The organism is Streptomyces sp. NPDC033177, assembly GCF_055577715.1.
Genome location: NZ_JBVIPS010000007.1, coordinates 169733 through 212677, shown reverse-complemented (window position 1 = coordinate 212677; position 42945 = coordinate 169733). Strand labels below are relative to the sequence as shown.

Below are 42945 nucleotides of genomic sequence, written 5' to 3'. Positions count from 1 at the left end.
GTTCATTATCCTCTCTTCCGTGGGGTCGGTAGGACTCTCCCCCCCCCCGCTTTCCTTGCTGGTTGGGGAAACGGGGGGGGGGTGGGCCTTCTCCCCTCCCCCCCCCCCCCCCCCCCCCGCCACCCCGACCCCGGCCGGCGAAGTCCTCACGTACATCAAGCAGAACCTCGCGAAGAAGAAGGGACTCGACCTCCAGATCACGGAGTTCACGGACTACGTCACGCCGAACACCGCGCTCCAGGAAGGGTCCCTCGACGCCAACCTCTACCAGCACACCCCGTACTTGGAGGACTTCAACAAGTCCAAGAAGACGGAGCTCACGCCGGTGACCGAGGTCTACCTGCCGCCGATGGGGGTGTACGCGAAGAAGGCGAAGGACGTCACCGAGCTGCCCGCCGGTGCGACCGTCGCCGTCCCGAACGACACCACCAACGAAGGCAGGGCGCTCGAACTCCTCGCCTCCAAGGGCGTCATCGGGCTCAAGAAGGGGGCCGGCGCGAACGCGACCCCCGAGGACATCACGTCCAACCCGAAGAAGCTCACCATCAAGCCGCTGGAACCCGCCCAGCTGCCCCGCTCCCTGGAAGACGTCGAAGCCGCGGTCATCAACAACAACTACGCGCTCGACGCCGGACTCAGCCCCAAGAAGGACGCCATCCTTCTCGAGTCGCCCAAGGACAATCCGTACAACAACGTGCTCGCCGTCAAGAAGGGCGACGAGGACGACCCCAGGGTCGAGAAGCTGGCCGAACTGCTCACTTCACCCGAGGTGAAGCAGTTCATCAAGGACAAGTACAAGGGCTCCGTCCTGCCCGTCGAAACGAGCTGACGCACAGTCCGTTTCCGCCCCCACCACGGGGTCCACTCCTGATGAAGGAGCGGACCCCGTGGTGCGTTTGCGCGCCGACATGCTGCATGCTGGGCTCTTCAGCAGGCCCGAGGGTTCCAGGTTACGGAGCAGCGCATGACTACCTTCCCCGATATCTCCATCAGCACGGAGCGGTTGGTGCTGCGCCCGTTCGAGGAAGCCGACGTCTCCGCGTACGCGGAGATGATGAACGACGAGACGGTCACCGCCTGGACCTCCGTGCCCCAGCCCTACACCGAGGACGACGCCCGCGACTGGATCACCCGCCTCGCACCCGCCGAGCGCACCGAGGGTCGCGGCATCGCCCTCGCCGTCACGGAGTTCCTCACCCAGCGCCTGGTCGGCGTCGTCCAACTGCGCGACACCGACTGGCGCGTACGCTCCAGCGAACTCAATTACGTCGTCGCCCCCTGGGCCCGCGGCGAGGGCTACGCGTCGGAGGCGGCCCTCGCCACCGCCCAGTGGCTCTTCAACGACCAGCGCTTCGAGCGCATCGAGCTGCGCACCGCCGCCGACAACACCGCGGCCCAGCAGGTCGCGCAGAAGATCGGCTGCATCAGCGAGGGAGTCCTGCGGGGCGCCTGGATAGCGCGTACGCGGAACGGCGGGGACCCGTTCGGCGGCTGGATCGAGGTTCGCACCGACCTCATCGTGTGGAGCCTGCTCCCCGAGGATCTCGAAGGAGTCGGCGAGCAGCTCGCCGACAGCGGGTTCACGGCTTTCTCCGACTGGAACTGACCCCACAAGCACCTCAGGGCCCCACCGGGTACGCTCGCCCCTGGCCGCACGCGGTTGCCCCCTACACGCGACACCCGGCCTCTCAGACAATCCGCGAGAAACCAGGAGACACACGACGATGGCCGACCGCGTCACGGTGATCGGCTGGGACGGTTCGCCGCTGACCGCCGCGGCGCGCTCTGCGCTCGGCGCCGCCACACTCGTCGCGGGCGCCGCCCACCACCTGACGCTCGCCGAAGTGCCGCCGACCGCGGAACGGATCCGCCTGGGCAGCGTGAGCCTGGCCGCCCGCCGCATCGCCGCCCACCGCGGCACTGCCGTGGTCCTCGCCGACGGCGACCCCGGGTTCTTCGGCGTCGTCCGCACGCTGCGCGCCCCCGAATTCGGCCTCGAAGTCGAAGTGGTGCCCGCCGTCTCCTCCGTCGCCCAGGCCTTCGCCCGCGCCGGGATGCCCTGGGACGACGCCGAGGTCGTGGTCGCCCACCCCCGCACGCTGCGCCGCGCGGTGAACCTCTGCCGCGCGCACACCAAGGTCGCCGTCCTCACCTCGCCGGGCGCGGGCCCGGCCGAGCTCGGCCTGCTCCTCCAGGGCGTGCACCGCACCTTCGTGATCTGCGAGGAGCTCGGCACCGAGCGCGAACAGGTCACCGTCCTGACCTCGGACAAGGCCGCCGACCACACCTGGCGCGACCCGAACGTCGTCATCGTCGTCGGCGGCCCGGCCGCTGCCTCCGACACCGGCTGGATCGCGGGCCGCGACCCGGGGACCCCGCGCGGCTGGGCGCTGCCCGCCCCTGCCTACGGCGGCGACGCCCAGCTCGGCGAGGGCGAGAGCGACCGGCTGCGGGCCGTCCAACTCGCCCGCATCGGGCCGCGCGTGGGCGACCTGGTCTGGGACATCGGCTGCGGCAGCGGCGCCTTCGCCGTGGAGGCGGCACGTTTCGGTGCCGCCGTCATCGCCGTCGACGCCGACCCCGACGCCTGCGCCCGCACCATGGCGGTCGCCCGCCACTTCGGCGTACAGCCGCAGATCCTGCACGGCACCGCGCCACACGTACTCGAAGACCTGCCCGAGCCCGATGTCGTACGGATCGGGGGCGGGGGAGCCGAGGTGGTCTCCGCCGTCGCCGACCGCCGCCCGGCGCGGATCGTGACGCACGCGTCGACCCGTGACGCCGCCGAACTCATCGGCAGGGGCCTGACGGAGCACGGCTACACCGTCGAATGCGCGCTGCTCCAGTCCGTCGAACTCGACACGCGCGCGTGGACGGAGCGAGAGCGGACCGTCGTCTTCGCGCTCTCCGGACAGTTGCCCGATCGCGCCCCGTGACCCTGCTTCCGCACGGTGCGGGGTAGGCTGGCCGATCGTTGTACCGCACCGAGTGTCCGGCAAATAGTTGGTCAATGTCCGGAAAGCTCGCCCGTTTTGGGGGGTGTGTGGTACGGCAGGACCGGAGGGCGCGCAACGTGGCGCAGCCCACAGCGGGCCGTTGCGGATCAAGGCGCCGCGGTGGCAGCCCGACCGGGACAATGCCTGTTGTCCGTACGCGGTTCGTGCCGCGTGGCGCGCACGCTCGTTGAGATTGACGGGCGGTTGGTGCGCCGCTCCGGGCAATGGGGCTTCCCCGGCCGACGGCTGAGGGGCGGTCGAAGAAGCACTAACCGATGGGCGAGGGGTTACGCATGACCGACACCGGCCAGGTCCCGGGCGAGGGACTGCCGGAGAACGCAGGCATGGTGGAGCAGCCGGGCGTCCCCGCCCCGGGCGCGTACACCTACCTCGACCCCTCCGATAGTCCCGCCGAGAGCGTCGCCCCCGCAGACGATGACGACCTGCTGTTGATGCCGGGCGCCCAGGGCGCCTGGAGCGAGCCACAGCCGGCAGTCGGTCAGCAGGGCATGGGGCAGCCTGGGGGAGACCCACAGGCGAACCAGTACGCCGCCGATCAGTCCGCCGGCGGCCAGCACTCGGCCGGTCAGGCACCGGGAGAGCAGCCAATGGGCGAGGCGTCGACGGGCGGCCTGCAGATGGGCGGCCTCCCGCATGGCGGCCAGCACGCGGCGGCCCCGCAGTCGTTCGCCGAGGAGCCGGCCGGGCAGCCGCAGGCCACGCACCAGCCGGGCCCGCACGAGACGGCCGGCCGTGACAGCGGCTCGGTCGACCTGAACGGCGTCCAGTTGCCCGGTGCTTCCGCTCCCGCCCCCGCGTCGCACCCCGGCCCCTCCCGCCGCCCGCTCCACCGGGGGCCTTCGGGTCCCGCCGTGCCCGACGGCTCGGGCAGCCCCGTGCGCTCCCTCGCCGACCGCGGCCCGGCCGGTGCGCCGCAGCACGCCGCGCCCGTACGGCACGCGGGGCCACCCACCGTGGGCCCCGAGTACCTCGACATCCCGCGTGACGACGAAGGCATGCCCAGAGGGACGCGGCTCGGCGAGAACGTGCCGCAGGGCGCGACGCCGTGGACGCCGCAGCCCCAGCCGCAGCACTCCCAGCCTTCGCAGCCGTCGGAGCACGCGCAGGCCGCGCAGTCGCCTCAGCCCTCGCAGCACGCGCAGCCCGTCGCACCAGCAGAAACGGTCGTCCCGGACGTCACTCCCGTCACAGGGGAAACACACGACGCGCAGGACGCATGGGACATACAGAACACGCCTGACGCCCAGGGCACGCTGGACGCACCGGCACCCGCGCCCGAGGCCCCCCAGCCCGCGGTGACCGACCCCGCGGTTCCGGCCGCCGAGACGCCCGCGGCCACCTTCCCGCAGGCCGCGGAGGCCGCCGACCCCGCGATCGCGCAAGGAACCGAGGCCGACGCTCACTTCGCGCACGCCGCCGCCGAAGCAGGGCAGCCCGCGTTCGCCGCGAACGCCGAGCAGCCGTCCGCCGCCCAGCCGTTCGCCGGGGACCCGGCCGCGTCCGCCCCGGAAGCCGGCCAGGAGCCCGCGCTCGCGCAGGGCTCCGGCCAGCCGCAGTTCGCCATGGCGGGCGCGCAGCCCTGGTCGGACGCGCCGCTCGCCGGCGCGGGACCCGCGGCCCATGGCCCGCACGTCCACCAGGCTCAGCAGCCCCAGCAGTACGCCGACATCCCCGTGGCGCAGGCGCCGCAGGGCGACGGGCTTGCGGGTGGCCCGAACCAGCACTTCGCGGACCCCCAGGCCCCCGCGCCCCTCGGCCAGTTCGTGCCGGTCGAGGGCTCGGTGCCGACCACGCCTCACCTGGCGCCGACGCTTCCGCACGCCCTGTCCGTACCCCCCGAGCACGTCGAGGCCCCGCAGCCCGTCGCCCCCGAGGCGCAGCCGGAGCCCGCAGAGGCAGCGGCAGTTCCGCCGGTGGTCGACACCCCGGAGCCGCCGGCCGCCGTGGAGGCCCCCGAAGCCCTCGTGGCCCAGGAGCCGTCGGCGCCCGTCGATGCGGAGGCGCTCGTCGAAGCAGCCGAGTCCGCCGAAGCCGTCGAGCCCGTCGGCGCCGCTGGTGCTCCCGAAACCGCCGAGGCCCCCGAGCCCGTGGCCCCGCAGCCCGTGGCCGCCGTGCCCGCACCGCGTGACGGAGGAGAGCCCGCGGTGGCTCCGGCCCCGGACGTGGTGGCTCCGGCCCCGGACGTGGTGGCTCCGGCCCCGGACGTGGTGGCTCCGGCCCCGGACGTGGCGGAGGAACCCGTGGCCGTGGCGCCCGAACCCGCGGAGGCGGCAGCCGAAGCCGTGCCCCTGGCCGTGGTCGAGGCACCCGCCGAAGCGGAGGAAGTGGCCGCGGCCGAAGCCCCCGAGCCGTTGCTCATCGTCGAGGCCGGGCCCGCCGAAGCGACCGAAGCCGCCGCCCAGGTGGCAGCCGAGGACGCGGACGCCCCCGCCGAGCCCGTACAGGAGCCGGAGCCGGCCCAGCAGCCGCCCGCCGCCCCCGGCTACGACGACGCCGAGCGCGAGGCCGTCCTGCGCGTGATGCGCGAACGCCGCGACATCCGCAACGGCTTCCGCAGCGACGCCATCCCGCACGAGGTACTGCTCCGCGTCCTGGAGGCGGCCCACACGGCGCCCTCCGTGGGCCACTCCCAGCCCTGGGACTTCGTCGTCATCCGCTCGGCGGAGACCCGCCGCACGATGCACGAGCTGGCCATGCGCCAGAAGGACGCGTACGCGAAGTCGCTGCCCAAGGGCCGCGCCAAGCAGTTCAAGGAACTGAAGATCGAGGCGATCCTCGACACCCCGGTGAACATCGTCGTCACCGCCGACCCGACCCGCGGCGGCCGCCACACCCTCGGCCGGCACACCCAGCCGCAGATGGCTCCGTACTCCTCGGCCCTCGCCGTCGAGAACCTCTGGCTCGCGGCGCGCGCCGAGGGCCTCGGCGTCGGCTGGGTCAGCTTCTTCGACGAACGCGAGATGGTCAGGACCCTCGGCCTGCCCGAGCACCTCGAAGTGGTGGCCTATCTCTGTGTCGGATACGTCGACGAGTTCCCGGAGGAGCCCGAGCTGATGCAGGCAGGCTGGTCCAAGCGCCGCCCGCTCTCGTGGGTCGTGCACGAGGAGACGTACGGCCGCCGCGCGCTGCCCGGGGAGGAGCCGAGCGACCTGCTCGCGGAGACCGTCTCCAACATCCGCCCGCTGGACGCGAAGGCGCTCGGCGAGGCGTGGGAGCGGCAGAAGCGCATGACGAAGCCGCCGGGCGCGCTCGGCATGCTGGAGATCATCTCCGCCCAGCTCTCGGGCCTGTCCCGGCAGTGCCCGCCGCCGATCCCGGAGCCCGCGGCCGTCGCGATCTTCGCGGGCGACCACGGTGTGCACGCCCAGGGCGTCACCGCCTGGCCCCAGGAGGTGACCGCGCAGATGGTCGCCAACTTCCTCGGCGGCGGCGCGGTCTGCAACGCCTTCGCCAACCAGGTGGGCGCCGAGGTCTGCGTCATCGACGTGGGTGTGGCCAGTGAACTCCCGGCCACCCCCGGCCTGTTGCCCCGCAAGATCCGCGCGGGCACGGCCGACATGACGACAGGACCCGCGCTGAGCCGCGAGGAGGTCAAGGCGGCCGTCGAGGTGGGCATCGAGACCGCCCGCGACCTGGTGGCGGCGGGCAACAAGGCCCTGCTCACCGGCGAGATGGGCATCGCGAACACCACGGCGTCCGCGGCCCTCATCTCCGTCTACACGGACACCGACCCGGGCGAGGTGACCGGCCGCGGCACCGGCATCAACGACGAGATGCACGGCCGCAAGGTCGACGTCGTGCGCCGCGCCCTCGAACTGCACCAGCCGGACCCGGCCGACCCCATCGGCGTCCTCGCCGCGATCGGCGGCCTGGAGCACGCCGCGATGGTCGGCCTCCTCCTGGGCGGCGCCTCCCTCCGTACGCCGGTGATCCTGGACGGCGTGAGCGCCGGCGCGGCGGCCCTGGTCGCCCGTGCCATCGCCCCCGAGGTCCTCGCGGCCTGCATCGCGGGCCACCGCAGCGCGGAACCGGGCCACGTGGCGGCCCTGAACAAGCTGGGCCTGCGCCCCTTGGTCGACCTCGACCTGCGCCTGGGCGAGGGCACTGGCGCCCTCCTGGCCCTCCCCGTGGTGCAGAGCGCGGCGCGCGCGATGCACGAGGTGGCCACGTTCGACTCGGCAGGGGTCACCGAAAAGTAGCCGCTCCGTTTGTGGGCAGGCGTTCCGCAGGGCGGAACGGGTGGGCACAAACGGCCCACGGCCCGCAGACGAACAGGGGTCCGGGGCGAAGCCCCGGTTTCGGGAAGGGGCGGGCTGGGGGAGAGAACCCCACCCCGCCCCAGCCATACTGAACGCGCACGTCACAGCATCAACGCAGCCGCCCCACCGTCGTAGCGGCACCCGCAAAGCCCCGCGCCCCGCACGAGGAGCCTCCCGCCATGGCCGAAAGCCCCGCCTACCCCGTAGGCCTCCGCCTCACCGCCCGCCGCACGGTCGTGCTCGGCGGCGGCCAGGTGGCCCAGCGCCGCCTGCCCGCCCTGATCGCGGCGGGCGCCGACATCCTCCTCGTGTCGCCGACGGCGACCCCCTCCGTGGAGGCGATGGCGGACGCGGGGGAGATCGCCTGGGAGCGCCGGCGCTACGAGGCCGGTGACCTCAAGGACGCCTGGTACGCCCTCATCGCCACCAGCGACTCCGAGGCCAACACGGCGGCCTCCGCGGAAGCCGAGGCCCAGCGTGTCTGGTGCGTCCGCTCGGACGACGCCGACGCCGCCACCGCCCTGACCCCGGCGACCGGCCGTTCCGAGGGCGTCACGGTCGCCGTCCTCACCACGGACATCCACGGCCGCGACCCGCGCCGCACCGCGGCGATCCGCGACGCGGTCGTCGAGGGCCTGCGCGACGGCACCCTCGTGGCGCCCCACCACCGCACCCGTACTCCCGGCGTGTCCCTGGTCGGCGGCGGTCCCGGCGATCCGGACCTCATCACGGTCCGTGGCCGGCGCCTCCTCGCCGAGGCGGACGTGGTCATCGCCGACCGGCTCGGCCCCCGCGACCTGCTCGACGAACTGCCGCCGCACGTCGAGGTGATCGACGCCGCGAAGATTCCGTACGGCCGTTTCATGGCCCAGGAGGCCATCAACAACGCCCTCATTGAGCACGCCAAGCAGGGCAAGTCGGTCGTCCGTCTCAAGGGCGGTGACCCCTTCGTCTTCGGGCGCGGCATGGAGGAGGCCCAGGCGCTGGCGGAAGCGGGCATTCCGTGCACGGTGGTGCCCGGCATCTCCAGCTCGATCTCCGTGCCCGGCGCCGCGGGCATCCCCGTCACGCACCGCGGGGTCGCCCACGAGTTCACGGTGGTCAGCGGACACGTGGCCCCGGACGACGAGCGCTCCCTGGTCGACTGGCCGGCCCTCGCCAAGCTGCGCGGCACCCTCGTGATCCTGATGGGCGTGGACAAGATCGGCAAGATCGCGGCGACGCTGACCGCGCACGGCCGGTCGCCCGAGACCCCCGTCGCCCTGATCCAGGAGGGCACCACCGCGGCCCAGCGCCGCGTCGACGCCACGCTCGCGACCGTCGCCGCCGAGGTCACCGCCCACGAGGTGAAGCCCCCGGCCGTCATCGTCATCGGCGACGTGGTGACCGTGGGGCCGGGCAGCCCCGCCTGACCGCCCAGAGCATCCACGTAACCACCGGTAACCCAACCCGCTCCAAGGCGTTGGCACCACACCCAGGACAAGGCAGTATCACCCTGTGGCTGATCTCATCACCGTTGACGACCCCACCGACCCGCGCCTGCGCGACTACACGGGCCTGACCGACGTCGAACTGCGCCGCAGGCGCGAGCCCGCCGAGGGCCTCTTCATCGCCGAGGGCGAGAAGGTGATCAGACGCGCCAAGCAGGCGGGCTACGAGATGCGCTCGATGCTGCTCTCCGCCAAGTGGGTCGACGTCATGCGGGACGTCATCGACGAGGTCCCGGCCCCGGTGTACGCGGTCAACCCCGACCTGGCCGAGCAGGTCACCGGCTATCACGTGCACCGCGGCGCCCTCGCCTCGATGCAGCGCAAGCCGCTGCCGACCTCGGACGAACTCCTCACCAGGGCGCGCCGAGTCGTCGTCATGGAGTCGGTCAACGACCACACCAACATCGGGGCGATCTTCCGCAGCGCCGCCGCCCTCGGCATGGACGCGGTGCTGCTCTCGCCGGACTGCGCGGACCCGCTCTACCGCCGCTCGGTGAAGGTATCCATGGGCGCGGTCTTCTCCGTGCCCTACGCCCGCCTCGAATCCTGGCCCAAGGGCCTGGACGGCGTACGCGAGGCGGGCTTCAACCTCCTCGCGCTCACCCCGGACGAAAAGGCCAGGACCCTCGACGAGGCGGCGCCCCACCGCATGGACCGGGTCGCGCTGATGCTCGGCGCGGAGGGCGAGGGCCTCACCACGAAGGCCCTGATGGCGGCCGACGAATGGGTCCGCATCCCGATGGCCCACGGCGTCGACTCCCTGAACGTGGGAGCGGCGGCCGCGGTCGCCTTCTACGCCGTGGCGACGGGCCGCCCTCAGCTCTGAGAGCCCGGCCCCGGATCCTGCCGCTGGCTCTGCTGTACGTCGCGCACATCGTGCACGCCGCTGCCGCCGAGCCCGCGCGCGGGCCCCTGGCACCCCTGGGCCGCAGCGATCCCCAGGGCCACGAGCAGCGTCACGACCACGAAGACGAAGAGCCGCTGGCGCAGCAGCCGCGGGTTGGCGGGCCGCCGCGCGCCACCGGAGCGCGTCGTGTTCCGGGGCTGCCCGGGACGCGAGCCGGACCGCGAGGAACTGGACCCGCCCCGCGAGGGGCGCGGCCGAGAGGAGCCCGTCCGCGAGGAGCCCGTGCGCGACGAGCCGGTCCGCGAGGAACTCGGCCGTGACGAGCTGGGCCGCGGCGGGGGAGTGCCCTGCGACTGACGCCGCTGGGTGCGCTGGTCCGCGTACTCCTCGGCCATCCGACCCGTCGGCCGGTCCTGGTCCTGCCGGGGCGCGGGTGGCCGCGGGTCCGTCAGGCCCTGCGCCTCGCGGGCCGCGATCTCCTTGAGCCTGAGCGACAGTTGAAGCGTGCTGGGACGCTCCTCGGGGTCCTTGGCGAGACAGGCCCTGATCAGCGGGGCGAGCGCGTCAGGGACCCCGCCGAGCTGCGCCTCCTCATGGACGACGCGGTAGAGCATGACCTCTGAACTGCCGTGCCCGAAGGGTGAGTCCGCCATGCCCGCGTACGCGAGGGTGGCACCGAGCGCGAAGACGTCCGTCGCGGGGGTGACGGCGGCGCCGCGCACCTGCTCGGGCGCGAGGAACCCGGGCGACCCGACGGCGGTGCCCACGTGGGTGAGCGTCGAGGCGCCGGTGGCCCAGGCGATGCCGAAGTCGATGATCCGCGGCCCCTTCGGGGACAGCAAGATGTTCGACGGCTTCAGGTCGCGGTGCACCACACCGGCTTCATGTACGGCCACGAGACCCTCGGCGAGCGCCGAACCGACGACCGCCACGTCGGCCGCGGAGAGCGGCCCCTCGGCGGCGACCTTGTCGTGCAGGGAAGGCCCGGGGACGTACTGCGTGGCGAACCACGGCCGGTCGGCGTCGAGATCGGCGGCGACGAGCCGCGCGGTACAGCCGCCGCGGATGCGCCGGGCCGCGGAGACCTCGCGCGCGAAGCGCGACCGGAACTCCTCGTCCTCCGCCAGGTCGGGCCGGATCACCTTGAGGGCGACGCGCTGCCCCCGCCGGTCCGACCCCAGGTAGACGACCCCCATGCCGCCGGCGCCCAGCCGCCTGTGCAGTCTGAACGAGCCGACGACACGCGGGTCCTCGCGCCGGAGCCGCATCATCGCCATGTCCATCCCCGCTGCCCGGTCCGTTGTCGTGCCACAGCTTACGTTTCCGTGGCCGGGCAGGTGCAGAGGCCGCGCCCTCGCGGCCCGACCGATTGTCAGTGCCGGGTGGGAAACTTGAAGAGTGGTCAGGGCGCCGGGGGGAAGCGGCCGTTGTCAGGGTCGTCCACCCCAACCATCCATCGCTGAAGGGGGATTGATCCCGTGAAAGGTGATCGCGTGGAGATAGTCGTGGACGCCGGGGACACGACACGGACGTACGAGGTGGTGGCGAGCCGGGCGGGCCGCCGGGTGGAGACGGCGGTGCGCAGAGGGGTGGTCGAAGTGAGCGAAGTCACCCGTAGCGGTTCGGTCGTGCGGACGGCACGGTTCATGTCCACCCGTGTCCTGGCTCTGGTCGAGCAGCCCGTCCCCCGGGAGGACACATCCGAGCAGGCCGCCCGCCCCCTCCGGGAAGACCCTGAGACCTAGGACCCCGTCTCCACCCATGGGAGTACATGACCGACGATCGGTCATCCTCCGGGAGGCCCGCCAATCGGTACGAGGGCATGACGACCCACGCCCTCGGCGCACCTAGATTTGAGGTCAAGCGGCGGGTGCAGCACTCGTCCCCCGAGGTCAGACACCCGCCGCTGCCAAATGCATACAGACTCGGTCAGGAGAGGAACCATGGCGGACACGGCACCGCGGGCAATGATCCGCACGCAAGGACGTAAGGCCTTCGCCACGTTCGGCGTCCGCCCGTCCGGCACGCGCCACCCTTTGGTGGCCACGGCCATGGTTCTTCCTCTGGCGGCCCTGCTGGTGGTCGTCTTCGGCGGCTGGGAAGCAGTGGTCACACAGGCGTCGTCCGTGGGCGTGATGCTGGGGCGCTGAGCGGCGCCCCGGGCCCGGATGAGCGGTCCGGGCGGGGACATCCGGCCAGGAAACCCCGTGGGGACGGGGGTGCGGCGGACGGCACGAGAAATGCCCGCGCAGCTGGGGAGCTGCGCGGGCACTTCTTTGTGCGGGGCTCCGCCGGTGTCCTCGAGCACCCTCGATCACCGGCTGCGCCGAGCTCGTCCTCAAACGCCGGACGGGCTGGAAGCTTGCGTACGCTCACGGGGAGCACCGATCGACGCACCCCGGGGGACCCGTGACCGCCACAGCCACCGCCTTGCTGCCCGCGCTGACCGCCAAGGTCCGCGCCGCGGCCCACCGCACCCCGCGGCCCTGCGCCTGCGCCCCCGAATCCGTCCTGGCGGACCGGGACGACGCCACCGTCGTCCGGCACGGCGGCACCGTCGCCAAGGCGCACGCCCCCGGCACGGACCCCGCCGATCTCGCGGCCCGCCTGAAGGTCGCCGCCGCCCTGAGCGGCACCCTCCTCCCTCCGCTCGCCGAGACGGCGGTCCCGCTCCACGGCCGCCTCGTCACCCTCTGGGAGGCCGGCACCCCGGTGGACCGCGACGACCCCGACGCCGCCCCCTGGGAAGCCGCAGCCACCCTCCTCGCCCGGCTGCACGCCACACCCCCGGCCGAACTCCCGCACCCGCTCCCGGACATGCGCGGCCCCGCGAAGGCCGCCCGGGCGATGGCACGGATGCGGGCTGCGGGACCGCACCCGGCGGCGGCCCCCGTGGAGCGCGCCTGGGCCACGCTCCCCGCCTGGGCACGCGCCGAGGCCCCCGCGCCGCTCCCCAAGCTCCTGTGCCACGGCGACCTGCACCTGGGCCAGCTGGTCCGCACGGCCGAGGGGCGGCGCTGGCTGCTCATCGACGTCGACGACCTCGGCCTCGGTGACCCGGCCTGGGACCTGGCCCGCCCCGCGGCCTGGTACGCCTGCGGCCTCCTCCCCGCGGAGGAGTGGACCCGCTTCCTCACCGCCTACCGCGCGGCACACGGCCCGGCGGTCCCGGCCGACGGCACGGACCTCTGGCCCGCCCTCGACGTACCGGCCCGCGCCCTCACCGCGCAGACCGCCGCCCTGGCCGTCGCCAAGTCCGTCAAGGAGAACCGGTCCCTGGACGAGATCGAGCAGGCGGTGGTCGACGCCTGTGATCGAATGGCCGCCGTCCCGCCGGAGTTGGCCCCCACCACCACGAAGTAGGGTGCAACGCACCGAAGCCGGGCAGAGTTCCGGCGAAGCAGTCACGACCGGCGAGGAGTTGAGCCGACCATGCAGTGTCCCAAGTGCCACGCACCGATGCACACGTACAACCGCAATGGCGTCCAGATCGAGCAGTGCAGCGGTTGCCGCGGGATATTCCTCGACTACGGCGAGCTCGAGGCCCTGAGCCGGGTCGAGTCCCAGTGGGGCGGCCAGCAGGCCCCGCCACCGCCGCCCGGCCCGCAGGGCTACCCGGCCGCTCCCGCCCCGGCGTGGGGCGCTCCGCAGCACGGCGGCCACCACGGCGGTCACGGCGGGCACTACGGCCACAACAAGCGCCACAGGAGCTTCGGGCACATGCTCTTCTCCTCCTGATCGGAGGGCCTCCTGACAGGAGGGAACGACGAAGCCCCCGGCCGTGGGAACGGCCGGGGGCTTCGTATGGATGGTGCGCGATACTGGGATTGAACCAGTGACCTCTTCCGTGTCAGGGAAGCGCTCTCCCGCTGAGCTAATCGCGCGGGTCAACCTGCGTGTACTGCGTAGTGCGTGCGCGATACTGGGATTGAACCAGTGACCTCTTCCGTGTCAGGGAAGCGCTCTCCCGCTGAGCTAATCGCGCGGGGATCCTTGCGGACCGGATCTTCGGTTGTTCTGCGTGCGCGATACTGGGATTGAACCAGTGACCTCTTCCGTGTCAGGGAAGCGCTCTCCCGCTGAGCTAATCGCGCTTGGAGGTGGAGACGGGATTTGAACCCGTGTAGACGGCTTTGCAGGCCGTTGCCTCGCCTCTCGGCCACTCCACCAGGAGTGCGGGGGTTCGGGAAGATCCCCCACTTCCTGCGAGCGGACGACCAGGTTCGAACTGGCGACCTCAACCTTGGCAAGGTTGCGCTCTACCAACTGAGCTACGTCCGCTTGTCTTTCCCGGCCCGCTTGCGCGTCCCGGCGACGTGTTGAACTCTAGCGGATTCCTGGGCCAGTACAAAAACGCGTTTGCGCAGCGTGCTGCGCTGTCACCGGCCCGGGGCGCGACCAGGACGCCGGTCATAGACTCGCAGACGTGCACAGCGCCCCTCAGATGTCCTCCCGGCCGCCCTCCGGGGCGCCCCTGCCCATGGCACGCTTCGGCGGCCTGCTCGCGACCGGCCTCAGGGACGTGACCAGCGATCCCTCGGCGCTGGAGTCCCACGGCTTCTGGGCCGTCGCCGCCGACTTCGAGGGCGGCCTCGTCTGCGCCCGCTTCGACGACGTACGGGCGGAGCCGGTGCCCGCGCCCGTGCCCGGCGCGTGGCTTGGGCCCGCCGCCGGTGACTGGACGTCGTCGCTCGACCGCGCCGCGTATGTGGACGGCGTGCGGCGTGTGCGGGAACACATCGCGGCCGGGGACGTCTATCAGGCGAATCTCTGCCGCGTGCTGTCCGCGCCGGTCGCGAAGGACGCGGATGTGGACGCCCTGACGGCGCTCCTCGCCCGCGGTAACCCCGCTCCGTACGCCGGAACGATCCGGCTGCCCGGACACGGCGTCGAGATAGCCACGGCCTCGCCCGAGCTGTTCCTGCGCCGCGCGGGACGCGTCGTGGAATCGGGGCCGATCAAGGGCACGGGCCGGACCGAGGCCGATCTCCTGGAGAAGGACTACGCCGAGAACGTCATGATCGTGGACCTCGTCCGCAACGACCTCGGGCGGATCTGCGTGACCGGCTCCGTGACCGTGCCCGACCTGTGCGTGGTCGAGAAGCATCCGGGTCTCGTCCATCTCGTCTCCACCGTCCGGGGCGAGCTGCGCCCCGAGGCCGGCTGGCCCGAGCTCTTCGCCGCCGCTTTCCCGCCCGGTTCCGTCACCGGCGCCCCCAAGTCCAGCGCCCTGCGCATCATCGACGCCCTGGAGACCGCGCCCCGCGGCCCGTACTGCGGCGGCATCGGCTGGGTCGACGCCGACCGGGGCACCGGGGAACTGGCCGTCGGCATCCGCACCTTCTGGATCGACCGCGCCCAGGGCGTGCTGCGGTTCGGCACCGGCGCCGGAATCACCTGGGGCTCGGATCCCGAGGGGGAGTGGCGGGAGACCGAACTGAAGGCGGAACGGCTGCTGGCGGTAGCGTCGGGAGCGTACGAAGTGAGTGGAGGGACCCCTTGGTGAAGATCTGGCTCAATGGCGGACTGCAGGACCTGGAGACGGCCCGTGTCTCCGTGCTCGACCACGGGCTGACCGTCGGCGACGGCATCTTCGAGACGGTGAAGTCGGTCGAGGGACGGCTCTTCGCGCTGACCCGGCACCTGGACCGGCTGGCCCGTTCGGCCCGTGGTCTCGGCCTGCCCGAGCCGGACCTCGACGAGGTGCGCGCGGCCTGCGCCGCCGTTCTCGACGCCAACCCGATGCCGCTGGGGCGGCTGCGCATCACGTACACCGGAGGTCTCTCGCCGCTCGGCTCGGACCGCGGCGACCAGGGGCAGACGCTCGTCGTCGCCCTCGGGGAGGCGCCAAGGCGCCCCGACACGACCGCCGTGATCACGGTGCCGTGGACCCGCAACGAACGTGGCGCCCTGACCGGCCTGAAGACCACCTCGTACGCCGAGAACGTCGTCGCCCTCGCGCGCGCCCACGAACAGGGCGCTTCGGAGGCGCTGTTCGCGAACACGGTGGGGCAGCTGTGCGAAGGCACGGGATCGAACGTCTTCGTCGTGATCGACGGCGAGATCCATACGCCGCCGGTCGCCTCCGGGTGCCTGGCGGGCATCACACGCGCGTTGGCCGTCGACTGGACGGGCGCGCGCGAGACCGACCTGCCGTTCGACGTACTGGACCGCGCCGACGAGGTGTTCCTGACCTCGACGCTCCGTGACGTCCAGGCCGTCCACCGGGTCGACGGGCGCGAACTGCCCGGCGCTCCGGGACCGGTGACCGCCAAGGCGATGCGGGTCTTCGCCGAGCGCGCGGCGGACGACCTCGATCCGTGACCGGCCGGGCGACAGCCGCAAGTGCTTGTAAATCCTGATGACGCGCGAGCCGCAGGGTGGGTACAACTCCACTGATGACCACGACCCTGCGGCCGACCGGGCCGCTTCAGCAGAGCGCTGACGGCGCGAAGTCACGCACGTACGAAGTGCGCGTGAACAGCCGTCCTGTGGGCGGGATAGAACTCGCCACGCATCCCGTCTTCGGGCCCGGTGTCGCCGAGATGCGGGATCTGAGCATCAAGAAGCCCGACCGCAGGCGCGGCCGGGCCACCGTCGCGGTGCTCGCGGCCGAGGAGGTGGTGCGCGGCTGGGGCTGCGAGCGGATCGAGGTGGCCGTGCCCGCGGAGGCCGCGGCGGCCCACCGCCTGGCCGTGTCCCTCGGCTACCTGGAGCGCAACCGCCACATGGTCAAGCCCCTGGCCGACGCGCCGCCCGCGCTGCCGGCGGGCGTCGAGGGGCGGCCGATGACCGAGGGCGAGTACGAGGTCTGGCTGGCCCGCGAGAAGGAGGACTACGCCCAGACCTGGATCGAGCGCGGCGTCCCCGAGGCGGAGGCGCGCGCCAAGTCCGACGCCGACCACGCGGACCACCTGCCGCAGGGCATCGCCACCCCCGGCACCCGCCTCAGCGTGCTCACCCACGAGGGCACGGCGGTCGGCACCCTGTGGCTGGCGCGGCGCGACGCCGACGCGTTCGTCTTCGACGTCGAGGTCGACGAGGAGTACCGCGGACGCGGACACGGCCGGTCCCTGATGCTCCTCGCTGAGACCCAGGCCCGTGAGGAAGGCCTCGGCCGACTCGGCCTCAACGTCTTCGCGGGCAACACCCCGGCCCTGCGCCTGTACGAATCGCTGGGCTACGAACCGGTCATGTACTACGTCTACAAGCAACTGCTCTAGGCATCCCGTCCCGTCCCGCCCCGAGGAGGCGGTCAGGGCGCGAGGAGGCCGTCCGCGATCTTCTCGACGCGTTCGCGCAGGCCCTCCTGGCTCTTGCCGCCGTCGAGGCGCTCGCCGTCGATGACGTACGTCGGCGTCCCGGTGACGCCGATCGCCTTGCCCTCGGCCTGGTCGGCGTCGACGATCAGGATGTGCCGGCCGTCGACCAGCGCCGTGTCGAACTCCTCCGCGTCCAGGCCCAGTTCACGCGCGGTCTCGACCAGGAAGGGCTCGCCCTTGCGGTCAAGCTCCTCGACCTTGCCGAGCACGGCCTCCACGTACGGCCAGCCCTGCCCCTGCTCGAAGGCCTCCTCGGCGGCCTGTGCGGCGGCGAAGGCGTGCTTGTGCTTTTCGAGGGGGAAGTGGCGCAGCCGCAGGTCGACGCGGTCGCCGTAGCGGGCGCGGAGCGTGCGGACGTCGTCGAGGGCGGTCCGGCAGTCCGGGCACTGCAGCTCGCACCAGATGTCGATGACGAGGGGGCCGGCGGGGGTCGCGGGGGCAGAGTCGCTCATGGGCCCAGTCTTCCAGCCCCGCGTCCGCCTCCCAACCGGGGCCGGGGACGGCAGCCGGAACCTGCGGAGGAGACGCGACCCTGATATGTCCCTGAAGTCCGCTCGGGGCGTGGCTTGTGAGGGGCCACCCGGTGCAGGATGGAAGGGAGGACAGTGCCAGTCAGCGCCACCGTCTACGCCCGCACGCCTGGAGGACCGGATGATTGCCGAGACCGTCTGTTCCGCCGTATCCGCGGCCGGCCTCGGCATCGCCGCGATCACGGCCTATCGCAAGCGATTCCTCGCGGCCACGCGCCTTGCCGCCTACTCACTGGTCCCGGTCGGCCTGGTGATGACCGGTGTCGTCGGATGGCTGGCCGACACCGCCTTCAGCATGAAGGCGTGGGCGGGCTTCGGGGTCCTCGGCGTCGCCTGGCTGCTCTTCATGATCACGCGTGCGGTGGAGCGCCGCTCGGGAGGCACCCGCAAGGAGCGCAAGGCCGCGAAGGCGGCCCAGCGCGAGGCGGTGGCCCCCGCGGCGTCCGCCCCCTCCCTGGGCCAGGGTGCCCGTCCGGCCGCCCAGCCCGCGGAGCGGCCGAAGGCGGCCGCGCCCAAGGAGGACTTCAGCGACATCGAGGCGATCCTGAAGAAGCACGGCATCTGAGAGCGGCGGTCGGTCGGCCGTCGTCAACATCTGTCCGTGTTCGATGACCGTTGGGCTACCTCGTTCGAGTGGACGGCGGTGTCGCCGAGTCTGACGAGATCCGTCGCTGGTCGGCCACCGATGCAACACGCGCCACGCTGGGCTTTTGCAGGTCACGGATACTGTGAACTCCCGGGCCCGCCGGGGGCATTGGTCATCCGCACCCCTGGGACTAGGTCATCATCGCCGCGAGATGCTGGACACCGCACCGGGCGATGCCGCCCCGCCGACCGATGAGCGAGCCGCGACGGAAGAGCCCAAGGGCTGCCTGTTCGCGCTCTCCCAGCCACCCCTGATGATCTTCCTGGCGGTGATCGGCGTCCTGATCCTGATGGGGTCCCTGCACGATCTGCTGGGGCTGTAGCGGACGGCGCCGCTCGCGCGAAGCGGCCGGGGCTCAGCCCGCGGCTTCCTTGCGCCGGGCCCGGTAGGCGGCGACATGCAGCCGGTTGCCGCAGGTGCGGCTGTCGCAGTAGCGGCGCGAGCGGTTACGGGAGAGGTCGACGAAGGCGTGCCGGCAGTCCGGGGCCTCGCAGCGCCGCAGCCGCTCCTGCTCGCCGGCGACGACGAAGAAGGCGAGGGCCATCCCGCAGTCCGCCGCGAGGTGATCGGCGATGGAGGCGCCGGGCGCGAAGTAGTGCACGTGCCAGTCGTAGCCGTCGTGATCGGTGAGCCGGGGCGTGGTGCCCGCCGCCGCGATCAATTCGTTGATCACCGCCGCCGCGGCCTGTGGCTCGGGCGCCGCGAAGACCTCCTGGAAGCGGCCGCGGATGTGCCGGACGCCGGCCAGGTCACGCTCCGTGAGTACTCCGACGTCACTTATGTCATGGCTTCGTACGAACGCGCCCAGGGCTGCCAGATCCGGGAGCCCCTCCGTGTCGGTGCTCGCCGCGTCCTCGGTGTCCGGTGCGGTGTTCACCAGATCGACCACGGCGTCGAGTGCGCACCGGGTGTCGTGGGTGATCAGCACGTTTGCTCCCTGGCCTGGGGGTAGTGGGGCCTGCCCCGCTCATTGAGAGCTTGGAAGGGTGCCCGCCGATGCTGGCCGATGCTAGCGGCTTCACGACACGACACACCGGCGCCGTCCCCGCGGGTACCCGCGGCGACGGCGCCGGTGTGTCTGCTGTGTGCGGTTGTCGTGCCCGAGCCGTCGCCCCGAGTCGGACGGCGCCGGGCGCTCTCGCGCGGCCTGGAGCTAACTTTCGGCCAGGATGTGCGAGAGCTCCGTATCCAGATCGAAGTGGCGGTGTTCCGTTCCTGGCGGCACGGCCGCGTCGGTTCGCTTCAGGAAGGATTCCAGGGCCCGCGCCGGGGCCTCGAGCAGAGCCTCACCCTCGGGGGAACTCAGGGCGATGCAGACAACGCCCTGACCGTGGCTCCGGGACGGCCAGACTCGGACGTCGCCGGTACCGGTGGGCCGGTGCAGGCCCTCGGCGAGGAGGTCGCGGGCGAACACCCACTCGACGGTTTCCTCGGCTCCGGTGTGGAAGGTGGCGTGCACGGCATAGGGATCGGCCGTGTCATACCGCAGTCCTGCGGGTACAGGCAGTGAGGACTCGCTCGACACAACGAGGCGCAGGTGCAGCTCGCAGCTGACCGTGGTGTTCATAAGCGCCAGGGCCTTTCGCTCAGTGTGCGCTCGGGGATTCGCACGTCGGCGAAATCGACATGCCACCTACGGTGCCGTTGTAAACCCCTCTGAGGGTTTTGGGTGTCTTTAGGTAGCTCGTACGGCGGGTTGTTCGTTCAGCGGGTACGGCCATTCCAGTGACGGGTTTCCGTCCGGTAGGGTTTGGCCGTATGAATACGGGGAGTAACGAGCCGGGGGTTGCTGAAACAATCACCGGCACGAAGGACGAACAGCCGCTCGGATCGCGTGCGCCGGAGTACATCCAGGCCCGCAAGGCGCTGCACCTCAGCTGGCAGGTGGGCGTCTTCATCGTCGGCCTCGCCGTGGTTGCCGCAGGCATCGTCATGCTGCCGCTGCCGGGTCCCGGCTGGCTGGTGATCTTCGGGGGAATGGCGATCTGGGCGACCGAGTTCGTCTGGGCCCAGCTGGTGCTTCGCTGGACGAAGCGGAAGGTCACCGAGGCGGCGCAGCGTGCGCTCGACCCCAAGGTGCGCCGCCGGAACATCATCCTGACGACCGTCGGTCTGGTGATCGTCGCCGTGCTCGTCGCGGTCTACGTCTGGAAGTTCGGCCTCGAGATGCCGTGGAAGATCAAGGAGTGACCTCCGGGTGACTCCATGGCGGTCGGAGGCACCCGCTGACATGCGGTAATGTTCTCCGTGCGCCCGGGGCGATTAGCTCAGTGGGAGAGCGCTTCGTTCACACCGAAGAGGTCACTGGTTCGAACCCAGTATCGCCCACCCCGGAACTGCGGCCCGGAGGCTTTAAGCCTCCGGGCCGCAGTCGTATTCGCTCCATTTCCCGTGCGGCCGAAGGAAATTGATACTCCGTCGGCTGCCGTCCGGGAAAAGCGGAGTCAGTGCATTCTGCCGAGAACGTCACGGACCCGCCGTGCGTCGCGCAGTCGCTGTTCGTACGTCGCGCCGATCGCGAGGAGCAGGAGCCCGGCGAGCGCGGGCGGCAGCCAGCGCGGCAGGGCGTCCACCACTTGGACGATGTAGGGCGCCAGTTCGTGCAAGGCGTCCAGGGCGAGGACCGTGCCGCCGAGTGCCAGGGGTGCCTGCAGCCGGTGCCGGGCGCCCGCCAGCGTGATCAGCAGGGCCGCGACGCCGAGGAGCAGCGGCCGCTGCCAGTGCGGGTCGCTCCAGGCGGCGACGAGGCTCGGCAGGAGGGTCGCGGCCAGGCCGGGCCCATACGCCGCCCAGGAAGACGTCCCGGGGGTGCGGCGGCGCCGCAGGGCGCCGATCAGGAGCGCGGGGACGGTGACCGGCAGGGCGTAGGCCTCGGGGGTCACGACGTCCCAGGCGGCGAGGCGGACCCAGCTCGCCAGGATGAACAGCGCCCCTGCCGCGTACCCGACAGGTCGGCGGTCCGTGCGGAGTGCGGTGCCCGCGGCGATGAGACCGCCGAGCGACAGGGCCAGGGCGAGGGTCGGCGCGTGCCCTGTGGTGAGGACGATCGCGAGCCCGCCGGCGACCGCCCCGGCGATCTCGACCGGCGGGGTCAGGGGGTGCCGGCCGAGCCGGGCCGCGGTGAGAGCGCCGATCGCCGGGACGGCCAGCATGAGCAGCCCCGTGTGGTCCGTGCGCAGGTTCCAGGCGGCGCCCGCGGCGAAGGCGAGGGCCGTGGCGTACGCGATGGTGGCGCAGACGGTGGTGGGGGCCACGCCCGGAACGGCTTCCCGGCGGCGGGCAGCGAGCACGGTTGCCGCGAGGAACAGCGCCGTCAGGGCGCCCAGCGTGCCGAGCGTCGCCGCAGTACCGGCCAATGCCAGGAACGCGACGCTCGCCGAGGAGGTCACCCCCAGGCTCAGTGAGGTGAGGACCACCGCCTTCGAGCCGACGCGCGACGCCACGGCGACGGCGAGCAGGGCGCCGGTCAGCACGACGTACGCCGATACGCCGACTGCGTAAGGGAGTTGGAGGGCGGACGGGAGGATGAGGAGGGCGGCCCAGGCGAGGGCCAGGGCGCCGGAGAGGGCGGTGTCACGGTGGTTCAGGGGCGGGATGGTGGGACGCTCGGCGGAGTCTGCGGCTGAGGCGGCAGGCGGCGCGCTGGGCGGCGCCGCGGTGGGGCTGTGCGACGGCCGGTCCGCGTGCGCTGCGGTGGGGTCTGCGGGCGGCGGGGCCGGGGGAGCGTGTGGCGCGGCGCCTTCGGCAGCCTGGACGCCCGGGTGAGTAGGTGGTGTGGCTGGTGAGGCGGGTGGGGTGGGGGGCGTTGTGGTCGGATTGGCCGTGACGCGGCTGCGTGGCAGCGCCCCCGGCCGCTCAGTGACCGCGGACAGAAGCCGGGGCGCCGCGAACAGGACCCCGGCGACAGCCGCGAGTACGAGCGAGACCATGACCGGGTGCTGCACGGACAGTTCGGGCACGGCGTATGCGTTCCCCGTGTCCTGCGGCACACCCGACCATGCCTTCCCGGCCCAGCTCAACGGCCCGAGCAGAGCGGTGACGAAGGCCGGCAGCGTCCAGAGCACTGCGAGCGCATGCACCAGTAGGGCCGCACCCGCGACCCCGCGCAGGACCGGCCGTGGCAGCGCGGTGCGGGCGACCGCCAGGAGCGCGATGGCGCACCCCAGATAGGCGGGCACCGTCCAGCCGGAGGGCAGCGCCTCGCGCAGCACGCCACCGGCCGCCGCCGTCACGAGCAGACCGCCCGCGAACGCGGCACCCGTCGCCTGCGGGGGCCGAGTGATCCGCCACCCCGCCACCAGCGCGATCGACGCCGCCAGCAGCAGAAGCGCCCCCGCCCGCGCCGCGTCAGGGAGATCCGCCGCCGACCAGGACAGGTAGCCGGCGCCCAGCGCACCCCACAGGCCCGTGGTGCAGGCACCGACGGCTGCGACGATCCGGACGGCGGGTTTGCTCACCCGCAGGGCGACGGCGACATCGAACGCCGCCGTCACCAGAAGCGCCGCCCCCGTCCCGTGGACACCCGCACCTGCCGCGAGCACCCCGAGGAAGAGCGGGAGTTGCGCGGTCGCGACGCCCAGCGGCAAGGGCAGCCGCAGCTCGTGGAAGACAAGGCCGTACCCCGTCCACAGCGCGGCGAGCACGGCGGACGCGGTCGCCGTGTAGCCCAGGGCGTCCGTCTGCGGCAGGGCGACGGCATGGAGGGCGTACGCGTCCAGGACGGTCAGGGCGAGGCCGAGCGCGGCCACCGTCTCCGCCGTCGAACGCAGCTTCCGGTGCAGCAGCAGCGCGGGCACGCCGAGCGCCGTCAGCGTCACGGCCGCCAGGACGGCGCCGCGCCCGCCGATGCCCAGGTGTCCCCAGCTCACCAGCGTGAAGGCGATCGCCGCGATCGTCAGAAGGATGCCGCCCAGGGTGAGCAGCGCGTTCTGCACATTCGGCGGTGTGGCCTCGGGGGCGCGGGCCGGCCGCGGGGAAGCGGGCGCGGGGGCCGCGACCGTCCGGAGGGTGCCCAGAAGCCAGGCGCGGCGATGCAGCAACTGCGCCCTGCGCGCGTCGAGATGTCGCAGCTCCAGGTCGAGGATCCTGAGTTCCTCCGCCGGGGGCGGAATGTTGGTCATGCCGGGAGTGTGGTCCCGGACACAGCGACAGGCATCGGTGCGGATACTCAGGACGTACTCAGATCGGCGCCCGACCGGCAGACTCGGTCCATGGACTGGAGTCACTACCGCTTCCGCAGCATCTGGAACGTGCCCGCGCCACCCGCCGACGTGTACGCCGCCCTGGAGCGCGCCGAGGACTATCCGGCGTGGTGGCCCCAGGTGCGCGAGGTGACGCCCGTCGACGAGCGCAGCGGCACGGCACGTTTCCGCTCCCTGCTGCCGTACGACCTGTTCGTCACCGCCGAGGAGCGGCGCCGCGACCCGGCCGCCGGGATCCTGGAGATCGCGATGACCGGGGACCTGGAGGGCTGGGCGCGCTGGACCGTCACGGCGGTGCACGGCGGCACGCGGGCGCTCTACGCGCAGGAAGTGGTGGTGCGGAAACCCTTGATGCGCCGCCTCGCCGTCCCCGGCAGACCCGTCTTCCTCCTCAACCACGCGCTGATGATGCGTGCGGGTGAGCGCGGGCTGCGGGCGCACCTCGGGCGGAGCTGACGGTTCTCGCACAAGCGGTTTGAAGGAAACCCGCGAAGACCTGTATTGTTCAGTCCGTTCCCGGGCGATTAGCTCAGTGGGAGAGCGCTTCGTTCACACCGAAGAGGTCACTGGTTCGAACCCAGTATCGCCCACCCGGAGAATGCCGGTCCGTCGTCGACGGACCGGTTTTTTCATGCCCGCAGCAGCAGTGAGCGGGCTTCAATCGTCAGGCTGCCGCCGGGAGTTCGGGGCGCAGCGGCCACGCGGGATCCACCGCCTCCGGCGTACCGCTGCGCGCGAACCAGGCCTGAAGCCCGCGCGCCTGCGCCGCGTGCCACACCGCCTGCAGCGCGTGCAGCTCGGCCGCCGAGAGCCGTTCGAGGCGCGAGGCGAAACGCTGCCCCACGGCACGTACGACGTCCAGCGCGGCCTGCGCGTCGGCCGCCGCATCGTGCGCCTCGTCAAGATCCACCGCGTAGTGCGCGCACAGATCGGTCAGCGTGCGGCGCCCCTTGCGGTACCGGTCGAGCTGCTTGTCCAGGACGCGCGGGTCGAGGACGCACAGCGGCGAACCCGCCATGTAGTGGCTGAGCGAGGACGCGCGGTGCCTGCGCAACTCCCGGTCCAGGATCGTCAGGTCGAAGGGTGCGTTCATGACGACGATGGGGCGGCCCGCCGCGCCCTGTTCCGCCAGCTCCCTGGCTATCTCCTCCATCACCGGCGCGGGCCAGCGGCCGTTGTGCTGCAGATGTTCCTCCGTCAGGCCGTGCACCGCGGTGGCGCTCTCGGGCACCGGAACGCCCGGGTTCACCAGCCAGCGCGTGATCCGCGGGCGGGTGCCCGCGCCTTGCTGGACGACGACGGCGGCCGACACAATGCGGTCGGTCTCGACGTCGACGCCCGTGGTCTCCGTGTCGAATGCGGCCAAGGGCCCCTCGTACCAGCACGTCATAGTGACGCAACTCCTCGATCATGTCCGGCAGATGGCTTTCCTCCCCTGCCCACCCCGGTGATACCCGGGCCGTTTGCGCTGTACGCGGCCCGGAGACAACAGAGGTACAGGGCCCGGGAATTGACCGGCCCGAAGCGGGGATTCACTGGTTCGGAAGGCTCGTTGGACATGGCGCTCGCGCAGCCCGAACAGGGTGGGCTGCTGCCCGAGCGGATCGCACCGCCGCGCGGCACACTCGCCACCACCGCCTGTATGGAGACCCTTCAGGTGGGCTATCTGCACGCCGTCGCCGCAGCGGCGGGGTGCTCGCTCTCCCAGCCGTTTCCGGACAATGGCATCGACTGGCACGTCAGTCACAGCGCCCCCGGGCACACGGTCGACGACGAAGTCACCATCAAGGTGCAGCTCAAGTGCACCTACCAGATACCGCCGAACCCCCCGGGGCCGACTTTCTCCTTCACGCTCGACAACCCGCACCTGGAGAAGCTCGCGCGGACCCCGGTCTCGGTGCACAAGATCCTGGTCGTGATGCTCGTGCCCCGGTCGCAGGACGACTGGCTGCGCGCGGGCCATGACCGGCTCGACCTGCGGCACTGCTGCTACTGGACCAACCTCGCCGGACACCAGGTGACCGGCCGGCGCAGGACCACCGTGCGCGTCCCGACCTCGCGGATCTTCGACGACAAGGCCCTCTGCGAGATCATGACGCGGGTCGGGACGGGAGGGAGACCCTGATGCACCGCCCGATCGAAGAGCCACTACGCCCCGTTCGCCCGCACCCCGTGGAACCCGCGGGCAACTGGGCCGCTCCGACGGACCGGTTGGGTCCCCCCGATCCCTCACAGGTCGACCCCGCCGTGCTCGGCGCGCTGCTCGGTCGGCACGGGTGGCGCCGGCGCGGGGGAGCGGCGGGGCGTTATGCCCGCTGGACCCCGCCCGGTCCCGGCGGGGGCGGCACGAGTCTGCTCGTGCCGGAGAACAGGGCCTTCCCCGACTGCGAGGACCTGCTCGGCGAGGCGCTCACCGCCCTGGCGCGCAGCGCGTCGCCGTCAGCGCGTGACGTGCTCGTCGGGCTCACCGTGCCCAGCGACGAGATCCGCTGGTGGCGGGATGTTCCGGAGGGCCCGGCGGGCGCCGCGACCTGGACGGCGGAGGAACAACTGCGGGCGGCGGCACGGCAGATGCTGCTCGCGGGGGCTCTCGCGGCGCGCGGCCGCGCCGGGTACTACGGGGCGCGGCACCGCGGGCCGGCCGCCGCGTCCCTGGAGAGCGTCCTGGTCGCACCCGCTCCGGGCGGGCGGCAGCTCACCGCGTTCGTGCCCGTCCTGACTGGGCGGCTCCTGGCGGTGCGGCTGCACCAGGCGCTGTACGCGGTCCGCGAGGCCGTCGACTACCGGCGCGCCACCGGGGGCATGGACGCCTTCGACGGAGCCGTGGAGGCGGGCGCCAGCCATGAGCTGACGGAAGCCGTCGTGGCGCTGGTGCGGGGCACGGAGGGAGCCCGGGTCGCCGTGGCGTGGGCGCCGGCCGCCGGGGTGCCCGAGGGGTGTGCCGTCGATGCCGGGCCCGTCGAGTTCTCGCCCGGTGACCTGGCGGTGCTCCGGGAGGCGAGCGCCCGCTATCTGCGGGACGAGCCGGCGATGCCGGTGCGGATCACGGGGGCCGTGGTGCGGATGCGGCGGTCGGGGCCGCGGGGCGACGGCACGGTGCGGGTCCGGGTGCTCGCGGGCGCCGACGTCCCCCACGTACGCATGACCCTGGACGAGGAGTCGTACCGCATCGCGGGCCATGCTCACCTGGTCGGGCTGCCGATCCGGGTGCACGGGCGCCTGGAGAGCCGGGGCGGGTTCCGGCGGCTCACCGGGGCCTCGGGGGTGGTGCCGGTGCAGGTGGACGAGGGGGAGAAGGACCGCCTGATGAAGTCGCTCCAGGAGAACCTCGACTTCTTCGAGGAGGCGTGCAGCGGGGACTAGGAGTGTCTGAGGCGGGGCGCGGCTGAGGCCCCGGGGATAACCGTTTCGCGATGGGCGCCCCTGGCTCGGTACGATTCGTATCGCGTGCAGGAGCAGATCTGCCGCGACCCCTTCAGGTAGGAGAAGACCGGTGTCAGACGTCCGTGTGATCATCCAACGCGATTCCGAGCGGGAAGAGCGCGTGGTGACGACGGGCACTACGGCCGCCGAACTCTTCACCGGCGAGCGCACCATCGTCGCCGCCCGCGTGGCCGGCGAGCTGAAGGACCTCGCGTACGCCGTCCAGGACGGTGAGGAGGTCGAGCCGGTCGAGATCTCCTCCGAGGACGGCCTGAACATCCTGCGCCACTCCACCGCGCATGTCATGGCGCAGGCCGTGCAGGAGCTCTTCCCCGACGCCAAGCTGGGCATCGGCCCGCCGGTCCAGAACGGCTTCTACTACGACTTCGACGTCGAGAAGCCCTTCACGCCCGAGGACCTCAAGGCCATCGAGAAGAAGATGCAGGAGATCCAGAAGCGCGGCCAGCGCTTCTCGCGCCGCGTCGTCACCGACGAAGCCGCCCGCGAGGAGCTCGCGAACGAGCCGTACAAGCTGGAGCTCATCGGCATCAAGGGTTCCGCTTCCAGCGACGACGGCGCGGACGTCGAGGTGGGCGGCGGTGAGCTGACCATCTACGACAACCTCGACGCGAAGACCGGCGACCTGTGCTGGAAGGACCTCTGCCGCGGTCCGCACCTGCCCACCACCCGCAACATCCCGGCGTTCAAGCTGATGCGTAACGCCGCCGCGTACTGGCGCGGCAGCGAGAAGAACCCGATGCTCCAGCGCATCTACGGCACCGCCTGGCCCACCAAGGACGAGCTCAAGGCGCACCTGGAGTTCCTCGCCGAGGCCGAGAAGCGCGACCACCGCAAGCTCGGCAGTGAGCTGGACCTCTTCTCCATCCCGGAGCAGATCGGCTCGGGCCTCGCGGTCTTCCACCCCAAGGGCGGCATCATCCGCCGGGTCATGGAGGACTACTCGCGGCGCAGGCACGAGGAGGAGGGGTACGAGTTCGTCTACACCCCGCACGCCACCAAGGGGAAGCTCTTCGAGACCTCGGGCCACCTGGACTGGTACGCCGACGGCATGTACCCGCCCATGCAGCTCGACGAGGGCGTGGACTACTACCTCAAGCCCATGAACTGCCCGATGCACAACCTGATCTTCGATGCGCGCGGGCGTTCCTACCGTGAACTGCCGCTGCGCCTCTTCGAGTTCGGCACGGTGTACCGCTACGAGAAGTCGGGTGTCGTGCACGGGCTGACCCGCGCCCGCGGCTTCACCCAGGACGACGCGCACATCTACTGCACCAAGGAGCAGATGGCGGACGAGCTCGACACGACGCTCACCTTCGTCCTGAACCTCCTGCGTGACTACGGCCTGACCGACTTCTACCTGGAGCTGTCCACCAAGGACCCGGAGAAGTTCGTCGGCTCGGACGAGGTCTGGGAAGAGGCCACCGAGACGCTGCGCAAGGTCGCCGAGAAGCAGGGCCTGCCGCTGGTCCCGGACCCGGGCGGCGCCGCCTTCTACGGCCCGAAGATCTCCGTGCAGTGCAAGGACGCCATCGGCCGCACCTGGCAGATGTCGACCGTGCAGCTCGACTTCAACCTGCCGGAGCGCTTCAACCTGGAGTACACCTCGCCGGACGGCTCCAAGCAGCGCCCGGTGATGATCCACCGCGCGCTCTTCGGTTCGATCGAGCGGTTCTTCGCGGTGCTCCTGGAGCACTACGCGGGCGCGATGCCGCCGTGGCTCGCCCCGGTGCAGGCGGTGGGCATCCCCGTCGGGGACGCGCACATCCCGTACCTCCAGGAGTTCGCGGTCGAGGCCAAGAAGAAGGGCCTGCGGGTCGAGGTGGACGCCTCCTCCGACCGCATGCAGAAGAAGATCAGGACGCAGCAGAAGCTGAAGGTCCCGTTCATGATCATCGTCGGTGACGACGACATGAACGCGGGCACGATCTCCTTCCGCTACCGCGACGGCTCGCAGGAGAACGGCATTCCGCGCGAGCAGGCGCTCGCCAAGCTCCTGGACGTGGTGGAGAGCCGCGTACAGGTGTGATGTGAGGTGAGAGGCCCCCGGGACGTTCAGCGTCCCGGGGGCCTCTTGCCGTCCTCCCGCGCGAACACCTGCAGCAGCCACGACGAGAACGACCCCGTCACCGCCCCGAGCAGCGCGAGCCCGCCGAGCATCAGGCCCACCGCGACCAGGCGCCCCACGGGTGTCACGGGCGCCACGTCGCCGTAGCCCACCGTCGAGAGCGTGGCCGCGGTCCACCACACCGCGTCCCCGAAGGTACGGATCGTCGCGCCCGGAGCCGCGTGCTCGCGCTGGTAGACGGCGAGCGCCCCGGCGAAGCCGAGGAGCAGCGCCGAAAGACCGGCGTACGTCACCACGCGCGCGTGCAGCGCGAGCCGCGGCCGCCCACGCCTGCGCAGGACGGCTTCGTAGATGTGCACGATGCGCAGCGGCCGCAGCAGGGGCAGGAGGAGGACCAGGGTGTCCAGCCAGTGCGCGCGCACGAAGCGGGGCCCCTGCCCGCTCAGCCGCCACCGCACCGCGTAGTCCACGGCGAACGCGGCCCAGGCGGCGAAGACGACCGCCAGGCAGAGGTCACGCCCTGCCCCGGGCAGGCTCGGGGCCAGGACCAGTACGGCGTACGCCGCCAGGTAGAGCAGCGAGGCCACGCCGAGCGGCGCCTCCGTGCGGTTCTCCCAGCGTGCCTGACGGCTGTCATCGCTCATCGGTCCAGCTTCGCCGTGCTGGACCTGGCGGGCGCCCCGCCGACACGCTTCGATCGGACCAAGTCATATGCTGCACTGCATGACGAGTGAGCCGGAGCAGCAGATCGGAGTGGGGACGCAGGACGCGTTCCAGCGCCTGTGGACGCCCCACCGGATGGCGTACATCCAGGGCGAGAACAAGCCGAGCGGTCCGGGCGCCGACGACGGCTGTCCCTTCTGCTCCATCCCGGCGAAATCCGACGAGGACGGCCTGGTGATCGCCCGGGGCGAGCACGTGTACGCGGTGCTCAACCTCTACCCGTACAACGGCGGCCACTTGATGGTCGTGCCCTACCGCCACGTCGCCGACTACACGGAGCTGACCGCCCCGGAGACGGCCGAACTCGGTGAGCTGACCAAGCAGGCCATGACGGCGCTGCGCGCGGCGTCAGGGGCGCACGGCTTCAACATCGGCATGAACCAGGGCACCGTGGCGGGCGCCGGCATCGCCGCGCACCTGCACCAGCACATCGTGCCGCGCTGGGGCGGAGACACGAACTTCATGCCGGTCGTCGGCCACACGAAGATCCTGCCGCAGCTGCTCGCGGACACCCGCAAGATGCTCGCGGACGCCTGGCCCACGAGCTAGGACCGCGCCCCGAAAGGGGCGCGGGGAACTGCGCGACCAGCCACATCCGGCCCGCAGACGGTGAACCGGTCGTCCAGAGGAGCGTTCACGCGTCGTACACGTCCGCCTTCCTCGGCATCGGGTCCTGGACCGCGCCGCTGAGGAAGCCGGAGCGCGTACCGAACTTCTCCGTGTCCACGCCGTTCTCCGCGAGGACCTTGATGGCCGCCGAGTGCACCACGCGCAGCACCGGGGTGGCGGCGCGCAGCGCGTCGTCGGCCATGAAGCGGTGCCGCCACGGCTTGTCGGCCCAGGCGTGCCGCAGGCCGAACGGCTCGGGAAGCACCAGCTTGCCGCCGAGGTGGTCCAGGACCGGCGGATACCACGTGAAGGGCGCCCGCACCGCGAGGCGCACGACCTCGTCGGCGTCGACCAGCGGCAGCTTGCGCTCCGTGGTCTCCCAGAACTTGATGGGCTTGGCAACCTTCTTGACCTTCGGGTCGGGCTTGCTGGTGAACAGCGAGTGGACCGGGCCGAGCGCGTGGCCGGTGACCTCGATGCGCAGGGTCTCGTGCAGGACGGTCACCGTGATCAGCATCGTGATGACCAACTGGCCGTCCCAGAGCGTGAACTGGACGCCGAGGTAGTGCCGGTTACCGCTGCCGAACTGCTGTTCGTTGCAGATCCGCTGTATCTCGTGGCCGCGGACCTGGTAGGCCTCGACCTCCGTGCCGCCGGGGCGGGCGACCGCCTTGGCGTTCTCCCCGATGGGGGAGACGATCCAGTGCTTTATCGAGGGGGTCGGGAAGCCGCCTGTGTGCAGCGGGCCGCGTTCGAGCAGCCGCAGCTGGTCGTGCACCGACCGTATGACATCCCAGCTGCGGAACGGATGGATCTCCGTGCCCTCCTTGGCGGAGACCAGCTCCTCGGCCAGCTGCCAGCTGCCCCAGCGCGTGCCCATGCCCAGTATTCCCTTGGGCCCTGCGTAGAAGACCGAGTTGCTCTGCTGCTCCGCCGAGAGACGCGCGAGACCCTGCCGCAGCTGCTCGGCGGCCGTCTCGCCCGGACTGCCCGGCACCGCCTCGGGGATCTTGGCGCCGATGCCGCCGCCGGAGAGCAGGCTCCCCCAGCGGTCGCGCAGGTCCCGCGCGGTGCGCTCGGCGATCAGCTTGGCCCAGAACCAGCCCGCCACGGGAACGACGATCGCCGCGCGGATGTACCAGCCGAGGAGGCCGCCGATCGGCAGCTTGATGAGAAAGATCACGGCGAGGACGCCCACGGCGACCAGGACGGCCGTCGCGATGGCGCTCGCGCGCTTGTTGTCCCGCTTGACGACCGCCTGCTTGATCGAGAAGAGCAGCAGCCAGACGAGCAGTCCCGGCAGGAACAGCAGCCCGCACAGCACCATCACGACCGTGAGCCAGCGGTCCCGCTCCTTGCGGATGTTGTTCGCCGCGAGGCAGTGCTCGACGATCGACTGCGGCTCCATGCCGAAGGACTGGATGAGCGGCTTGCGGGCGCCGCCCAGCATCCTGACCTGCACGGCCCGTGCGAACGCCTCACCCAGATTCGGTGCGAAGAGCGACCAAAGCCCTTCCTTCACCTCGGACTTGTGCCATTCGTTGTTGGCGTCGAGGATCTTCGACACCTTGTCGTCGCGGTACGCGGCCGACGCGAGGGCGTGGGTCGCCGCCGTCTGTCCTGCGGCCCCGGACAGCGGGACCTGGGCCCCGGGCCTGAAGTCGAATACGTCGTCCGCCACTGCCGCCCCCATCGCCGCCAACCCTGCTGCTGCGGCTCTTCCCGACTTCCTTGCCCTGCACACCTGTTGATCAGGTCATCAGCGTATCCGGGCGCACCGACATCCGGCAGGGCGCATCCGTGCGCCCTGCCGGAGATCCGCAACTAGGAGACGTCCTGGGCCTGTTCACGGATCCTCTCGGAGAGCTGGGGAGGCATCGGCTCGTGGCGTGCGTACGCGCGGCTGAAGCGGGCGGTGCCCTGCGAGAGGGACCTCAGGTCCACGGCGTAACGCCCGATCTCGATCTCCGGCACCTCAGCCCGCACGAGCGTGCGCCCGCCAGGTGCCTGCTCGGTGCCGACCACCCGGCCGCGGCGCCCCGAGAAGTCGCTCATCACCGACCCCACGTGATCGTCGCCGACCAGGACCCGCACCTCCGCCACCGGCTCCAGGAGGTGGATCCTCGCGTCGGCCGCGGCCTCGCGCAGGGCGAGCGCGCCCGCCGTCTGGAACGCGGCGTCCGAGGAGTCCACCGAGTGCGCCTTGCCGTCGAGCAGCGTGATGCGTACGTCGATGAGGGGGTATCCGGCGGCCACACCCTTCGCGGCCTGCGCGCGCACGCCCTTCTCGACGGACGGGATGAACTGCCGGGGCACGGCGCCGCCCACGACCTTGTCGACGAACTCGATGCCGCTGCCGCCTGGCAGCGGCTCGACCTCGATCGCACAGATCGCGTACTGGCCGTGGCCGCCGGACTGCTTCACGTGCCGGCCGCGCCCCGCCGACCTGCCCGCGAACGTCTCCCGAAGGGAGACCTTGTGGCTCACGACGTCGACCTGCACGCCGTACCGGCTGCGCAGCCGCTCCAGGGCGACATCCGCGTGCGCCTCGCCCAGGCACCACAGGACCACCTGGTGGGTGTCCTGGTTCTGCTCCAGGCGCATCGTCGGGTCCTCGGCGACCAGGCGCGAGAGCCCCTGGGAGAGCTTGTCCTCGTCCGCCTTGCTGTGCGCCTGGATGGCGAGCGGCAGAAGCGGGTCGGGCATGTCCCAGGGCTCCATCAGGAGCGGATCGTCCTTGGCCGAGAGGGTGTCGCCCGTCTCGGCGCGGTTCAGCTTCGCGACGCAGGCCAGGTCTCCCGCGATACAGCTGCTGAGGGTGCGCTGCTGCTTGCCGAAGGGGGAGGAGAGCGCGCCGACGCGCTCGTCCACGTCGTGGTCCTCGTGGCCGCGGTCGGCCAGACCGTGCCCCGAGACGTGCACGGTCTCGTCGGGACGCAGGGTGCCGGAGAAGACGCGTACGAGCGAGACGCGCCCCACGTAGGGATCGGACGCGGTCTTCACCACCTCGGCGACCAGCGGTCCCTTGGGATCGCAGGTGAGTGCGGGCCGCGCCTTGCCGCCGGGTGTGGTGACGGCCGGCGCCGGGTGCTCCAGGGGGGTGGGGAAGCCGCCGGTGATCAGCTCCAGGAGCTCCACCGTGCCGATGCCCTGCCGGGCGCCCTCGGCGGCGGGGGCCGCCGCGAGCACGGGGTGGAAGATGCCGCGTGCCACGGCCCGTTCCAGATCGTCCACGAGGGTCTTGAAGTCGAGGTCCTCGCCGCTGAGATAGCGGTCCATGAGGGACTCGTCCTCGCTCTCGGCGATGATCCCCTCGATCAGTTTGTTGCGTGCGTCCTCGATGAGCGGGAGCTGGTCGTCGCCCGGCTCGGACTCCTTGCGTTCGCCGGACGCGTAGTCGTAGATCCGCTGCGAGAGCAGCCCGATCAGGCCGGTCACCGGCGCGTGCCCGTCCGGCCCCTTGGCGCCGTGCAACGGCAGATACAGCGGCAGTACGGCGTCGGGGTCGTCGGCCCCGAAGGCTTCGGCGCAGGTGCGGGTCATCGCGGTGAAGTCCGCGCGGGCCGACTCCAGGTGTGTGACCACGATGGCCCGCGGCATGCCGACCGCCGCGCACTCCTCCCACACCATGCGGGTCGCGCCGTCCACGCCGTCGGCCGCCGAAACGACGAAAAGGGCCGCGTCCGCGGCGCGCAGACCGGCCCGTAACTCGCCGACGAAATCGGCGTACCCGGGGGTGTCCAGGAGATTGATCTTGTATCCGCCCCATTCGACGGGGACCAGGGACAGCTGTACGGAGCGCTGTTGCCGGTGCTCGATGTCGTCGTAGTCCGAGACGGCGGTGCCGTCCTCCACACGGCCCGCGCGGTTCACCGCCCCCGCGGTCAGCGCGAGGGCCTCCACCAGAGTCGTCTTGCCCGATCCGCTGTGGCCGACCAGCACCACATTCCGTACGGACGCGGGGTGGTCGGCCGCCGTAGCCCTGCCGGCGGCTCCGGAGTGTGCGTTCGCCTTGTCGCCCATGCCTTGGCCTCCCGGTCACGTGCGCGATGAGGAGGCACAGCCCCCTCGGGGATGCTGGCTGCTCGCGGACACGCGGGGCCGTGTGCGGGTCGGCTCCGGCGACGCCCGCGGTGCTTTCGAGCTTTCCACTCGGGTCACTGTGCGTCCATACGTCGTACGCGATCGTGAGGGGGCGAGCCGGTCCGTCAACGGCGTGACTACGATGGGCCAGCCGGTGGCCAACAGGGCCGCGCGGCTCACCGACCCCTCGGGAAGGCCATGCTGAACAAGTACGCGCGTGCATTCTTCACGCGTGTTCTCACACCGTTCGCCGCGTTTCTCATCCGTCGCGGCGTGAGCCCCGACGCGGTCACGTTCATCGGCACGGCCGGTGTGGTGGCGGGTGCGCTGGTCTTCTTCCCCCGCGGCGAGTTCTTCTGGGGCACGATCGTCATCACGCTCTTCGTGTTCTCCGACCTCGTCGACGGGAACATGGCGCGGCAGCTGGGACGCTCGAGCCGCTGGGGAGCCTTCCTGGACTCGACGCTCGACCGGGTCGCCGACAGCGCGATCTTCGGTGGCCTCGCGCTCTGGTACGCGGGCTCGGGTGACGACAACATCCTGTGCGCCGTCTCCATCTTCTGCCTGGCCAGCGGCCAGGTGGTGTCGTACACGAAGGCGCGCGGCGAGGCGATCGGCCTGCCCGTCGCGGTCAACGGCCTGGTGGAGCGCGCCGAGCGCCTGGTGATCTCGCTGGTCGCCGCGGGCCTCGCGGGGCTGCACAAGTTCGGGGTCCCGGGCATCGACGTACTGCTGCCCATCGCCCTGTGGATCGTCGCCGTCGGCAGCCTCGTGACCCTCATCCAGCGCGTCGTGACCGTGCGCAAGGAGGCCGCGGAGGCAGACGCGGCCACGGACCCCCGGGCGCAGGGCAGTGAGGCCACGTCGTGAAGGACCGACTGACCGACGCGCTCTACGGAGCGGCCTGGAGCTCGGTCAAGAAGCTCCCGGAACCGGTGGCGGTGCGACTCGGCCGGACCATTGCCGACGCCGTCTGGAAGCGCCGCGGCAAGGGCGTCCTGCGCCTTGAGGCGAACTACGCGCGCGTGGTGCCCGACGCGAGCCCGGAGCGGCTGCGCGAGCTGTCCAAGGCGGGCATGCGCTCGTACCTGCGCTACTGGATGGAGTCGTTCCGGCTACCGTCGTGGAGCCGGGAGCGCATCAGGAACGGCTTCGAGGCCAAGGACCTCCACCACCTGACCGACGCCCTCGCCTCGGGCAGGGGCGTCATCGTCGCGCTTCCGCACCTGGGCAACTGGGACCTGGCGGGCGCGTGGGCCACCGAGAAGCTGGAGATGCCGTTCACGACGGTCGCCGAGCGGCTCAAGCCCGAATCGCTGTACGACCGTTTCGTCGCCTACCGCGAGAGCCTCGGCATGGAGGTCCTGCCGCACACCGGGGGCTCCGCCTTCGGCACGCTGGCGCGGCGCCTGCGCGCGGGCGGCCTGGTCTGCCTCGTCGCGGACCGGGACCTCTCGGCGTCCGGAGTCGAGGTGAAGTTCTTCGGGGACACCGCGCGGATGCCCGCTGGGCCCGCGATGCTCGCCCAGCACACCGGCGCCGTGCTGCTGCCGGTCACTCTCTGGTTCGACGACTCACCGGTCATGAAGGGCCGTATCCACCCGCCCGTCGACGTCCCCGAGACAGGTGCCCGCACCGAGAAGACGTCTGTCATGACGCAGGCGATGGCAGACGCCTTCGCCACGGGTATCGCCGACCATCCGGAGGACTGGCACATGCTGCAGCGTTTGTGGCTCGCTGATCTCGACCCCGCCAAGGACTCCGCCGACGACTCCGCGCACCCCGGCGAGGGGACCGCCCCGTGAGGATCGGCATCGTCTGCCCCTACTCGTGGGACGTGCCGGGCGGCGTCCAGTTCCACATCCGTGACCTCGCGGAGCACCTGATCCGCCTGGGACACGAGGTGTCCGTCCTGGCCCCCGCGGACGACGAGACCCCCCTTCCGCCGTACGTCGTCTCGGCGGGCCGCGCCGTTCCCGTGCCGTACAACGGCTCGGTGGCCCGGCTCAACTTCGGGTTCCTGTCGGCCGCGCGGGTGCGCCGCTGGCTGCACGACGGCACGTTCGACGTCATCCACATCCACGAGCCGACCTCGCCGTCCCTCGGGCTGCTCACGTGCTGGGCCGCGCAGGGCCCGATCGTCGCGACGTTCCACACGTCCAACCCGCGCTCGCGGGCGATGATCGCCGCGTATCCGATCCTGCAGCCCGCCCTGGAGAAGATCAGCGCGCGCATCGCGGTGAGCGAGTACGCCCGCCGTACGCTCGTCGAGCACCTGGGCGGCGACGCGGTCGTCATCCCGAACGGTGTCGACGTCGACTTCTTCGCCAAGGTCGAGCCCAAGGCCGAGTGGCAGGGAGGGACGATCGGCTTCATCGGACGCATCGACGAGCCCCGCAAGGGCCTCCCGGTGCTGATGAAGGCGCTGCCGAAGATCCTCGCGGAGCGCCCCGACACCCGGCTCCTTGTCGCGGGCCGCGGCGACGAGCACGAGGCCGTCTCCTCGCTGCCCGTCGAGATGCGGGAGCGCGTGGAGTTCCTCGGCATGGTCAGCGACGAGGACAAGGCGCGCCTGCTGGCCAGCGTCGACGTGTACGTCGCTCCGAACACCGGCGGCGAGAGCTTCGGGATCATCCTCGTCGAGGCGCTGTCGGCGGGCGCACCCGTGCTCGCCAGCGATCTGGACGCCTTCGCGCAGGTCCTCGACCAGGGCACCGCGGGTGACCTGTTCACCAACGAGGACGCGGACTCGCTGGCCGCGGGGGCGCTGCGGCTCCTCGGCGACCCCGGGCGCCGCGACGATCTGCGCGAGCGCGGCAGCAAGCACGTGCGCCGCTTCGACTGGTCGACGGTGGGCGCGGACATCCTCTCCGTGTACGAGACGGTGGCGGACGGGGCCGCAGCGGTGGCCGCCGACGAACGCACCGGTTTGCGGGCGCGGTTCGGCCTCGCGCGGGACTGACCGCGGCCGGTCCGGGGAGCCCGGCGGTCATGGGGACGGGCCGCCTGGACTAGCCTCGGGCCGGTGACCTCGACACTGATCTGGATCGCGGTAGCCCTCTTCGCGATCGGCCTCTACCTGAGCTGGACCGCGGGCCGCCTCGACCGGCTGCACGCACGCATCGACGCGGCCCGCGCCGCCCTCGACGCCCAGTTGCTGCGCCGCGCGTCGGTCGCCCAGGAGCTGGCCACCTCGGGGGTGCTCGACCCGGCGGCCTCCATCGTGCTCTACGAAGCGGCGCACGCGGCCCGGCAGGCCGAGGAGGAGCACCGTGAGGTCGCCGAGAGCGAGCTCAGCCAGGCGCTGCGGGCGATCTTCGGCGAGGTGCAGCAGGTCGAGGCGGTGCGCGAGGCTCCCGGCGGTGACGAGGCGGCGTCCGAGCTGGCCGCGGCCGTACGCAGGGTGCCGATGGCCCGGCGCTTCCACAACGACGCCGTACGCGCGGCCCGTGCCCTGCGCAGGCACCGCAAGGTCCGCTGGTTCCGCCTCGCGGGGCACGCGCCGTTCCCGATGGCCTTCGAGATGGACGACGAGCCTCCGGTCGCGCTTGCCGACCGCGCGACGACGCAGAACCCCTGACGGAACAGGCCACCGGTTGCGCCGCTGACCAGGAGCGTCCGGGAAAAATGAGCCACCGGTCGTCCATTGGCCCTTGCTGTGGACTGGTGGCCGGGAGTTTCCTCGTAGACGCAGTAACCCGTCTTCAGCGAGCGAGGTCAACTCCGTGTCCAGCACCCTGCCCAGCAGCACCCAGTCGCCCGAGACCGGCACCGCGCGCGTCAAGCGCGGCATGGCCGAGCAGCTCAAGGGCGGCGTCATCATGGACGTCGTCAACGCCGAGCAGGCGAAGATCGCCGAGGACGCCGGCGCAGTGGCCGTCATGGCGCTGGAGCGGGTCCCCGCCGACATCCGCAAGGACGGCGGCGTCGCCCGGATGTCCGACCCGAACATGATCGAAGAGATCATCGAGGCCGTCTCCATCCCGGTCATGGCCAAGTCCCGCATCGGCCACTTCGTCGAGGCCCAGGTCCTGCAGTCCCTCGGCGTCGACTACATCGACGAGTCCGAGGTCCTGACCCCGGCCGACGAGGTCAACCACAGCGACAAGTTCGCCTTCACGACCCCCTTCGTGTGTGGCGCCACCAACCTGGGCGAGGCCCTGCGCCGCATCGCCGAGGGCGCGGCCATGATCCGCTCCAAGGGCGAGGCCGGCACCGGCAACGTCGTCGAGGCCGTGCGCCACCTGCGCCAGATCAAGAACGAGATCGCCAGGCTGCGTGGCTTCGACAACAACGAGCTGTACGCCGCCGCCAAGGACCTGCGCGCCCCGTACGAGCTGGTCAAGGAGGTCTCCGAGCTGGGCAAGCTGCCGGTGGTCCTCTTCTCGGCCGGTGGCGTCGCCACCCCCGCCGACGCCGCCCTGATGCGCCAGCTCGGTGCCGAGGGTGTCTTCGTCGGCTCCGGCATCTTCAAGTCGGGCGACCCGGCCGCGCGCGCCGCCGCCATCGTGAAGGCCACCACCTTCTACGACGACCCCAAGATCATCGCGGACGCGTCCCGCAACCTCGGCGAGGCCATGGTCGGCATCAACTGCGACACCCTCCCCGAGGCCGAGCGCTACGCCAACCGCGGCTGGTAAGGCACTACGTAGATGACTGACACCCCTGTAGTCGGCGTCCTGGCTCTCCAGGGCGACGTACGGGAGCACCTGATCGCCCTGGCCTCGGCGGACGCCGTGGCCAGGCCGGTGCGGCGCCCCGAAGAGCTGGCCGAGGTGGACGGCCTGGTCATCCCCGGCGGTGAGTCCACCACCATCTCCAAGCTGGCCACCCTGTTCGGCCTCGCGGAGCCGCTTCGCGCGCGCGTGGGCGCCGGTATGCCGGTCTACGGCACCTGCGCGGGCATGATCATGCTCGCCGACAAGATCCTCGATCCGCGCTCGGCGCAGGAGACCTTCGGCGGCATCGACATGATCGTGCGCCGTAACGCCTTCGGGCGGCAGAACGAGTCCTTCGAGGCGGCCGTCGCCGTCGCGGGCATCGACGGCGACCCCGTGGAGGGTGTCTTCATCCGCGCCCCCTGGGTCGAGTCGGTCGGCGCGCGCGTCGAGGTGCTGGCCGAGCACGAGGGGCACATCGTCGCCGTGCGCCAGGGCAACGCCCTCGCGACGTCGTTCCACCCCGAGTTGACGGGCGACCACCGCGTGCACGAACTGTTCGTCGGGATGGTGCGGGGGAACGCGGCGGCGCGATCCTAGTAGGATCCGGGGGTCCCCCTGGTCCCTTAGGGTCGGGGGAGTTCGTACAGGTTGGGTAACGCGAAGGAGACAGGCAGATGTCCGGCCACTCTAAATGGGCTACGACGAAGCACAAGAAGGCCGTGATTGACGCCAAGCGCGGCAAGCTCTTCGCGAAGATGATCAAGAACATCGAGGTCGCGGCCCGCACGGGCGGCGCCGATGTGTCCGGTAACCCGACCCTCTTCGACGCCATCCAGAAGGCCAAGAAGAGCTCGGTCCCGAACAAGAACATCGACTCCGCGGTCAAGCGCGGCGCCGGTCTCGAAGCCGGTGGCGCCGACTACGAGACGATCATGTACGAGGGCTACGGCCCCAACGGCGTCGCGGTGCTCATCGAGTGCCTCACGGACAACCGCAACCGCGCGGCCTCGGACGTACGCGTCGCGATGACCCGCAACGGCGGCTCCATGGCCGACCCGGGCTCCGTCTCGTACCTCTTCCACCGCAAGGGCGTCGTCATCGTCCCCAAGGGCGAGCTGTCCGAGGACGACGTCCTCGGCGCGGTCCTGGACGCGGGCGCCGAAGAGGTCAACGACCTCGGCGAGTCCTTCGAGGTCCTCTCCGAGGCCACCGACATGGTCGCGGTCCGCACCGCGCTCCAGGACGCCGGCATCGAGTACGACTCGGCCGACGCCAACTTCGTCCCGACCATGCAGGTCGAGCTGGACGAGGACGGCGCGCGGAAGATCTTCAAGCTGATCGACGCGCTCGAGGACAGCGACGACGTGCAGAACGTCTTCGCCAACTTCGACGTGAGCGACGAGGTCATGGAGAAGGTCGACGCGTAGGCGCGCCCCTTCGAAGCGCTGACGGGCCGACGGGACACACCCCGTCGGCCCGTCGCGTTGTCAGAGGGACCCGATAACCTGCACGGACAGGCAACGGGAGGGGATTCATGCGCGTGTTGGGGGTCGACCCAGGGCTCACCCGGTGCGGTGTCGGTGTCGTCGACGGCGTGGCCGGACGACCGCTCACCATGCGCGGCGTCGGCGTCGTCCGCACGCCCGCCGACGCCGAACTCGGCCACCGCCTTGTCGCCATCGAGCAGGGCATCGAGCAGTGGCTCGACGAGCACGACCCCGAAGTCCTCGCGGTGGAGCGGGTGTTCAGCCAGCACAACGTGCGTACGGTCATGGGGACGGCCCAGGCCAGCGCCGTGGCCATGCTCTGCGCGTCCCGGCGCGGCATCCCCGTCGCCCTGCACACGCCCAGCGAGGTCAAGGCCGCCGTCACCGGCAGCGGCCGCGCGGACAAGGCGCAGGTCGGCGCGATGGTCACCCGCCTACTGCGGCTCGACGCACCGCCCAAGCCCGCCGACGCCGCGGACGCCCTCGCCCTCGCCATCTGTCACATCTGGCGCGCGCCCGCACAGAACCGCCTCCAGCAGGCAGTGGCGCAGAACCGCCTCCAGCAGGCGGCTGCCCTGCACGCGTCGAGAACCCCGAAAGCCCCCACAGCCCAGAAAGGCCGTACCGCATGATCGCCTTCGTCAGCGGCCCCGTCGCCGCCCTCGCCCCCGATTCCGCGGTGGTCGAGGTCGGTGGCATCGGCATGGCCGTCCAGTGCGCGCCGAACACCCTCTCCACCCTGCGCATCGGCCAGCAGGCCAAGCTCGCCACCTCCCTCGTCGTCAGGGAGGACTCCCTCACCCTGTACGGCTTCGCGGACGACGACGAGCGCCAGACCTTCGAGCTCCTTCAGACGGCGAGCGGTGTCGGACCACGCCTCGCGCAGGCCATGCTCGCCGTGCACAGCCCCGACGCCCTGCGCCGCGCGGTCGCCACCGGTGACGAGAAGGCGCTCACCGCGGTCCCGGGCATCGGCAAGAAGGGCGCCCAGAAGCTGCTCCTGGAGTACAAGGACCGCCTCGGCGAGCCCCTCGGCACGGGCGGCCCCGCCATCGGCACCCCCGTCACCTCCGGCTGGAGCGACCAGCTGCACGCGGCGCTGATCGGCCTCGGGTACGCGACGCGCGAGGCCGACGAAGCCGTCGCCGCCGTCACCCCGCAGGCCGAGGCGTCCGAGAAGCCGCAGGTGGGCCAGCTCCTCAAGGCCGCGCTGCAGACGCTGAACCGCACCCGCTAGCACGTGCCGGCCCCTTCACCACCAGAACCACATCGCGAGGCGAGCTCATGAACTGGGACGAGACCACCGACGACACGACCGCCCCGGCAGGCGCGGCCGAGCGGCTCGTCGGTGCGTCCGCCGACGGCGAGGACCAGGCGGTCGAGGCCGCCCTGCGCCCCAAGGACCTGGACGAGTTCATCGGCCAGGAGAAGGTCCGCGAGCAGCTCGACCTCGTCCTGCGCGCCGCCCGCGCGCGGGGCGCCACCGCCGACCACGTGCTGCTCTCCGGAGCCCCCGGCCTCGGCAAGACCACCCTCTCGATGATCATCGCAGCCGAGATGGGCGCCCCGATCCGCATCACCAGCGGCCCGGCCATCCAGCACGCGGGCGACCTCGCGGCGATCCTCTCCTCCCTCCAGGAAGGAGAGGTGCTCTTCCTCGACGAGATCCACCGGATGTCGCGGCCCGCCGAAGAGATGCTCTACATGGCGATGGAGGACTTCCGCGTCGACGTGATCGTCGGCAAGGGCCCCGGCGCCACCGCCATCCCCCTGGAGCTGCCGCCCTTCACCCTGGTCGGCGCCACCACCAGGGCGGGCCTGCTGCCGCCGCCGCTGCGCGACCGCTTCGGCTTCACCGCACACATGGAGTTCTACGAACCCGCCGAGCTGGAGCGGGTGATCCACCGCTCCGCACAGCTGCTCGACGTCGAGATCGACCCGGCCGGCGCCGCCGAGATCGCCGGGCGCTCGCGCGGCACGCCCCGTATCGCCAACCGCCTGCTGCGCCGCGTACGGGACTATGCGCAGGTCAAGGCCGACGGAGAGATCAACAGGGACATCGCGGGCGCGGCCCTGAAGGTCTACGAGGTGGACGGCCGCGGCCTCGACCGCCTCGACCGTGCGGTCCTCGAGGCTCTGCTCAAGCTCTTCGGCGGCGGACCAGTCGGTCTGTCGACGCTCGCCGTCGCCGTGGGGGAGGAGCGCGAGACGGTCGAGGAGGTCGCCGAGCCGTTCCTGGTGCGGGAGGGACTGCTCGCGCGCACCCCCCGCGGCCGGGTCGGGACGCCCGCCGCATGGGCGCATCTCGGCCTTGTTCCGCCGCGGCAGGCGGGCGGAATCGGACAAGGGGACCTGTTCGGGGCGTGACGGCGCGCGTACTCGCCCGGTCAGGAACTGCGGTGCCATGCTGAGCGTTGTTCGTTAGGCGCGGACTCGCTTAGACTCCGCCGATGCCGCCCTTGTGGGCGGCGTGCCCACCCCCGTCCATCAGGCCGCTTATCTGCGCGGTCATGCGAAGGAAACTCCGTCCCGTGAATATCGTGACCCTCCTCCCCTTCATC

General features: G+C 71.6%; 41 protein-coding genes and 7 tRNA genes (1 of these 48 running past the window's edge). 34 read left to right on the top strand and 14 right to left on the bottom strand.

Features of this window, described 5'->3' with window-relative positions:
• The first annotated feature begins 58 nt into the window (after positions 1 to 58).
• The 6 genes from ACZ5U5_RS24725 to ACZ5U5_RS24700 all read left to right on the top strand — a co-directional run bounded on the left by ACZ5U5_RS24725 (position 59) and on the right by ACZ5U5_RS24700 (position 9592).
• A complete protein-coding gene (locus tag ACZ5U5_RS24725; protein WP_469026107.1) occupies positions 59 to 829 on the top strand; it encodes a MetQ/NlpA family ABC transporter substrate-binding protein in 771 nt (256 codons plus the stop codon).
• Positions 830 to 964: 135 nt separating this feature from the next.
• A complete protein-coding gene (locus tag ACZ5U5_RS24720) occupies positions 965 to 1606 on the top strand; it encodes a GNAT family N-acetyltransferase (protein WP_469025415.1) in 642 nt (213 codons plus the stop codon).
• 118 nt (positions 1607 to 1724) lie between these two features.
• Entirely contained in the window at positions 1725 to 2936 is a 1212-nt protein-coding gene (gene cbiE / locus ACZ5U5_RS24715) for a precorrin-6y C5,15-methyltransferase (decarboxylating) subunit CbiE (protein ID WP_469025413.1), read from the top strand.
• A 353-nt stretch (positions 2937 to 3289) separates the two neighbouring features.
• Positions 3290 to 7216, top strand: a complete 3927-nt coding sequence (gene cobT, locus ACZ5U5_RS24710) for a nicotinate-nucleotide--dimethylbenzimidazole phosphoribosyltransferase (protein WP_469025410.1) — start codon at positions 3290 to 3292, stop codon at positions 7214 to 7216.
• A gap of 239 nt (positions 7217 to 7455) precedes the next feature.
• Positions 7456 to 8688: a uroporphyrinogen-III C-methyltransferase gene (gene cobA / locus ACZ5U5_RS24705; RefSeq protein ID WP_469025408.1), complete on the top strand. Its 1233-nt coding sequence runs from the start codon at positions 7456 to 7458 to the stop codon at positions 8686 to 8688.
• Positions 8689 to 8773: 85 nt separating this feature from the next.
• A complete protein-coding gene (locus tag ACZ5U5_RS24700; RefSeq protein WP_469025406.1) occupies positions 8774 to 9592 on the top strand; it encodes a TrmH family RNA methyltransferase in 819 nt (272 codons plus the stop codon).
• On the opposite strand, the gene ACZ5U5_RS24695 is transcribed toward ACZ5U5_RS24700, so the two are convergent.
• Entirely contained in the window at positions 9583 to 10896 is a 1314-nt protein-coding gene (locus ACZ5U5_RS24695; protein WP_469025403.1) for a serine/threonine-protein kinase, read from the bottom strand. The genes ACZ5U5_RS24700 and ACZ5U5_RS24695 overlap by 10 nt on opposite strands.
• A 195-nt stretch (positions 10897 to 11091) precedes the next feature.
• On the opposite strand from ACZ5U5_RS24695, the gene ACZ5U5_RS24690 reads away from it, so the two are divergent.
• The 4 genes from ACZ5U5_RS24690 to ACZ5U5_RS24675 all read left to right on the top strand — a co-directional run bounded on the left by ACZ5U5_RS24690 (position 11092) and on the right by ACZ5U5_RS24675 (position 13351).
• Complete coding sequence (locus ACZ5U5_RS24690; protein WP_365820979.1) at positions 11092 to 11358, top strand: hypothetical protein; 267 nt, start codon at positions 11092 to 11094, stop codon at positions 11356 to 11358.
• A 198-nt stretch (positions 11359 to 11556) separates the two neighbouring features.
• Positions 11557 to 11763 carry a hypothetical protein gene (locus ACZ5U5_RS24685; protein ID WP_160503827.1) on the top strand — a complete coding sequence of 69 codons (207 nt, stop codon included), beginning with the start codon at positions 11557 to 11559 and terminating at the stop codon, positions 11761 to 11763.
• A 259-nt stretch (positions 11764 to 12022) separates the two neighbouring features.
• Positions 12023 to 12976 carry an aminoglycoside phosphotransferase family protein gene (locus tag ACZ5U5_RS24680; RefSeq protein ID WP_469025399.1) on the top strand — a complete coding sequence of 318 codons (954 nt, stop codon included), beginning with the start codon at positions 12023 to 12025 and terminating at the stop codon, positions 12974 to 12976.
• Positions 12977 to 13045: 69 nt separating this feature from the next.
• Positions 13046 to 13351, top strand: a complete 306-nt coding sequence (locus tag ACZ5U5_RS24675) for a TFIIB-type zinc ribbon-containing protein (protein WP_469025397.1) — start codon at positions 13046 to 13048, stop codon at positions 13349 to 13351.
• Between the two features lie 71 nt (positions 13352 to 13422).
• On the opposite strand, the gene ACZ5U5_RS24670 is transcribed toward ACZ5U5_RS24675, so the two are convergent.
• From ACZ5U5_RS24670 to ACZ5U5_RS24650, 5 genes are all read right to left on the bottom strand, one after another.
• Positions 13423 to 13497: transfer RNA gene (locus ACZ5U5_RS24670), tRNA-Val, on the bottom strand.
• 29 nt (positions 13498 to 13526) lie between these two features.
• Positions 13527 to 13598, bottom strand: a tRNA-Val gene (locus tag ACZ5U5_RS24665).
• Positions 13599 to 13635: 37 nt separating this feature from the next.
• A tRNA-Val gene (locus tag ACZ5U5_RS24660) sits at positions 13636 to 13707 on the bottom strand.
• Between the two features lies 1 nt (position 13708).
• A tRNA-Cys gene (locus ACZ5U5_RS24655) sits at positions 13709 to 13782 on the bottom strand.
• Between the two features lie 39 nt (positions 13783 to 13821).
• Positions 13822 to 13894: transfer RNA gene (locus ACZ5U5_RS24650), tRNA-Gly, on the bottom strand.
• Between the two features lie 163 nt (positions 13895 to 14057).
• Between ACZ5U5_RS24650 and ACZ5U5_RS24645 the strand changes: the two genes are divergently transcribed.
• From ACZ5U5_RS24645 to ACZ5U5_RS24635, 3 genes are all read left to right on the top strand, one after another.
• Entirely contained in the window at positions 14058 to 15119 is a 1062-nt protein-coding gene (locus ACZ5U5_RS24645; RefSeq protein ID WP_469026105.1) for a chorismate-binding protein, read from the top strand.
• Entirely contained in the window at positions 15116 to 15937 is an 822-nt protein-coding gene (locus ACZ5U5_RS24640) for an aminotransferase class IV (RefSeq protein ID WP_469025395.1), read from the top strand. Before ACZ5U5_RS24645 ends, ACZ5U5_RS24640 begins: the two co-directional genes overlap by 4 nt.
• A 74-nt stretch (positions 15938 to 16011) precedes the next feature.
• A complete protein-coding gene (locus ACZ5U5_RS24635) occupies positions 16012 to 16836 on the top strand; it encodes a GNAT family N-acetyltransferase (RefSeq protein ID WP_469025392.1) in 825 nt (274 codons plus the stop codon).
• Between the two features lie 32 nt (positions 16837 to 16868).
• Here ACZ5U5_RS24635 and ACZ5U5_RS24630 read toward each other — a convergent pair whose 3' ends face one another.
• On the bottom strand, positions 16869 to 17387 hold the full coding sequence (locus ACZ5U5_RS24630) for a DsbA family protein (protein ID WP_469025390.1): 519 nt from the start codon (positions 17385 to 17387) through the stop codon (positions 16869 to 16871).
• A 199-nt stretch (positions 17388 to 17586) separates the two neighbouring features.
• Between ACZ5U5_RS24630 and ACZ5U5_RS24625 the strand changes: the two genes are divergently transcribed.
• Positions 17587 to 18030 carry a hypothetical protein gene (locus ACZ5U5_RS24625; protein WP_365820984.1) on the top strand — a complete coding sequence of 148 codons (444 nt, stop codon included), beginning with the start codon at positions 17587 to 17589 and terminating at the stop codon, positions 18028 to 18030.
• Between the two features lie 232 nt (positions 18031 to 18262).
• Complete coding sequence (locus ACZ5U5_RS24620; protein WP_451214235.1) at positions 18263 to 18433, top strand: hypothetical protein; 171 nt, start codon at positions 18263 to 18265, stop codon at positions 18431 to 18433.
• A 33-nt stretch (positions 18434 to 18466) separates the two neighbouring features.
• Here ACZ5U5_RS24620 and ACZ5U5_RS24615 read toward each other — a convergent pair whose 3' ends face one another.
• Positions 18467 to 19039, bottom strand: coding sequence for a CGNR zinc finger domain-containing protein (locus tag ACZ5U5_RS24615; RefSeq protein ID WP_365820985.1), 573 nt, complete (start codon positions 19037 to 19039; stop codon positions 18467 to 18469).
• Positions 19040 to 19264: 225 nt separating this feature from the next.
• A complete protein-coding gene (locus ACZ5U5_RS24610) occupies positions 19265 to 19678 on the bottom strand; it encodes an SsgA family sporulation/cell division regulator (RefSeq protein WP_003959770.1) in 414 nt (137 codons plus the stop codon).
• Positions 19679 to 19869: 191 nt separating this feature from the next.
• Between ACZ5U5_RS24610 and ACZ5U5_RS24605 the strand changes: the two genes are divergently transcribed.
• Positions 19870 to 20301: a TIGR02611 family protein gene (locus ACZ5U5_RS24605; RefSeq protein WP_365820986.1), complete on the top strand. Its 432-nt coding sequence runs from the start codon at positions 19870 to 19872 to the stop codon at positions 20299 to 20301.
• 66 nt (positions 20302 to 20367) lie between these two features.
• A tRNA-Val gene (locus ACZ5U5_RS24600) sits at positions 20368 to 20439 on the top strand.
• Between the two features lie 116 nt (positions 20440 to 20555).
• On the opposite strand, the gene ACZ5U5_RS24595 is transcribed toward ACZ5U5_RS24600, so the two are convergent.
• Positions 20556 to 23231, bottom strand: coding sequence for an SCO7613 C-terminal domain-containing membrane protein (locus ACZ5U5_RS24595; RefSeq protein ID WP_469025386.1), 2676 nt, complete (start codon positions 23229 to 23231; stop codon positions 20556 to 20558).
• A gap of 90 nt (positions 23232 to 23321) precedes the next feature.
• On the opposite strand from ACZ5U5_RS24595, the gene ACZ5U5_RS24590 reads away from it, so the two are divergent.
• Together ACZ5U5_RS24590 and ACZ5U5_RS24585 are read left to right on the top strand one after the other, a co-directional pair.
• Positions 23322 to 23768: an SRPBCC family protein gene (locus ACZ5U5_RS24590; RefSeq protein ID WP_469025383.1), complete on the top strand. Its 447-nt coding sequence runs from the start codon at positions 23322 to 23324 to the stop codon at positions 23766 to 23768.
• Positions 23769 to 23830: 62 nt separating this feature from the next.
• Positions 23831 to 23902: transfer RNA gene (locus ACZ5U5_RS24585), tRNA-Val, on the top strand.
• A gap of 74 nt (positions 23903 to 23976) precedes the next feature.
• Here the strand turns inward: ACZ5U5_RS24585 and ACZ5U5_RS24580 are convergent.
• A complete protein-coding gene (locus ACZ5U5_RS24580; protein WP_469025381.1) occupies positions 23977 to 24702 on the bottom strand; it encodes an exonuclease domain-containing protein in 726 nt (241 codons plus the stop codon).
• A gap of 168 nt (positions 24703 to 24870) precedes the next feature.
• Between ACZ5U5_RS24580 and ACZ5U5_RS24575 the strand changes: the two genes are divergently transcribed.
• From ACZ5U5_RS24575 to thrS, 3 genes are all read left to right on the top strand, one after another.
• On the top strand, positions 24871 to 25437 hold the full coding sequence (locus ACZ5U5_RS24575) for a DUF4365 domain-containing protein (RefSeq protein WP_363210977.1): 567 nt from the start codon (positions 24871 to 24873) through the stop codon (positions 25435 to 25437).
• Positions 25434 to 26675 carry a hypothetical protein gene (locus ACZ5U5_RS24570; protein ID WP_469026103.1) on the top strand — a complete coding sequence of 414 codons (1242 nt, stop codon included), beginning with the start codon at positions 25434 to 25436 and terminating at the stop codon, positions 26673 to 26675. The genes ACZ5U5_RS24575 and ACZ5U5_RS24570 overlap by 4 nt, the downstream gene beginning before the upstream one ends.
• Positions 26676 to 26805: 130 nt before the next feature.
• Positions 26806 to 28782, top strand: coding sequence for a threonine--tRNA ligase (gene thrS / locus ACZ5U5_RS24565; RefSeq protein WP_469025379.1), 1977 nt, complete (start codon positions 26806 to 26808; stop codon positions 28780 to 28782).
• Positions 28783 to 28808: 26 nt separating this feature from the next.
• Here thrS and ACZ5U5_RS24560 read toward each other — a convergent pair whose 3' ends face one another.
• Positions 28809 to 29465 (bottom strand): potassium channel family protein, encoded by a 657-nt coding sequence (locus ACZ5U5_RS24560; protein ID WP_469025376.1) that lies wholly within the window; start codon positions 29463 to 29465, stop codon positions 28809 to 28811.
• A 67-nt stretch (positions 29466 to 29532) separates the two neighbouring features.
• Between ACZ5U5_RS24560 and ACZ5U5_RS24555 the strand changes: the two genes are divergently transcribed.
• Positions 29533 to 30093, top strand: a complete 561-nt coding sequence (locus ACZ5U5_RS24555) for an HIT family protein (RefSeq protein ID WP_469025374.1) — start codon at positions 29533 to 29535, stop codon at positions 30091 to 30093.
• A gap of 85 nt (positions 30094 to 30178) precedes the next feature.
• Here ACZ5U5_RS24555 and ACZ5U5_RS24550 read toward each other — a convergent pair whose 3' ends face one another.
• Together ACZ5U5_RS24550 and ACZ5U5_RS24545 are read right to left on the bottom strand one after the other, a co-directional pair.
• The gene (locus ACZ5U5_RS24550) at positions 30179 to 31846 is read right to left on the bottom strand and encodes a hypothetical protein (RefSeq protein ID WP_469025372.1); all 1668 of its coding nucleotides are present in this window, start codon (positions 31844 to 31846) and stop codon (positions 30179 to 30181) included.
• A 131-nt stretch (positions 31847 to 31977) separates the two neighbouring features.
• A complete protein-coding gene (locus ACZ5U5_RS24545; RefSeq protein ID WP_469025369.1) occupies positions 31978 to 34176 on the bottom strand; it encodes an elongation factor G-like protein EF-G2 in 2199 nt (732 codons plus the stop codon).
• Between the two features lie 258 nt (positions 34177 to 34434).
• Between ACZ5U5_RS24545 and pgsA the strand changes: the two genes are divergently transcribed.
• The 11 genes from pgsA to yajC all read left to right on the top strand — a co-directional run.
• Entirely contained in the window at positions 34435 to 35106 is a 672-nt protein-coding gene (pgsA, locus tag ACZ5U5_RS24540; RefSeq protein ID WP_469025367.1) for a phosphatidylinositol phosphate synthase, read from the top strand.
• Complete coding sequence (locus ACZ5U5_RS24535) at positions 35103 to 36041, top strand: phosphatidylinositol mannoside acyltransferase (protein WP_469025364.1); 939 nt, start codon at positions 35103 to 35105, stop codon at positions 36039 to 36041. Before pgsA ends, ACZ5U5_RS24535 begins: the two co-directional genes overlap by 4 nt.
• Positions 36038 to 37198, top strand: coding sequence for a glycosyltransferase family 4 protein (locus tag ACZ5U5_RS24530; RefSeq protein ID WP_469025361.1), 1161 nt, complete (start codon positions 36038 to 36040; stop codon positions 37196 to 37198). Before ACZ5U5_RS24535 ends, ACZ5U5_RS24530 begins: the two co-directional genes overlap by 4 nt.
• Positions 37199 to 37261: 63 nt before the next feature.
• A complete protein-coding gene (locus ACZ5U5_RS24525) occupies positions 37262 to 37816 on the top strand; it encodes a LemA family protein (RefSeq protein WP_453452179.1) in 555 nt (184 codons plus the stop codon).
• 145 nt (positions 37817 to 37961) lie between these two features.
• A complete protein-coding gene (pdxS, locus tag ACZ5U5_RS24520; RefSeq protein WP_469025358.1) occupies positions 37962 to 38876 on the top strand; it encodes a pyridoxal 5'-phosphate synthase lyase subunit PdxS in 915 nt (304 codons plus the stop codon).
• 12 nt (positions 38877 to 38888) lie between these two features.
• Positions 38889 to 39494 carry a pyridoxal 5'-phosphate synthase glutaminase subunit PdxT gene (pdxT, locus tag ACZ5U5_RS24515; protein ID WP_469025356.1) on the top strand — a complete coding sequence of 202 codons (606 nt, stop codon included), beginning with the start codon at positions 38889 to 38891 and terminating at the stop codon, positions 39492 to 39494.
• A gap of 77 nt (positions 39495 to 39571) precedes the next feature.
• Positions 39572 to 40324, top strand: a complete 753-nt coding sequence (locus tag ACZ5U5_RS24510) for a YebC/PmpR family DNA-binding transcriptional regulator (RefSeq protein ID WP_469025353.1) — start codon at positions 39572 to 39574, stop codon at positions 40322 to 40324.
• A 107-nt stretch (positions 40325 to 40431) separates the two neighbouring features.
• The gene (ruvC, locus tag ACZ5U5_RS24505; protein WP_469025350.1) at positions 40432 to 41016 is read left to right on the top strand and encodes a crossover junction endodeoxyribonuclease RuvC; all 585 of its coding nucleotides are present in this window, start codon (positions 40432 to 40434) and stop codon (positions 41014 to 41016) included.
• Positions 41013 to 41621, top strand: coding sequence for a Holliday junction branch migration protein RuvA (ruvA, locus tag ACZ5U5_RS24500; protein WP_409056562.1), 609 nt, complete (start codon positions 41013 to 41015; stop codon positions 41619 to 41621). Before ruvC ends, ruvA begins: the two co-directional genes overlap by 4 nt.
• A 47-nt stretch (positions 41622 to 41668) precedes the next feature.
• Positions 41669 to 42751, top strand: a complete 1083-nt coding sequence (ruvB, locus tag ACZ5U5_RS24495; RefSeq protein ID WP_469025346.1) for a Holliday junction branch migration DNA helicase RuvB — start codon at positions 41669 to 41671, stop codon at positions 42749 to 42751.
• Positions 42752 to 42915: 164 nt separating this feature from the next.
• A protein-coding gene (gene yajC / locus ACZ5U5_RS24490; protein ID WP_469025344.1) for a preprotein translocase subunit YajC crosses the window boundary here: on the top strand, positions 42916 to 42945 show its 5' end (the start). It continues 438 nt past the right edge of the window; the window shows 30 of its 468 coding nt (coding positions 1-30); its start codon is at positions 42916 to 42918; its stop codon lies off the right edge, out of view.

What these genes read in the sequence shown, in the direction of transcription:
- cbiE (WP_469025413.1), top strand. Translation starts at nt 1,725, where the DNA reads ATGGCCGACCGCGTCACGGTGATCGGCTGGGACGGTTCGCCGCTGACC.
- ACZ5U5_RS24625 (WP_365820984.1), top strand. Translation starts at nt 17,587, where the DNA reads ATGATTGCCGAGACCGTCTGTTCCGCCGTATCCGCGGCCGGCCTCGGC.
- ACZ5U5_RS24675 (WP_469025397.1), top strand. Translation starts at nt 13,046, where the DNA reads ATGCAGTGTCCCAAGTGCCACGCACCGATGCACACGTACAACCGCAAT.
- cobA (WP_469025408.1), top strand. Translation starts at nt 7,456, where the DNA reads ATGGCCGAAAGCCCCGCCTACCCCGTAGGCCTCCGCCTCACCGCCCGC.
- ACZ5U5_RS24620 (WP_451214235.1), top strand. Translation starts at nt 18,263, where the DNA reads ATGCTGGACACCGCACCGGGCGATGCCGCCCCGCCGACCGATGAGCGA.
- cobT (WP_469025410.1), top strand. Translation starts at nt 3,290, where the DNA reads ATGACCGACACCGGCCAGGTCCCGGGCGAGGGACTGCCGGAGAACGCA.
- pdxT (WP_469025356.1), top strand. Translation starts at nt 38,889, where the DNA reads ATGACTGACACCCCTGTAGTCGGCGTCCTGGCTCTCCAGGGCGACGTA.
- ACZ5U5_RS24695 (WP_469025403.1), bottom strand. Translation starts at nt 10,896, where the DNA reads ATGGACATGGCGATGATGCGGCTCCGGCGCGAGGACCCGCGTGTCGTC.
- ACZ5U5_RS24720 (WP_469025415.1), top strand. Translation starts at nt 965, where the DNA reads ATGACTACCTTCCCCGATATCTCCATCAGCACGGAGCGGTTGGTGCTG.
- ACZ5U5_RS24575 (WP_363210977.1), top strand. Translation starts at nt 24,871, where the DNA reads ATGGCGCTCGCGCAGCCCGAACAGGGTGGGCTGCTGCCCGAGCGGATC.
- ACZ5U5_RS24635 (WP_469025392.1), top strand. Translation starts at nt 16,012, where the DNA reads ATGACCACGACCCTGCGGCCGACCGGGCCGCTTCAGCAGAGCGCTGAC.
- ACZ5U5_RS24590 (WP_469025383.1), top strand. Translation starts at nt 23,322, where the DNA reads ATGGACTGGAGTCACTACCGCTTCCGCAGCATCTGGAACGTGCCCGCG.
- ACZ5U5_RS24610 (WP_003959770.1), bottom strand. Translation starts at nt 19,678, where the DNA reads ATGAACACCACGGTCAGCTGCGAGCTGCACCTGCGCCTCGTTGTGTCG.
- ACZ5U5_RS24560 (WP_469025376.1), bottom strand. Translation starts at nt 29,465, where the DNA reads ATGAGCGATGACAGCCGTCAGGCACGCTGGGAGAACCGCACGGAGGCG.
- ACZ5U5_RS24580 (WP_469025381.1), bottom strand. Translation starts at nt 24,702, where the DNA reads ATGACGTGCTGGTACGAGGGGCCCTTGGCCGCATTCGACACGGAGACC.
- ACZ5U5_RS24555 (WP_469025374.1), top strand. Translation starts at nt 29,533, where the DNA reads ATGCTGCACTGCATGACGAGTGAGCCGGAGCAGCAGATCGGAGTGGGG.
- ruvC (WP_469025350.1), top strand. Translation starts at nt 40,432, where the DNA reads ATGCGCGTGTTGGGGGTCGACCCAGGGCTCACCCGGTGCGGTGTCGGT.
- ACZ5U5_RS24510 (WP_469025353.1), top strand. Translation starts at nt 39,572, where the DNA reads ATGTCCGGCCACTCTAAATGGGCTACGACGAAGCACAAGAAGGCCGTG.
- ACZ5U5_RS24645 (WP_469026105.1), top strand. Translation starts at nt 14,058, where the DNA reads ATGTCCTCCCGGCCGCCCTCCGGGGCGCCCCTGCCCATGGCACGCTTC.
- ruvA (WP_409056562.1), top strand. Translation starts at nt 41,013, where the DNA reads ATGATCGCCTTCGTCAGCGGCCCCGTCGCCGCCCTCGCCCCCGATTCC.
- ruvB (WP_469025346.1), top strand. Translation starts at nt 41,669, where the DNA reads ATGAACTGGGACGAGACCACCGACGACACGACCGCCCCGGCAGGCGCG.
- ACZ5U5_RS24595 (WP_469025386.1), bottom strand. Translation starts at nt 23,231, where the DNA reads ATGACCAACATTCCGCCCCCGGCGGAGGAACTCAGGATCCTCGACCTG.
- ACZ5U5_RS24550 (WP_469025372.1), bottom strand. Translation starts at nt 31,846, where the DNA reads ATGGGGGCGGCAGTGGCGGACGACGTATTCGACTTCAGGCCCGGGGCC.
- ACZ5U5_RS24545 (WP_469025369.1), bottom strand. Translation starts at nt 34,176, where the DNA reads ATGGGCGACAAGGCGAACGCACACTCCGGAGCCGCCGGCAGGGCTACG.
- pgsA (WP_469025367.1), top strand. Translation starts at nt 34,435, where the DNA reads ATGCTGAACAAGTACGCGCGTGCATTCTTCACGCGTGTTCTCACACCG.
- ACZ5U5_RS24605 (WP_365820986.1), top strand. Translation starts at nt 19,870, where the DNA reads ATGAATACGGGGAGTAACGAGCCGGGGGTTGCTGAAACAATCACCGGC.
- ACZ5U5_RS24685 (WP_160503827.1), top strand. Translation starts at nt 11,557, where the DNA reads ATGGCGGACACGGCACCGCGGGCAATGATCCGCACGCAAGGACGTAAG.
- ACZ5U5_RS24630 (WP_469025390.1), bottom strand. Translation starts at nt 17,387, where the DNA reads ATGAGCGACTCTGCCCCCGCGACCCCCGCCGGCCCCCTCGTCATCGAC.